We start from the raw sequence: 57,671 nt of genomic DNA, 5'->3' as shown, positions 1-57,671 counted from the left end.
GGCCAGGTGCGCCGGCGAGTCGAAGGCCAGCGCGCCGGCGATCGCCGCCGACGCATAGCCGCTCCACTCCACGGTGACCGCCTCGGCGCGGAACTGCGCCAGGCCCAGGCGTGGCAGCAGCGACTCCAGGGCGAGCAGCCCGGCGCCGACGGCGAGCACCCCGAACGCCGCCCAGTGCCGGTCCAGCCCCAGCGAGATCGCCCCGGCCAGCACGAACATCTGGCCCATCAGCGCGGCGAACAGCCAGCCGAGCAGGCGGGCCGTCGAGGTGCGCCCGGCGATCGCGGCGACCAGGCCGACGCCGACCGCGGCGCCGAGCGTGAACAGCGTCAGGTCGGAGCGGGCCAGGCTGCCGGACAGCCCGGCGCCACCGGCGAGCAGGCCGATCACGAAGACCACGGTCCGGGTGCCACGCAGTATCGGTGACCGGCTCGCCACCGGTGGCAGCGTCAGGGCCAGACCCAGCATCGAGATGGTGAAGACGGCCAGCGCCGCGCCGGTCGCCGCCGGGAACCCGGCGTGCAGCGCGATCGGGGTGATCAGCAAAGTCAGCGCCACCCCGGGCAGGATCACCGGCACGGTCTCCGCGGGGCGCCCGCCGAATCCGAGCGCGGCCAGCGCGGCCGCCCCGGTGAGCAGGACGGCGGCGAGTGCGCTGGTGGCGTCGACGTTCCCGGCGTCCGGCGCGAGCAGGGCCGGCACCGGGCCGTCCCAGACCGAGCCGAGCTGCTTCAGCGGGTCGAACAGTGCCGCGCGCAGGGCCGGTGCCAGCGAGAACAGCGCCAGCACGGTCGGCAGCAGGGCCAGCATCACGGCGCCGGTGGCCGGGTCGCTGCGCCAGCGCTGGAACAGGCCGCCGCCGCGCAGCCGGCGGGCCCGCTGGTAACGGATGTCGCCGGCCGGGAACTCGTCGACCACCTGCGGGCTCAGCGGCGCCGGGACCGCGCCGCGCAACATCTCGGCGAGCACGCCGAGCAGGGCGGCGGACGCCGCGTAGAGCGCCGTCGGGTACGACGTCGGCACCGAGACCAGCGCGGTGACCGTCGCGCCGAGCACCAGCCCGATCGTCGCCCAGGGCAGGTACTGCGGAACGTGGCGGCCGAGCAGTGCCAGCAGCGCCAGCCCGAGGCTCGAGCCGGCCAGCGCGGCGGTCAGCACCACCTGAGCGGTGTGCTCCTGGTCCGCGGCGAACGAGGCCAGCGTGCCGGGCAGCGCCAGCAGGACGGCCCCGGTCGCGGCGCCGCCGATCTGCGCCCGGTGCGGGAGCAGCAGGGTCTCGCGGCCCCGGGCGGTGACGGCCACCAGCGTGCCGAGCAGCACGACGGTGAGCAGCGCCATCCCGGTCGACCACGGGCGGGCCAGCCCGACCACGGCGGCGTGCAGCAGGACGATGGCGGCGACGGCGGCACGCGCCCGGGCGGCCTGCGGCTCGTCGGTGGCGAGACTGGCCAGCGCGTACCCGGTGGCGACCGCGGCGCCGATCAGCAGCGGTGACCACCAGGGCAGCCCGAGAGCCCACGGCGCGCCCATCGTGGCCAGCGCGGCGCAGACCCCGGAGGCGTAGTGCGACCACGGCTTCGGCAGCGCGATGGCGGCCGTGATGGCGACCAGGACCAGCGCGAACGGGGCCTGCCACGCGCCCGCCGGCGGGCTGGAGACGAAGTGCTCGACGTCGGTGTCCCAGAGCGGGCCGGGGGCGGAGAGGATTCGCAGACTGCCGCCGACCGCCTGGACCGCGGCGAGCGCGGCGACCACCAGCGCGGCGATGCCCAGCCCCCGGGAGGGGCCGCGCTTCCAGTCCTCCATCAGCACCGTGACACCCATGCCGACCAGCAGGATCACCACGCCGGCGACGGCCAGCGGAGCGCTCGGGAAGGCCAGCGCGGCGACCCGGGCCAGGGCGCCGCAGATCGCCACCGTGGCGGCCGCCGCGGCCCAGTCCGGCCCGTCCATCATCCGGTCGGTGCGGCCGCGGTTGTCGATCGTCCTCGCGAAGAACAGCAGCAGCGCGGCGGCCAGCAGCAGCGCGCCGACGGCGACGTCGGCCGGGGCCCGGCCGGGCGCCACGATCGCGGCGGCGGCCAGCGCGACGGCGCCCACGCCGGTGCCGGCCGTCAGCGGGAAGCTGATCTCCCGGCGGGCCACCTGGAACACCGCGGCATAGCTGAGCGTGCCGGCCACCGCGAGGAAACCGGCGGCCAGCGCCGGGACGGTCGCCGCGGCGGTCGGCGGCGGGCCCTGCCCGGTGTCCGAGATGGCGAGCGCGGCGGTCACCGCGGCGCCCGGGATGGCCAGCGCGGCCGCGCCGGACGCCCAGTCGCCGATCACGAACGCGTAGATCTTGAACGGGATCTGCCGGGCCGCGAACGTCACCATCACCCCGGCCCCGGCCAGCGCGGTCAGCACCGCGGCGGTCAGCCAGGTCGCGGCGAGCGCGGCGCCGGCCCCGAACAGGCCGACCAGACCGGCCGCGGCGACGTGCGTGATGGCGATCCGGCGGGTCGTCGACCAGAGGCCGCCCGCGCCGATCGCGATCGCCGCCAGCACCAGCGGCCACGGCGCCTCGGACCAGTTCAGCCCGAGCGAGGCGGGCACCGCGAGAGCGGTCATCGCGACGCCGATCACCGCGCCCTCGTGCCGGATCGCGGCCGGCAGGGCGAGCGCGGCGGCGATCGTCACCAGCAGCGCGGCGAACACCAGCAGCCAGCCGGACGGGCCGACGGCCTCGGCGAGCGTCCGCGCGTAGTCCGCGGTGTCGGCGTGCCAGACCGGGCGGGCCGCGGCCACCGGGGCGATCGCGGCGCGGATCGCGTCGATCGCCACCCGCACGCCGATCAGGGCCAGGGCGCCGGCCGCCGCGTACTGCGGGCCGGTCCGGACCTGCTCGGGCAGCAGGCCGACCACCGCGCCGGCCAGCGCCACCGTCGCGGCCGCGATCACCAGCGTCCAGCGCGGGTCGACCACGGCGGCGAGCCGGGCCGCGGTGCCGATCACCGCGAGGGTGAGCACGCCGCCGGCGATGTGCCGGGCCAGCGGCTGATCCAGCAGCTTGGCCGCGGCGACCCCGGTGAGCGCGGCGGCGATCAGGATCAGGCCGGAGCGGAACGCGTCCGCGAACACCTCGGCCTGCAGCAGCGCCACCGAGGAGTAGAGCAGCGCGCCCGCGCAGGCGACGCAGAGCAGCGCGAACGTCAGCTCGCGCAGCCAGCCAGCCGAGGGCGGCTCGGCCGGCGGGGCGAGCGGGACGGAACCGGCCGGCGGCGCGCCCTCCGGCCGCGGACCGGGGAAGATCCGGGTCGGCATCCAGCGACGACGCTTCGGCTTGAGGCCGGAAATGATCAGATCCGGCTCTTCCGGCTGCGACTCCGGCCGGGGATCGGGCTCGGTCTCGGCCTCCATCTCGGCCTGGTTCGCCCGGTCGGCGAAGGTCGGCCGGCCCAGCGGCCAGCGCGGCACCAGCCGGCCCCGCCTGATCACCCGGGTGAGCAGCAGCAGATCGAGCACGGCCACCGCGGTCAGGGCGAGGCCCCAGCCCGCCGGGCTCTCGATCCAGCGGTACGCCAGCAGCGGCGCGACCGGCTGGGTGGCGATCACCGTCGCGTACCGCGGGATGGCGAGCTTGGTCGCGCCGGCATAGAGGAAACTCGCCACCGCGGTGATCGCGAAGGTGATGCCCAGGTAGAGCGGGGCCGCGACCTCCGGGCCGCCACCCAGCGCGCTGCCGTGCAACGTGTACAGCGTCATCGGCAGCAGGATCAGGCCGATCGCCGCGATCGTCTCGGCGGTCGAGGTCAGCGTGCGGCGGGCCACACCGGGCGCCACGCTCAGCGCGATCGCGGTGAACAGGGCCAGGATGACCGCCCGGGCCACCGGGTTGGAGAAGGCCACCCCGGCGAAGACCACCGCGGCGATGCCGATCAGCAGGGCGCCGAGGCCGAGCAGGATGTTCTGCACCGACTGGGTGGACGCTTCGGGCCCGTGCTCCAGCGGCGCCATCGGCCGCCGGGCCGAGCGGCGGGCGGCGCCCTCCGGGCCGTCGGCGGTGGGGCGGCGGGTCGCGCTCCTCGCCGGCTGGGGCGGCGGATCCTCGTCCGGGCCGGCCTGGCGGGTGCCGGGCGGCGGCGGAGGCGGGAACTCCTCGGCCGGGCGGCGCGTGGCGGTCGAGGCACGGCGCGGCTTGCCGGCCTTCTGCTTCTGCGCGTGCGCCAGGATGTCCTTCTGGAACTGGGCGGCCTGGATCTTGCTGGCGATCTTGGTGCGGGTGGAGGCGGCCTCCATGTCCTGCTGTTTGAGCGCCGCAATCGAGGCGTCGATCCGAGCCAGCTGCTCGCCGTAGTCAGGCTCCTCAGCCTTCGCCACCGGTCCTCCTCGCCAGCGTGCCGCTCCGTAGTTAGAGCATGCCGGTACGCCACACCATTAGAACAGTCTCAACCGGGTGGAGATCTGTTGAAACGGCCCCAGACCCGGCATTGACCTCGCTTGCCCGTGGACGGCGGCGATATTCGGCACAGTCCTGCTCCATTGCCCGGCGTACGCTACGCGCCAGTAACATTGCGGGCGGGTTCGTTGAAGCGCGCGGGTTCGTCCAAGCGCGGCTTCGTTGAAGCGCGCGGGTTCGTTGAAGAAGAAGGGCGAGGGACATGTCTGATTTCGACGTCTACCGGTTGCCGGAGGATCACGAGACCATCCGCGCCGCCGTGCGCGAGGTCTGTGACGCCCGGGTGGCTCCGAACGCGGCCGAGGCCGACGAGACCGGGGAGTTCCCGAAGGCGTCGTACGAGGCGTTGCGCTCCTCCGACTTCCACGCCCCGCACATCCCGGTGGAGTACGGGGGCGCCGGCGCCGACGCGCTCGCCACCGCGATCGTGATCGAGGAAGTGGCCCGGGCCTGCGCCGCGTCGTCGCTGATCCCGGCGGTGAACAAGCTCGGCTCGCTGCCGCTGATCCTGTCCGCGTCGGAGGAGCTCAAGCAGAAGTACCTGACGAAGGTCGCCGCCGGCGAGGGCATGTTCTCCTACTGCCTGTCCGAGCCCGAGGCCGGCTCGGACGCCGCGTCGATGACCACCCGGGCGGTACGCGACGGGGACTCCTGGGTGCTCAACGGCGTCAAGCGGTGGATCACCAACGCCGGCGTCTCCGAGTTCTACACGGTCTTCGCCGTCACCGACCCCAGCGCCCGCTCGCGCGGCATCTCGGCGTTCGTCGTCGAGAAGTCCGACCAGGGCGTCAGCTTCGGCGCGCCGGAGAAGAAGCTGGGCATCAAGGGGTCGCCGACCCGCGAGGTCTACTTCGACAACGTGCGCATCCCGGCCGACCGCATTATCGGCGCCGAGGGCACCGGCTTCGCCACGGCGATGAAGACCCTGGACCACACCCGGGTCACGATCGCCGCCCAGGCCATCGGCATCGCTCAGGGGGCGCTGGACTTCGCCCTCGGGTACGCCAAGGAGCGCAAGCAGTTCGGCAAGTCGATCGCCGAGTTCCAGGGCCTGCAGTTCATGCTCGCCGACATGGGCATGAAGCTCGAGGCGGCGCGGCAGCTCACCTACACCGCGGCCGGCAAGAGCGAGCGCGGCGACGCCGACCTGACCTACTTCGGCGCGGCGGCCAAGTGCTTCGCCTCCGACGTGGCCATGGAGATCACCACGGACGCGGTCCAGATCCTCGGCGGGTACGGCTACACCCGGGACTACCCGGTCGAGCGCATGATGCGCGACGCCAAGATCACCCAGATCTACGAGGGCACCAACCAGGTCCAGCGGATCGTCATGGCGCGGCAGCTCCTGAAGGGCTGAGGTCAGCGTTTCAGCAGTCCAGAGCGGGGTCGACTTTCTACGGTCGGCCCTTTTCTGTCGCTGGGCAGCCTCGCCTGCCCGGCACCAAGTCGCGGGGCGACCAATCTTGGCTCGAAGTGCCGCTTCCTGGCCTCGTGCCGGCCACAATCGACATCGACGCCGCGATAACTCGTGGCCGTTATACACCGGAGCAGCTGTGCGTCCTGGCGTCAGAGGCCGACGCCGGGTTCGACAGGCAGTTCTTCGCGCAGATGCTCGGCGCGATCGGCCGCTTCGACGATCAGGACTTCATCGACTACGGGCTCGAACCCGACCGAGTTGCGGCGATGCGCGAACGTTTCCGGACCTGGCAGGCCGGACTGCGAACCTCGCCACCACGGTGACGGTGACGGTGCCGCCACTGTAGGCAATCTCGCGGTCACTGACAGGTGTGCCTCCGGGCCGCCTACCGGGAGCAGCCGGTCCAGGCGCTGCCCGTGACTGTGCCGCGGCAAGACTCGGCTGAACCCGGCGTCTCGACCAGAGCTGCCGCGATCCGGAGATCTGCTCGCAGGACCCGGCCGACGGCGTCGGCCGGGAGGTGCACCGCGAAGGCCCGCTGCTGGCACGCCCGGGCGCGGCGCGTCCCCCGGGGGATTTCTCCGGCGCTCAGGTCGACGGCAAGCGAGGGCTGAACCGAAGCGCAACTCGAGCGGCCGTTCTTGATTGCAGATAGTGATAGATCGCAACAGATCAACGATATTAATGTATTCGCATGTTTCACTCTCGCGGTCAACTCTCGGGGGGAGTGAACCATACATGCATGCCGATAGATGGGCGCGCGCTCGCTGGCTGGCGACGTTCTGCGCGTTCCTGCTGATAGCCACTCTGGCACCGCCGGCCGACGTGCCGGCCCACGCCGAGCCCGGCGAGGTCCCGACCGTCACCGCGGGCGCTGACCCGCAACAACGCGGCATCCCGGCCAACGCGGCCCCGGATGCCGCGGTGCCCGAGGATCAGCGGCCCCCGATCGTGCCCCCGACGGTGGAAGCCGGCGGCGAGGCGCGCAAGGTCGGCCGGGCCGCCGTCGCTCGTGCGGCCGAGGCGGCCCCGGGCGAGGCGTTCACCGATGTGCTGTTGCGGCCCGGATTCGTGGTCGGCGACACCTCGCTGGTGACCTATTTCAACCTGAAGGACCAGGGCTTCGAGCGCTGGCGGGTGGATCTGTTCGAGACCGGGTCGCAGACCCGGCAGGAGTCCGTCGAGCTGGGCAAGGACCAGCTGAAGAACACCGGCTGCGGCACCCTGCGCGCCTACTGCAAGTCGCTGGGCGCGGCCGAGGGCTGGCAGCTGGACGCGACGAAGAGCTACTTCGTCACGATCACCGCGCTCTATCCGGACGGTGAGGTGCCGTCGGCGAACTCCGAGAACGCCCAGCCACGCACCACGATCGACCCGCCCGCCATTCCGGCCCGGCAGGCCGCCGGCTGCGGGTGCAGTGGCGCGCTCGGCATGACCGGCGCGGGCCAGGCGACCCGCGGCATCGGCGTGAACACCGGCACCGGCGCCTTCACCCGGACCGAGCAGGACCAGGGCATGGCCTCGTTCGGTGTTCCGTTCTCCTCGACCCGCGCTTACTCCTCGGGCAACATCGGCCCGTCGGCGCTCGGCTCGGGCTGGGCCTGGGTCTACGACATGAAGGTCACCGCCACCGAGAGCGGCGCTCTGGTGCGGGCCGAGGACGGCTCCGACACGGTGTTCACCGCGAACGGCGACGCCTACGTGCGGCCGCCGGGTGTGCGGTCCACGCTGCGCCGGGCCGGCACCGGCTGGGAGCTGGTCACCCGCAACAACATCGTGTTCGCGTTCGACGCGCAGGGCCGGCTGTCCTCGATCCTCAACCCGCGTCAGGTGGGCCTGCGGTTCGCGCACACCGACACGAGCATCACGGTCACCGACGCGTCCGGGCGCAAGGCCGTGGCGAAACTGGTCGCCGGGCTGATCGAGTCGATCACGCTGCCGGACGGCCGCAAGACCCAGTACTTCTACACCGACGGCCTGCTCACCAAGGTCCGCGACGCGGCGGGCGAGTTCTGGCAGTACAAGTACGACGTGGCCGGCCGGCTCGTCCAGGTGATCCAGCCGGACAAGATCGTCGTGCTGACGAACGAGTACGGCGCGGACGGCCGGGTCGCCCGGCAGCTGGACGCGCTCGGCGCTGCCACCACCTTCGCCTGGGACCCGGGCAAGCAGGAGTCCAAGACCACCGACGCGGACAACGTGGTGGTCTGGGACGGCTACAAGGGCAACGTGCTGCTCTACTCGCAGCGCGGCAACGGTGACACGAACAATCACCGCTACGACGGGTCGCTCAACCGCAGCCTGGTGGTCAACGCCAACCAGAACCAGCACGAGTCGGCGTACGACCCGGCCGGCAACCTGGTCGAGCAGTTCGCACCGCAGCGCCGGTTCAGCGAGAAGACCAGCTACGACGCGCGCAACAACCCGACCAGCCACGTCGACGCCGAGGGGCAGACGTGGAAGGACGATTACAACCAGTTCGACGAGCTGGTCAAGAGCACCGACCCCGAGAACCACTCGATCTCCTACACCTACGACGGCCGCGGCCTGCTGCTGACGATCACCGACCAGCGCGGCAAGGTCACCCGGACCGAGAACATCGCCGACGGCCAGCCGAACGCGGGTCTGCTGAACGCGCAGATCTCGCCGGAGGGGCGCCGCACCGAGTTCGGCTACGACAAGGTCGGCCGGCAGCTCACGGTGACCGATCCCCGGGGCACGGTGGCCGGGGCGAAGCGGGAGACCTACACCACCCGCACCGTCTACGACGCCCTGGACCGGACCGTCGCCATGTACGCGCCGGGCAAGAAGAACCCGGACGTCGCCGACTTCGACGCCGTCGGCCGGCTCCGGAAGACCACCACCGCCGGCGGTGTGAGCACCTCGTACACGTACTTCGACAACGGTCTGCCCAAGGCAACCTACGAGGCGCGCCGGACGATGCTCAGCACCTACACGCCCGCCGGTCGCCGGCTCACCTCGGCGATCGACATGAAGCACGAGGCCGATCTGGTCACCAGCTGGGCGTACAACGCCAAGGGTCTGGTGCAGTCGACGACCTCGCCACGCGGCAACCTGCCGGGGGCGAACAAGGCGGACTTCACCACGACGTACGTCTACGACAACAACGACAACATCATCCAGCTGCGTCGGCCGTACCCGAACGGTCAGGTGGTGACCCGGGACTACAAGGTCGACGACCTGGACCGCAGCGTCGAGACCGTCGACGAGTTCGGCAAGTCCGCCAAGTTCGACCGGTCCAACAGCGGGCAGGTGCGCTCCACCACCGACGCTCTCGGCCGCAGCACCTCGATGTCGTACGACAAGAACGGACGCCAGAACGGGATCACCGACCCGAAGGGCGGCCAGACCCGGACCGAGTACGACGCGGCCGGCAACAAGATCAAGCAGATCTCGGCGACCGGCGGCATCACGACCTACGAGTACACCGACGACGGCTTCGTGTCCGCGGTGACCGAGCCGCGCGGCAACGTCGCGGGGGCCGACAAGGAGCGCTTCACCGCGCACTTCGAGTACGACCTGGCCGGCAACCAGATCCGCGGCGTCGACGCGCTGGACAACGTCACCACGCGCAAGTACGACCCGCTGAACCGGACGGTGTCGGCCACCGACGCCAACAACCACACCACCCGATACACCTACACCGAGGACAACCAGCCCCGGACGGTCACGGCGCCGGACGCAGAGTACGACGCGGACGACCCCGAGGAGGATTCGACCCACTACGAGTACGGCGAGGACGGGTCGCTCTCCGCGATGACCGATCCGCGGGGCAACCGGTCCCCCTTGTACTACGACGAGGCCGGCCGCCTGATACGCAGCACCGATCCGCTGGAGCGGAGCACCTACGCGAAGTACGACGCGGAGGGCAACCGCATCCAGGCGATCACCCTCGGCGACGACGAGGAGATCGACGAGCTCAGCACGAAGGAACGCGCCAAGCGGACCATCGTCGACACGTACGACATCGTCGGCCGGCGGGTGCAGCGTGCGCTCGGCTCGGAGGGCCCCGCCTACAGCTGGGGTTACGACGCCAAGGACCGGATCACCTCGTACGGCGACCCGACCGGCCGGCGTGACGTGGCCTACGACGACGAGGACCAGGTCCGGACGGTCACCCGCAAGACGGCCGGCCGCGCCGACGAGGTCTTCGGCTACGACTACGACGAGCGCGGCAACGTCACCGACCGGCAGTACCCGGACGGCACCACCGTCTCCTACGGCTATGACGCGGCCAGCCGGATCACCTCGCTGAGTGCACAGGGCGCCGCGTGGAGCTTCGGCTACGACGTGGCCGGCCGGCGGACCAGCACCACCCTGCCCGGCCCGACCGGGCTGACCGAACAGCGGGCCTACGACGACGGGGGCCGGCTCACCTCGATCGGCACCGAGCGCACCGGCGTGGCCGTTCCCGGAGTGCAGGACCCGATCTCCAAGTACGAGCTGACCCTGGACGCGGTCGGCAACCCGAACCGGGTGGTCACCACCCGTGGCGGGGTCGCCGAGTCGGTGGCGTACAGCTACGACAAGGCGGACCGGATCACCTCGGCCTGCTACGCCGTCGCGTCCTGCACGGACAAGAACGTCAAACCGGCCGGGCGGATCGACTACCGGTACGACCTGAACGGCAACCGGACCGAGCAGGTCCGCACCGGTGCGGCCGGCAACGACGTCACCGAATACGAGTACGACGACGCCGACCAGCTGACCGAGGAGGAGGTCGAGGGCCCCGGCCACGAGCGCGAGACGGAATACAAGTACGACGCCCGCGGCAACCAGATCAAGGCCGGCGGGGACCGTCTCGAGTACAACCTCGACAACAGCCTCGCCAAGGCGACCCTCGCCTCCGGGCAGAGCACGACGTTCAACTACGACGCCGTCGGGCTGCGGGTCAGCTCCACCTCGACGTTCCAGAACGAGACCTCGACCCAGCGCTGGTCGTGGGACGTGGCGGGGACGCTGCCGCAGATCGCCATCGACACGGTCGAGAACAGCGCCGGCGCGGTCGTGGAGAAGCGCGGTTTCACCTACGGGCCGGACGACGAGCCCCTCGCCCTGCTGGACCCGGCGTCGGGCGTGCACTCCTACACCCATGACTGGCTCGGCGGCACGGCGAACCTGCTGACGCCGGCCGGCACGGTCGAGGAGGGCTACGACTACGACCCGTTCGGCAACCCGCGCGAGGGGCCGACCCTGGCCGGGCAGAACCTGCCGGGCCAGAGCATCGAGAACCCGATGCAGTTCACCGGGCAGTACCAGGACTCCACCTCCGGTGACGGCAACTACTACCTGCGGGCCCGCAACTACGACCCGGGCACGGGCCGGTTCAGCAGCCGCGACGCGCTGCCCACCGGCCAGGGCGCCACGTCGGCCTACACGTACGCCTCGAACAACCCGGTGGCGTTCACCGACCCGACCGGCATGGTGCCGGAGGCCGGCGACACCACCGGTGCGGCGCCGGCCGTCCAGGGCCCTTCCCCGGAGGACCTGGCCCGGGCCAACCAGGTCCAGTCCAAGAGCACGCTGGACGTGATCCTGGAGGCCGGCGGTCAGATCCTGATGGAGTTCCTCGGGATCAACGACATCCTCAACTGCCTCAAGGGCGACCTGGTCGCCTGCGTCTCGATGGTCGTCGGCGCCCTCCCCTGGGGCAAGATCTTCAAGGCCAAGAAGATCGGCGAGGCGATCTTCCGGGCCGGCAAGGCAGTGGTCACCTTCTTCCAGGAGCTGAAGTGGGCCCGGGCCATCATCAGGGGCGCCGCGGACGCGGCCGAGGCAGCCAAGAAGGCGGCCGCCGCGGCGGCCAAGGCCGCAGCGGAGAAGGCCGCGGCAGCCAAGCAGGCGGCGGAAGCGGCAGCCAAGAAGGCCGCCGCCGAAGCCGCGGCGAAGGCCAAGGCCCTCGCTGCGAAGGCCAAGGCGAAAACCCGGAAGTCGGCGGCGGACAACGGGGGCGACGCGCCCTCCTGCCCGATCCGGCGGCACAGCTTCGTGGCCGGGACCACGGTGCTGCTGGCCGACGGGTCCAGCAAACCGATCGAGGAGCTGGAACCGGGCGACACCGTCCAGGCGGCCGATCCGGAAACCGGCGAGTCCGGGGCCCGGCAGGTCACCCACACCGTCCGCACCGACGACGACAAGCACTTCGTCGACGTCACCGTGGCCGGTACGGACGGCGGGCAGCACACCATCACCACCACCGACACGCACCCGTTCTGGTCGGTGACTCGTGGCAAGTGGGTGAACGCAGGCGACCTGAACAAGGACGAACTGCTGCGCACCTCGGCCGGGACCTACGTCCAGCTGTCCGCGGTCCGGTCGTACGACCATGGTGGACGGACCTATGACCTCACCGTCGACGACCTGCACACCTACTTCGTCGACGCCGGCGGCGCAACGGTCCTCGTCCACAACAACGACGAGATCCTCTGCGAGACCTCGGACCTCTTCGACGAGTTCGACGTCACCCCCGGTGAGGGATTCGACCCCACCGTGCCGTCCGCCGGCGACCGCAGCTACATCACCTACGCGTTCCGCAACGAGGCGGACGAGGTCACCTATGTCGGCCGGGCGTCCGGTCGTGGAAACCCCGCACAGGTCCTCGCGGGCCGGCTGAGCCGGGGACACGATCACTTCACCGAAGGGCTGACCCCCGAGGTGATCGCGGTTCAGGGGAACTACGCGTCCAGCCGCGGCGCGGAGGAGTTCTTCATCCAGGGCTACCTCCAGCGCGGTGCTAGCCTCACCAACAGTGATCCCGCGGTGGGCTTCAGCAAGACCGCGCGCGGGAAGAAGTCCGTCGGATACATGGACTCCTTCTTCACCGAGTTGCTGGGGTGACGATGCCTTACTTCGTGGATGTGTACTTCCCGCCCGGTCTGCCCGTCGACCGGGACGAGATCGAGGACGAGCTGAGCGAGCTCGACGGATTCGAGGTCGTCGGCGCGGGCACCGGTGAGTCCGGTTCCAACCTCGACCTCGAGGTCTCCTCCGACCTGGCGGCCGACGATGCCGTCCGTCAGGTCACGGAGGTCCTGGAACGGCTGGGCGTCGCGGCCGGCGCCCGGATCAACGTCAGCGACTGAACGCGCATCGGTACGGGCGGGGAGGTGCTCCTTCCCCGCCCGTACCGATGTCTGACGGCTGGCCGGGGTCGCCTGTTGCTCCCTGCCGGACGAGCTCGGCGGGCCGGCCGGGAACCGCAGTTCGGCCGACCGGTCACTCCCGGCGTAGTCTGATGGTTGTCGCTCCGGACCCAGGCGGCTTCGGTCCACCATCGCCGGCGGCTTCGGTCCACCATCGGCGGACGAACCTCCGGGAGCAGACAATGATCATCTTGAAGGCGGCTGTCATCGCCGCCCTTCGCGCACGTGGGCAGCACGCCCGGGCCGAGTTCGTCGATCGCGAGTTGCCCGACCGCATCGACACCGTGCGGCACGGCGGCCTGCTGGCCACCCTCCACCTCGACCCCGCCTCGCTGGCCGAGCCCAGCCAGGCGTGAGAGACCGGCCGGGCGCCGGCCGCGAGATCAACCGAGCACGAACGGCGCTGTCGCCGTTCGGAGCCGTCACCGCGCGAGGTCCCGCCGCGTCGTCCGCGGGCCGACGAACGGAAGGCACGGTTCATGGCCATCAGATACGGGTTCTTGAGCACACATCCGCCGACCCGCTGCGGTCTGGCAACCTTCAACGCGGCGCTCGCCACCCATCTCGGCGAGGCCGGCGACGCCGCGGGTGGCATCGTGCGGGTCGCGGCGCCCGGTGACGATCTGACGCCCGGGCCGGGGGTGATTCACACCTGGACGGCCGGAACGCCGGCCGGCTGGCGGGACAGCGCCGAGGCGTTGAACATGTTCGACGTCGCCGTCGTCCAGCACGAGTACGGCATCTATCCCGGCCGGGACGGCGGCGAGGTGCTGTCCGTGCTGCGCCGGCTGACCGTGCCGAGCCTGGTCGTCCTGCACACCGTGCTCGCCCGTCCCACCCCGGGCCAGAAGTCGTTGCTGGAGCAGATCGTGGCGGCCGCCGGCGCGGTCGTGACCATCACCAGGGCCGCGCACGACCGACTGATCGCCGGTTACGCGGTCGACCCCGGGAAGGTCTCCGTGATCCCGCACGGCGCCTCCGGCTACACCGGCCCGCCGAGCCGCCGCTACCCGGAGCCGCATCTGCTCACCTGGGGTCTGCTCGGCCCGGGCAAGGGCATCGAGTGGGCTCTGCGCGCCCTGGCCCGGCTGCGGGATCTCGCCCCGGCGCCGGTCTACACCGTGGCCGGCCGGACCCATCCCAAGGTCGCCGAACTTCACGGCGAGGCGTACCGGGCCGGTTTGCACCAGCTCGGCGCGGCCCTCGGCGTCGCGCATCAGGTGCGTTACGAGTCGGCGTATCTCGACGACGCGGCGCTCGGCGCACTGGTCCGCTCGGCGGATGTGGTCGTGCTGCCCTACGACTCCACCGAGCAGGTCACCTCCGGCGTGCTCGTCGAGGCGGTCGCGGCCCGGATCCCGGTGGTCGCCACGACCTTCCCGCATGCGGTGGAGCTGCTCACCGACGGGCCCGGCCTGCTCGTGCCCCACAAGAACCCGGCCGCCCTCGCGACCGCCGTCCGGCGGATCCTGACCACCCCCGGTCTGGCCGCCCGGCTGCGCGACCGTGACGGCCATGCCGAGCCGGCACTGCGCTGGCCGGCCGTCGCTCAGCGGTACCACGACCTCGCCGCGGCGCTCGTCAGCGGCCATCAGCCGGTCGCCGTGGCCGGTCCGTGACCGTCCGAACGGCCGGCACCGCGCCGGGACAGGGCGTTTCCGTGCCCGATCCGCCCTTCGCGCATCTGGCGCGGCTGACCGACGACACCGGCCTCTTCGAACATGCCCGGCACGCCATCGTCCGCCGGGAGCACGGCTACTGCACCGACGATGTCGCCCGGGGCCTCGTCGTCACCAGCCGCGAGCCCGCCCCTTCGGCCGAGGTGCTGCGGCTCGCCGAGCTCTATCTGACCTTCCTCACCCACGCGCAGGACAGCGGCGGCGCTTTCCGCAACCGGCTCGCGTTCAGCCGGACCTGGGACGACCGGCCCGGTCTCGGGGACTGGTGGGGACGCGCCCTCTGGGGCCTCGGGACCGCCGCGGCCCGGTGCCCTGCCCCGTGGATCCGGCAGGAGGCCCGGACGGCTTTCACCAGCGCCGCCTCCCGCCGGGCCGGCAGCCCGCGGGCCATGGCGTTCGCCGCGCTCGGCGCCGCCGAAGTGCTCCGCGCCGACCCCGGCGACGAACTCGCCAGGGGGCTGCTCGCCGATGCCGCGACGACGATCGGGCGCCCCGGCTCCGACCCGTGCTGGCCGTGGCCGCAGGAGCGGCTCACCTACGCCAACGCGGCCCTGGCCGAAGCCGTCATCGCCGCCGGCGACCTCCTCGGCGACTCGGCGGCCCTGGCTGCCGGGCTCCGCATGCTGACCTGGCTGCTGGACATCCAGACCGCCGACGGCCGCCTGTCGGTTCTGCCCGCCGCGGGCTGGCAGCGCGGAACTCCCCGGATGCGCCATGATCAGCAACCCATCGAGGTGGCGGCGCTGGCCGACGCCTGCGCCACCGCCGCCGCCGTCACCGGCGACCGGGTCTGGCAGGCGGGCGTGCGGCGGTGCGTCGCCTGGTTCCTCGGCGACAACGACCTCGGCCGCCCGATGTGGGATCCGGCGACCGGCGGCGGCTACGACGGGCTGACCCCGCACGGACCCAACCTCAACCAGGGCGCCGAATCGACTCTTGCTCTGATCTCCACTTTCCAGCACGGCGCCGTCCGCCGAGATCCGTTCCGGGTGTAGAGCTGAGGACGCGCTGACGATCGCCCGGGCCGGCCGTGGTTCGTGGATCGGCCGGTCCGGACAGCCCGCGGTTCAGCCCCGCGCGGGCCGGTCAGCGTCGATGGCGCGACCCGATCAGTCGGCGTGTGCCAGCTGCGCGATCAGCTCAGGCGCGTGGCGTTTGTCGGCGGGGTCCGCCGCGGCGGCCGACACGGTGTCGGCCGAGGCTTGGCTCGTGCCGGGCGGGACGACCAGCAGGTCGAACCGGCCCGCCCCGAATCCGCTGATCACGGTGATCAGGCCGGGCGGCTGGGACGTGTACCACCCGAGGCGCACCGACCGGGTGCCGGCGTCGGCCCGTCGCGGGTGTGGGAGGTCCCAGTCGGTGCTGTTCAGGAGCACGTGCGTGATGTCGCCCCGCTGCCCGGCCAGGGCCTCGACCAGGCGGGGAAGCTCGGCGACCGCGTCCGTCGAGCGCGGCCACCAGGCCCCGTCGAGAATGGTGGTGCGGCCGGGATGCGGGTCCAGACGAAGCCGTACGGCATCGTCGGGTGCTCGTGCGGCCGGGACTCGGATGCTCTGGGTCATGACGGTGCCTCTCCCTGGGCGGCGTCCACACCATCGGGAGGCAGGCGCGGCACGCGCTCGCCGGATGGATGTCGAGAGGCCGGGGTCCTATCACCGTACGCGCATCCGGAGTGCACGACGCGTACACTGAGGCCGTCCGATGGCTCCGTCATCGGTACCGGTCTCGGCCGGTGCGCGAGCCGGCCTGCCGGCGCCGCGCCTTTTCACCGGACTCGGTGGACCTCGTCCTCGCCTGTTCTTCCCGGGCTGGGCCCCGCGCCTGCGTCGGTCCTGGACGACGGGATCTCGTCATGGCCGCGCTCATTCATCATCCCCCGTGGCGCCGGCGGTCCGCCCGCCCTGCCCCCGGCGAGCCTCGTGCCTGATCGGGCCGGTGTGATCCGAGGTCTCATCGCCGCCCAGCCGGCACCCACCGGCGGACTCGTCGAGCACCTGTCGTCGGTCTGCCGGGCCGCGGTGCAGGCGTTGTCGGCGTCCGGGACGGGGATCAGTGTGCTGACCGGCGACGGGACCCGCGGAGTGTATGCCACGTCCGACCCGCTCAGCGAGCGGATGGAGGAGCTGCAGTTCGTTCTCGGTGAAGGCCCGTGCTTCGATGCCTTCGACCGTCGCCGGCCGGTGCTGATCACCGATCTGGCCGGCGAGGCGATGACGCGGTGGCCGGTGTACGCGCCGGAGGCCTACGCCAACGGTGTCCGCGCCGTCTTCGCGTTCCCGTTGCAGATCGGCGCGGCGCGGCTCGGGGTCCTCGACGTGTTCCGGGACCGGGCCGGCAGCCTTTCCGGGCACCACCTGGCCGACGCTCTCTGCTTCGCCGATGTCACGGTGGAGGCCCTGCTCGACCGGCAGAAGGGCAACGCCGCCCCGCCCGACGGCCCGGCACCCGACGGCATGACCGACGCGATCGGGAACCGGGCGCAGCTGTTCCAGGCCCAGGGCATGGTCATGATCCAGATCCGGGGCAGCATCACCGACGCGGTGGCCCGGATCCGGGCGTACGCCTACGCAGACAACCGCAGCCTCGGCGAAGTCGCCCGCGATATCGTCGCCGGTGACCTGCGCTTCGAGGCGGACCGCCCATGACCTTGTCACCGCACCGCCCAGCAGCCAGGAGGCAGGGATGACCACCGTTTCCGCGCAACGGCTAGCGTCGATCTTCGTCGAGGTCGCCGACACCCTTGTCGAAGAGTTCGACCTGATCGATTTTCTGCACATGCTCACCGACCGCACCGCGGACCTGGTCGGCGCGGCCGCCGTCGGGCTGATGCTCGCCGACGGACGCGGCAGCCTCGAGTTCATGGCCGGGTCGGACGAGAACGTCAAGCTGCTGGAGTTGTTCCAGTTGCAGACGCGGGAAGGGCCGTGCCTGGAGGCGTACCGCACGGGGCAGCCGGTCGTGAACGTCGACCTGAGCGCCGCGACCGCACGGTGGCCCCGGTTCGCGCCGCGCGCGACCGCCTCCGGTTTCGAGTCCGTGCACGCCTTCCCCCTGCGGTTGCGCGCCCAGGTCATCGGAGCGTTGAACGTCTTCGGCGACACCAAGGGCGGCGATTTCACCGGTGACGACGTGCCGATCGTGCAGTCCCTCGCGGACGTGGCGGCCATCGCTCTGTTGCAGGAACGTGCGCTGCGTCGCGGCGAGGCGCTGACCGATCAACTTCAGGGGGCGCTGAACAGCCGGATCGTCATCGAGCAGGCCAAGGGCGCGGTCGCCTACGCCCGCGGGGTCAGCGTCGACGAGGCGTTCACGCGGATCCGCGGCTACGCCCGCAAGCACAACCGCAAGTTGACCGAGGTGGCGCAGGCCATCGTCAACGACCGGACCACCCCGCCGGAACTTCACTGACCGCCGGGGCGTGGTTCTGACGGCCGGACGAACCACCATGACGGCCATCCGGGCCGACGGGCGCGCGGGGCCGGCCCGGAGTGGGCCGGGCCTCGCGTGGCGCGCCACGGGACCCGGCTCACGGGCGTACGAGAAAGCAATCGGATGCCGGACGAAGCGATGCCGGCGGCGACGGGATCAGCCCAGGAGTTTGGCGCGGAGCGCAGCGTCCTTCTCGCCGACGAGCTTCTCCAGCCCGGCCTGGAAATCCGACATCTTCTGCCGCAGAGCCGGGTCGGAGGCGCCGAGGATGCGGACGGCGAGCAGGCCCGCGTTGCGCGCGCCGCCGATCGAGACGGTGGCGACCGGGACGCCGGCCGGCATCTGCACGATGGAGAGCAGCGAATCCATGCCGTCGAGGTGCTTGAGCGGCACCGGGACACCGATCACCGGCAGCGGGGTGAGTGCCGCGACCATGCCCGGCAGGTGGGCCGCACCGCCGGCGCCCGCGATGATCGCCCGGATGCCACGGCCGGCCGCCGACTCGGCGTAGTCCACCATCTTGCGGACGGTCCGGTGCGCGGAGACCACGCCCACCTCGAACGGCACCTCGAACTCGGCGAGCGCTTCGGCGGCCGCCTCCATCGTCGGCCAGTCCGAGTCGCTGCCCATGATGATGCCGACGACGGGTGCCATCACTTACCTTCCTGAAGCCACTGAGCGGCGCGCACGGCCCGCGCGCGCACCGTTGCGAGATCGTCGCCGAGCACCGTCACGTGCCCGATCTTGCGGCCCGGGCGGACCTGCTTGCCGTAAAGGTGCACCCGGGCGTCGGGAACCTCCGCGAACAGGTGGTGCAGCCGCTCGTCGATCGAGATGCCATCCGGCTCGCCGCCGAGCACGTTCGCCATCACGACGACCGGCGCGGCCAGCGCGGTGGAGCCCATCGGATAGTCCAGCACCGCGCGCAGGTGCTGCTCGAACTGCGACGTCCGCGCGCCCTCGATCGTCCAGTGACCGGAGTTGTGCGGGCGCATCGCCAGCTCGTTCACCACGATGCCGGCATCGGTCTCGAACAGCTCGACCGCGAGCAGCCCGACCACGCCCAGCTCGGTGGCCAGGTCGATGGCGAGCTGCTGAGCGTGCAGCGCGAGCTCCTCGTCCAGGCCCGGGGCCGGGGCGATCACCTCGACGCAGATGCCGTCCTTCTGCACGGTCTCGACCACCGGGTACGCCGCGACCTGCCCGAACGGCGACCGTGCCACGAGCGCCGCGAGCTCGCGCCGCAGCGGCACCTTCTCCTCGACGATCAGCGGGATGCCGGTCGAGACCAGATCCTCCGCCGCCTCGCGCGAGCCGACCATCCAGACGCCGCGCCCGTCGTAACCACCGCGGGTCGCCTTCGCCACCACCGGCCAGGAACCGGCGGCGAACGCCTCGATCTCGTCGGCGGTGCTGACCCGCGCCCACCGCGGCACCGGCGCGCCGAGCTCGGCGAGACGCTCCCGCATCATGCCCTTGTCCTGCGCGAAGACCAGCGCTCCCGACCCCGGGAAGATCTTCACGCCCTCGGCCTCGAGCGCCTTGATGTGCTCGGTCGGCACGTGCTCGTGGTCGAACGTGACGGCGTCGCACCCCTTCGCGAACTCGCGCAACGCGGCGAGATCGGTGTGCGACCCGATCGGCACGTCCGCGGCCACCAGGGCGGCGGAGTCGTCGGGTTTCTCACTGAGCACGCGCAGTGACTGGCCAAGGGAGATCGCGGCCTGGTGGGTCATCCGGGCCAGCTGGCCTCCACCCACCATGCCGACTACGGGCAGACCGGTTCTGGTATCCATCGCCCGCCCAGCCTAGCGACGACTTTTCCCCACCCGGAAATCAACCCCGTTTCCTGGGTACGGCGACAGATCGCACTCGTTCGAGCGCGGCCGGTGGACGCTCATCGGCAGTAAGGTTGCCACCGTGAATGCGGAGGCGCCCGACTGGGACATGCCTGCCGTCACGCTGGAACAGCTGACCCACTGGAACGATCTCGATCAATGGGGCCGTCGATTCGAGCTGAGTCCCGCCGGGACCCTTTTCGTCACCCCGCTCCCTGATGGCGCGCACGCAGGCGTGGTGAGCCGGTTGCTCTGGTGGTTCCTGAAGGCGGGCTGGCCTCCCGGTCAGGTGCTGCACGCCGTCGGGGTGCGGGCGCCCGGTCCGGGCATCGGTGGCGGCTGGATACCCGACCTGACCGTCTGGGCCAATCCTGTGCACGGGTGCTGGTTGCCCGCAGAGGATCTGGTGGTGGCCATCGAGATCGTCACGCCGGCCTCACACGCGGTGGATCGGCACGTCAAGGTGCACGAGTACGCGGCTGCGGGGATCCCCCGCTACTGGCTCGTCGACGAATCCGTGACGATGTATCAGCTCGCCGGCCATCGCCGATACGAAGTGTCGGAAGCGGTGACGCTCGACTGTTTGCTGGAGACGCCGGCCGGCTCCTACCTACCCGGCATCAGCGCTGGAAGCGGGCGATCAGCTCCTTCGGGGTGGTGACCGGGCGGTCGCAGACGAAACCCCGGCACACGTACGCCGTGGGCCGCCCGTCGATCATCGGCCGGTCCGCCAGCAACGGGACGCCGGGCAGGTCGGGCGCTCCGGCGACGATCACGGTTCCGCCGGGCGCCTCCCGGTACGCCTCCGTCACCAGCGGGTCCGTGCGGTTGTTCGTGGCGATCGCGATCTCGTACGGCCCGGTCAGCGCCGCCTCCGCCACCGTCGCCGAGTAACCGGCGAAGCGCGGGTGCCCGCCGATCAGCGGGCCCACCGTGGCAAGCGCCGCGTCGGCCGCCTCGCGGTAGGACGTCTCCCCGGTCAGCGCCGCGTACGCCACCAGCGCCGCGCACACCGACGCCAAGCCGGACGGGGTGGCGTTGTCGGTCGGGTCGGCCGGGCGGGTGAGCAGCTTCTCGGCGTCGTCGGCGGTGTCGTAGAAGCCGCCGGACCCCGTACCGAACCGGGCCAGCGCGACGTCGAGCAGCTCACCGGCCGACCGCAGCCAGCGCGGATCCGCGGTGAGCTGGTGCACGGCCAGGAACGCCTCGGCCACGCAGCCGTAGTCCTCCAGGACCCCGGCGGGCTCGCCCACCTGCCCGTCCCGGGAGACCCGCCGCAGCCGCCCGTCGACGACGTGCCGGTCGGCGAGCACCTCGGCCAGCGCGACCGCCGCGGCACGCGAAGGATCAGAATCGGTCAGTACGCCATGTTCGGCGAGCGCCGTGACGGCCAGCCCGTTCCAGGATGCCACCACCTTGTCGTCCCGCGCCGGCTGCGGCCGCCCCGCGCGAGCGGCGAGCAGGCGGGCACGAATGTCCTGCCAGCGCGCGACCAGCGACGGGTCGGCGGAGTCGATGTCGCGGCCCAGCACCAGCACGCTGGCGCCGTGCTCGAACGTGCCCGCCGGGGTCACCCGGAACAGGTCGGCGGCCCACGCGCCGTCCTGCTCGCCGAGCGCCTCGGTGAGCTGGGCGGGGGTCCAGGAATACGTCAGGCCCTCCACCCCATCGGTGTCCGCATCCAGCGCCGACGCCAGCCCGCCCGCCGGGGTGCCCAGGTCACGCAGCAGGAACGCGGCGGTCTCGTCGGCGATCCGCCGGGCGAAGACGTCACCGGTCAGGCGCCAGAGCTGGGTGTAGACGCGCAGCAGCAGCGCGTTGTCGTAGAGCATCTTCTCGAAGTGCGGGACGGTCCAGTGCGCGTCCACCGAGTAGCGCGCGAAACCGCCGGCGAGCTGGTCGTAGATGCCGCCGCGGGCCATCTGCTCCCCGGTGTGCCGGGCCAGCTCCAGCGCCTCGGCGGAACCTGTCCGCTCGTGGTGGCGCAGCAGGAACAGCAGGTCCATGTGCGGCGGGAACTTCGGGGCGCCGCCGAACCCTCCGTACGTCCGATCGTGCTCCTCGGCAAGACCCTGCGCCGCGGCCGCCAGCATCTCCGCGGTGACCGCCGCGGTCGGACCGCCCACGAGCTGGGCGCCGCCCACCGCCTCGACCACCGCGGCGCCCTGCTTGAGCACGTCGTCACGCTGGTCGCGCCACGCGGTGGTGACCGAGGTGAGCAGGCGGGTGAACTGCTGCTTCGGGAAGTAGGTCCCGCAGAAGAACGGATCGCCCTCCGGGGTGGCGAAAACGGTCATCGGCCAGCCACCCTGGCCGGTCATGGCCTGCGTCGCGGTCATGTAGACGGCGTCGACGTCGGGACGTTCCTCGCGGTCCACCTTGATCGCCACGAAGTCCGCGTTGAGCTGCGCCGCGACCGCGTCGTCCTCGAACGACTCGTGCGCCATCACGTGACACCAGTGGCAGGCCGCGTAACCGACCGAGATCAGCACCGGCACGTCCCGGCGGCGGGCCTCCTCGAACGCCTCGGCCGACCACTCCCACCAGTCCACCGGATTGTCCCGGTGCTGCTGCAGGTAGGGCGACGTCGCGTCAGCGAGACGATTGACCATGCCCCCAGCCTCTCACGACGGGCCGGGAGCAACGATCAGGAAGCGCCGTCGGCGCGCAGCGGCGTGACCGTCGCGGACGACGATGTGCGCAGCTGGGAGAGCGCCTGAACGATCTTGTCCGCCGGCATCGGCTTGCAGAAGTGGTAGCCCTGGGCGGACGGGCACCCCAGCGCGATCAACGCGGCCCGCTGCTCGATGGTCTCGATGCCTTCTGCCACCACCCGCACGCCCAGCCGCGCGCCGAGCTCGACCGCCCCGCGCACCACCGCGCCCGCGGCCGGCTTGTCGATCATCTCGTCGACGAACGAGCGGTCGATCTTGATCTCGTCGACGGGCATCCGGGTGACCGAGGAGAGCGAGGAGAACCCGGTGCCGAAGTCGTCCAGCGACATCTGCACCCCGGTGGCCCGGAGCCGGGCCAGCACCTCGTCGACGATGTCCTGCTCGCTGACCGCCACCGACTCGGTGATCTCCAGGACGAGGCGGGACGCGGGGGTGCGGTGCCGCCGCAGCGCCTCGGTGACCTGCGCGGGGAAGGTCGGATCGGTCAGGCTCCGGGCCGAGACGTTCACCGACACCGGCACGTCGATGCCGGCCGCCGACCAGTCCGCGGCGGCCGCGAGGGCCAGGTCGAGGACCCGCCGGGTGAACGGGATGAGCAACTCGCTGCGTTCGACAGCGGGTAGGAACTCGCCCGGGGAGAGCTGCCCCCGGCGGGGGTGCCGCCAGCGGACCAGCGCCTCGCAGCCGGTCGGCTCGGCGGTGATCAGGTCGACCGCGGGCTGCAGGTGCAGCACGATCTGGTCGTCGGCGGCGAACGCGTCCTGCAACTCGGCGAGGAGCGCCAGCTGGTCGGTGCTGCTGGCGTCCTGGCTGCTGTCGTAGGTCCCGACGGTCAGCCCCTGCTCCTTGGCCTTGCCGGCGGCGAGCGAGGCGCGCCGGATCAGCTCGCTGACCTCGACCTGCCCGGCCGGGGCGACGACCGCGCCGACGGTCACCTCGACGGCCAGCCGCACCCCGGCGACCTGCATCGGCAGCCGCAGCTGCTCGACGAGCTCGCGGGCACGGCGCAGGGCCTGGGCGAGGCTGTGCGGTGCGCCGTGTGCCCAACCGGCCGGGTCGGCGAGAGCGGTCAGGGCGGGCATCAGCAGCGCGAACTCGTCGTCGCCGACCCGCGCGACCAGCTCGCCCGGACGAGCTTGATCGGTGAGCCGCTCGGCGATCACGCGCAGCACGTCGTCGCCGCCGCGGTGCCCGAGCGTGCTGTTCACCCCGCGGAAGTCGACCACGTCCAGGAGCAGCAGGGCGGCGGGCCGGCCGCGCTCGCCGGATCGCAGCCGCGTGTCCCCTTCGGCGACCAGGGCGGACCTGTTGGTCAGCCCGGTCAGCGGGTCGTGCACCCGGTCGTGCCCGATCCGGGCGTCCAGCTCGGCGATCCGCTGGTGGGCGGCCGCGTCGTGCAGGGCGCCGGCGAGGGCGTCCCCGTACGCCGTGATCGCCGCCTCGTCGTGCGGCGCGGGCAACGCCTGCTCGCCGAGCCAGACGGTCAGCTCGCCGACCGGCCGCCCGGCGAACGCCATGCTGCGGGTGACCGCCGGGCCGGAACGGGCGGCCTCCGGGTCCTGTCCCGGCCCCTCCTGGGTGTATCGGCGGCTGCCCTGGTCGGAGCGCAACTCCAGCTCGGCCCGGCGGGCGCCGAAGACGTCGAGGGCGCCGCGCAGCCCGGCCCGGGCGACGTCGGCCTCGGTGGCGCCGGGGAGCCGCACGGTGGCGGCCGCGAACGCCTCCCACATCCGGCGCTGCTCGGCGGCCCGCAGGTGGAAGCGGTACGTGCGGTGCATCAGCCACAGCACCGGGCCGAAGGCGATCAGCCAGAGCGGCTCGCGGACCAGCGCGAACACCGCGCAGAGGCCGACGATCAGGTTGCCCGCCGACATCGGCGCCTTGGCGTAGAGCACCTTCGCGGCGACCTGTCCGGGCGCGGCGTCGCGCTGCAGGATCAGGGTGAGCACGACCAGACCGAAGGTGATCAGCAGATAGGTGGCCGCGCCGGCCGCCAGCGCCAGCGCGAGGCGCCCGCTGTACACCCCGGCGTCACCGGCCAGCAGTGACGTGACCAGGCTGGCCGCGGCGACGCCGAGCGTCATCGACGCGACCAGGTGGACGACCTCGGCGACGTTGCGCAGCCCGGTCAGCCAGGCCAGCAGCAGCCAGGCCGCGCCGATGCCGGCCAGGGTCGCGGCCGGCAGCCAACCGGCCGGGCAGATCACCAGGCCGACCACCACGGCCGCCTCGGCCCAGCTCACCGAGATCGCGTCCGGCCCCAGCCGGAAGCGCAGGCCGGCCAGCTGGGCGATGGCGGCGAGCACGGCGGCGATGCAGCCGCCGTCGACCGGCGAGAGCGGGCTGCCGGGCGGCAGGTGCACCGGCTGCAGCGCGCCGAGCAGGACGGCGGCGAGCGCGGCGACGACCACGGCGACGGTGAGGACGCGGGACGGCCGGTGGGCCCAGCGTGGGAGGGTCATGGCCGCGTCCACGGTCGGGCGACGACCGGCACGCGACGATGCACGTGCAGATGGTCCTGCGAGACTCGGCGCCGGAATGCACTCATCTCGGCGCCCCCTTCCGCGCAGGGTCCAGGAACCGTGTGGTCCCCGGCGGAAGGCTAAATCAATCCCGATGAACGCAACAGGGCTTGACGGTGGGCGACTGACCACACTCGCCACTCGCCGCGACCCGGACCCCGGGCGCGACGAGCGACGCCATGATCACTGTGCGGCGCGGCCGGTGTCCGATGCGGACTCGTGTTTCGGCTCCGGCACCGCCGTCACCTCGCCTTCCGCGGCGGGAGCGATCTTGGTCGATCGATCCGCTTCGACACGGTCAGCAACATCGCCGCCGGAACCCTCGAGATCGGCATCGAGCCTCGCGATTTCCGCCACACGAGCGCGCTCGACCTCTTCGTCAAAACTGTCGGGAAGCCGACGAATGCGCTTGTTCATGTTGCGGATCAACGCGACGGTCGCGATACACATCAGCACGATCAGGAACAGGCCCGCCGGGCCGGCCAGGCCGCCGTCACGGGTGTCCCCGAAGTTGTTGACCGCGATAATGTCCACGACCCCAGACTACTGCTCAGACGGCGTCGACCTTCTCCCGGATGCCCGCGAACAGGTCGGACTCCGGAACCGGGCTGTCGACCAGCGAGCGGGCGAGCTCGAAGTCCTCGGTGGGCCACACCTTCTGCTGCATCTCCAGCGGGATGTGGAACCAGAACCCGTCCGGGTCGACCTGGGTGGCGTGGGCGCGCAGCGCGTCGTCACGAACGCTGAAGTACTCCCCGCACTCGACCCTGGTCGTGATCTTGTCACCACGGTCGCTGCGGTCCGACCATTTCTCCAGCCATTCCGCGTACGGCGACTCCAGCCCCGCCGCGAGCATCCCCTCGTGCAGCGCGAGCATCCGGGCGCGGGTCCAGCCGGAGTTGTAGTACAACTTCAGCGGCTGCCACGGCTCCCCCAGCTCCGGGTAGAGCTCCGGGTCGCCGGCCTGCTCGAACGCGACCACCGAGACCTTGTGGCACATGATGTGGTCGGGGTGCGGGTACCCGCCGTTCTCGTCATAGGTGGTCATGACGTGCGGACGGAACTCGCGGATCAGCTTGATCAGCGGCTTCGCCGCCTCCTGCGGGTCCTGCAGGCCGAAGCAGCCCTCCGGCAGCGGGGGCAGCGGGTCGCCCTCGGGCAGCCCGGAGTCGACGAAACCGAGCCAGGCCTGGTCCACCCCGAGGATCTCGCGCGCCCGATCCATCTCCTTGCGGCGGATCTCGGTGATGTTCTCCAGGACTTCCGGGTCGTCCTTCAGCTTGGGGTTGAGCACGCTGCCGCGCTCGCCCCCAGTACAGGTCGCGACGAGCACCTGGACGCCCTCGGCGACGTATTTCGCCATCGTGGCGGCACCCTTGCTGGACTCGTCGTCCGGGTGCGCGTGCACGGTCATGAGACGCAGTTGCTCTGCCACGTTGATTACCCTCTCGACCAGGCCTGCCGTCGGCGGGCCGGGACCGGCTGCGAAGATGGACTCTGCCATTCTGGCCGATCCCGACGACAACAAACGCACGAGAGGCCCCCAGGTGAGCGAGACGCGCGCCACAACCTCGGTCTACCCGCCCGGCCGGTACGGCCGGCGCCGGCAGCCAGGCCGGCGCTGGTCGCTCCCCCTGGTGCTGGCCGCGATCGTGTGCGGCGTCGTCGCGATCGGCGTGAGCTGGGCCTATTACCAGAAGTTCGGGCAGACCGACTACAGCCCGGAGATCGTCGGGTGGAACGAGCCGACCGACGCCCAGATGGTGATCAAGTTCCGGGTCCGGGTGCCGGTCGGCGAGACCGCCTCGTGCATGCTGCGCGCCCGTGACTACCAGGGCTACGAGGTGGGTACCCGGGCCGTCCAGGTGCCCGCGCGAGCCGGCGGTGGCGAGGTCGAGGTGACCGAGTCGGTGCCGACCACCGCGCGGGGCTCGGTGGGCGACGTGATGAGCTGCCAGCCGGTCGGCTGAGCGCCACCGCGACATCGACCGGTCCAGCCCGATGCATACCGCTGGTAAGGTTGGTGATTCGCTGCGTTCACCACGCACCTCGAATTCCGCACTCCCAGTTCCTGCTTTCGCAGTCCCGTTCCAGCGAGGAGATCGACCGTGTCCAGTTCCGAGGCGCCGAAGACCTGGCTCTCCCAGGACGCATACGACCGGCTGCAGGCCGAGCTCGACGAGCTGATCGCTGGCCGCCCGGCGATAGCGGCGGAGATCAACGCCCGGCGCGAGGAGGGTGACCTCCGGGAGAACGGTGGCTACCACGCGGCCCGTGAGGAGCAGAGCCGCCAGGAGGGCCGGATCCTCTACTTGAAGGAGTTCCTGCGCAACGCCGAGGTCGGCGAGGTCCAGGCCGCCGACTCGGTGGTGCCCGGCTCGGTCGTGACGATCTACTTCGACGACGACCAGGCCGACACCGAGATGTTCCTGCTCGGCTCGCGCGAGATCTCGTCGACCACCGACCTCACCGTGTACTCACCGGAGTCGGCGCTCGGCAAGGCGATCCTCGGCGCCCGCCCGGGCCAGACCGTCACCTACACGGCCCCCAGCGGCGCCGACATCAAGGTCACGGTCGTCAAGTTCGGCGCCTTCGAGGGCTGACCGCCCACTGCGTGAGACAGCCTCCCCGGACGGCCCGCCAGGCCGTCCGGGGAGGCTGTCCGCTTTCCGCCCTCACCAGTGCGCGGTCGCCAGCTCCCGCCGCACGCGCTCGTAGTGCGCCCCGAGCTCTTCGTCCATCCGGGCCTGCTCCGGCGGCCCGGCGGCAACCCCGTTGATCACGGGGTGGCGTCGGCCAGCAGCGAGACCCGGTAACCGGCCTCGCGCAGGGCGCTGATCAGCGCGGACGAGTGCGCCGGCCCCCGCGTCTCGACGGAGAGCGCCACCTCCGCCTCGCCGAAGCTGAGCCGCGGGCTGTGCCGGGTGTGCTCGACGTCCACCACGTTCGCCCGCTGCTCCGCGATCTGCCCCAGCAGCCGTGCCAGTTGGCCCGGCCGGTCCGGGCAGCGCACCGCCAGGCGCAGGAAACGGCCGGCCGAGGCGAGACCGTGTTCGATCACCCGCAGCAGGAGCATCGGGTCGATGTTGCCACCGGACAGGATCGCCACCACCGGCCCGCCGTCGCGCGGCGGCACGTATGCGCCGGTGAGCAGGGCCGCCACCCCGGCCGCGCCGGCCGGCTCGACCACCATCTTGTGGCGTTCCAGCAGCACCAGCAGGGCCGCCGACAGGTCCTCGTCGGTGACCGTGACGACCTTGTCGACCAGCTTGGCGACGTGCGCGAACGTCAGGTCGCCGGGGCGCATCACGGCGATGCCGTCGGCGATCGTGGCGCACGTGTCGAGCTTGCGCGGGGCGCCGGCGGCCAGCGAGGGCGGGAACGCCGCCGCCCCGGCCGCCTGCACGCCGATGATCCTGAGGTCGGGGCGCAGCGCCTTGGCGGCGACCGCGAGACCGGAGATCAGGCCGCCGCCGCCGACCGCGGTGACGATCGTGCCGGCCTCCGGGCACTGCTCCAGGATCTCCAGCGCGAGGGTGCCCTGGCCGGCGATCACGTCCGGGTGATCGAACGGGTGGATCAGCACCGCCCCGGTGCGCCGGGCGAACTCGTTCGCGGCCTCCAGCGCGTCGTCGACGCTCGTCCCCGCGTACTCCACCGCGGCGCCGTACCCCTTGGTCGCGGTGACCTTGGGCAGCGGCGCGCCCTCCGGCATGAAGACGGTCGCCTTGATGCCGAGCAGCCCGGCGGCGAGCGCGACGCCCTGCGCGTGGTTGCCGGCACTGGCCGCCACCACGCCTCGGGCGCGATCAGTCTCGGACAGGCGGGAGATCCGGGTGTACGCCCCGCGCACCTTGTACGACCCGGCGCGCTGCTGGTTCTCGCACTTGAGCCAGACCGGCACCCCGGCGATCTCGGTGAGCGGCCGGGAGGTCACCAGCGGCGTGGTCTTCACGACCTCGCCGAGATTTTCCCGTGCCGCTTCGACGTCGGCCAGGGAGAGCAGGTCTGTCATGGCGACCAATCGTGCCACCTGCCCGGCCGCGGGTTTCTGGCTGGTTCCTCCGGTGGTCCTCCGGCCGGGTGACCACCGTGCGAACCACCCGGGACCCGGCGCTCACACGAGGGCGTGGCGCTGCCAGGGGTTCTGGAGCTCGAACTGGCCGGCCAGCGAGAGCAGCAGCAGCTCCGAGTCGGGCGGCCCGACCAGCTGCACGGCGAGCGGCAGACCGTCCGGCCGGAAGCCGACCGGCACCACGATCGCGGGCAACCCGGCGAAGTTCCACGGCGCCTGGTACGGCGCGTACTTCGCATTCGCCTGCATGTTGTTCACCCAGGACAGCGACGAGAAGGACAGCGCCGGCGGTGGCGCGGTCGCCAGCGCCGGGGTCAGCAGCACGTCCACGCCACGGTCGGCGAAGAACCTGATCGACCGTTCCCGCCAGGCCGCCCGCTGCGACTCGCGCACGAGCCCGGCCCTGATCGCGGCCTTGCCGAGCCGGATGTGCCGCTGGGTCCTCGGCTGCAACGACCGGAGATCGAGACCTTCGGAATTCCGGTACGCCCCGGCGAACCACGTCGCGAGCACCCCGAGCGCGACCGACGCCGGGTATTTCGGGTCCGCCCGCAGCGTGTCGTGTCCCGCGTCGACGAGCAGCTTGGCCGCTTTCGTGACCGCCGAGACGTTCGCCTCGTCGGGCTTGACCCCGGCCACCGGTGAGCGCAGCGACACACCGACCCGCAGCTTCGACGGCTCGACCAGCTTCACCGGCGGCTGACCGGCGAGCACGCTGAAACCGAGCGCGGCGTCCGCCACGGTGGTGGTCAGCACCCCGTTCTCCACCAGGCCGAACCAGTCCATGTCGCCGAAGTCGACAGGCACCACGCCCCGGCCCGGCTTGAGCCCGACCAGGCCGCAGCAGGCCGCCGGGATCCGGATCGAGCCCAGCCCGTCGTTGCCCTGCGCGATCGGGACCAGCCCGGCCGCCACCGCGGCCGCCGAGCCGCCGGAGGAGCCACCCGGCGTACGGTCGAGGTCCCAGGGGTTACGGGCCGGCCCGTCCGCGTCGTCAGTGGTGGCCCAGAGTCCCATCTCCGGCATCTTCGTCACGCCGACGACCACCGCACCCGCCCCGCGCAGCCGGCGGACCACCTCGTGGTCCTGCTCGGCCACCTCGGAGGTGCGGGCCGCCGCCGAGCCGTTCCAGGTGGGCAGGCCCGCGACCGCGGTGTTCTCCTTGACCGCCACCGGCACCCCGGCGAGCGGCAGGTTCGCCAGGTCCTCCTGGTCGTCGACCTTCTCCGCCTCGGTGATCGCCTCACCGCCGCGGACCAGGCGGAACGCGCCCAGCGCCGGGTCCGAGATGGCGATCTGCTCCAGGTGGTCGGCAACGACCTGGGTGGCATTGGTGTCACCGCGCCGCACCGCACGGGCGATCTGCTTCGCGGTGGCGCCCACCCAGGTCGTGCTCTCCATGCCCGAAGTCTCCCCGAGTCCCGAAGTCCCTAGCCGAGCGCCTGCTCCAGGTCGGCGAGCAGATCGTCAACGGTTTCGATGCCGACAGACAGTCGCACGAGATCGGCGGGAACTTCAAGCGCTGAGCCCGCAGCCGACAGATGTGTCATCTGGCCCGGGTGCTCGATCAGCGACTCGACGCCGCCGAGCGACTCGGCCAGCACGAACAGCTTCGCCCGGTTGCAGATCTCGATCGCCTGCTCACGGCCGCCGGCCGCCCGGAACGACACCATCCCGCCGAAGCGGCTCATCTGCTTGGCGGCGGTCTCGTGGCCGGGGTGGGTGTCCAGCCCCGGGTAGAGGACGCTCGCGACCTTCTTGTGCTCGCTCAGGAAGCCGACGATGCGCTCGGCGTTGTCACAGTGCCGGTCCATCCGTACGCCCAAGGTCTTGATCCCCCGCAGGGTCAGCCACGCGTCGAAGGGGCCGTTGACCGCGCCCATCGCGTTCTGGTGGAACGCCAGCTCGTCGCCGAGACCGGTGTCCGCCACCACCAGCGCGCCGCCGACCACGTCGGAGTGCCCGCCCAGGTACTTGGTCGTCGAATGGATCACCACGTCCGCGCCGAGCGACAGGGGCTGCTGCAGGTACGGCGAGGCGAACGTGTTGTCGACCGCGAGCATCGCGTCGTACTCGTGGGCGAGCCCACCCAGCGCCGTGATGTCGGCGATGTTGAGCAGCGGGTTCGTCGGGGTCTCCGCCCAGATCAGCCGGGTGTGCCCGGGGCGGAACGCGGCCCGCACCGCGTCCAGGTCGTCCAGCGGGGCGGCGGTCCAGTCCAGACCCCAGCGCTCGGCGACCTTCGAGAAGAGACGGAACGTGCCGCCGTACGCGTCGTTCGGGATGACCACGTGGTCGCCCGGCCGGCAGACCGTACGCAGCAGCGTGTCCTCGGCGGCGAGACCGCTCGCGAAGGCCAGGCCGCGACGGCCGCCCTCGATCGCCGCGAGGCACTCCTGCAGGGCGTCGCGGGTCGGGTTGCCGGACCGGCTGTACTCGTAGCCGAGCCGCGGGGCGCCGACCGCGTCCTGCGCATACGTACTCGTCTGGTAGATGGGCGGAACCACCGCGCCGGTGCGGGGGTCCGGGTCCTGCCCCGCGTGGATCGCTAGGGTGTCGAACCCATAGTCATCGGTACTCATGTAGCGCAAGGTTAGTCTCACTCTGTGGCCGACTGCGTGTTCTGTGGGATCGTGGCGGGAACCGTCCCCGCGTTCGTCGTCGCCGATTCGCCCGATGGCCTGGCCTTCCTCGACACCCGGCCGGTCTTCAAGGGCCACGTGCTGGTCGTCCCCCGCCCGCACATCGTCCAGTTGACCGAGCTGCCCGCGTCCCTGCTGAGCGGATACTTCGGGCTGGTCCAGCAGGTCGCCGCCGCCGTGCCCGCCGCACTCGGCTGCACCGGCACGTTCGTGGCGATGAACAACCTCGTCTCCCAGTCCGTCCCCCATCTGCACACCCACGTCGTGCCCCGCACCAAGGGCGACGGCCTGCGCGGATTCTTCTGGCCGCGGCACAAGTACGCGAGCGACGACGAGGCCGCCGAGTTCGCCGGCCGCCTTGGTAAGGAATACCTCCGTGCCGGTGTTACAGACACCGGACGAAGGGAGTGACCGTGTTCCTACGGCACAAGAAGCTCGATCTGCCCACCGCCGACACCGCTCTGCAGGGCCGGCTGATCTCGATGCCGGTCGCCGACCGTCACGAGGTCCTGGGCAACCCGCTGGAGGGTCCGTGGCCCGCGGGCTACGAGGTCGCCGTCTTCGGGATGGGCTGTTTCTGGGGCGCCGAGCGGATCTTCTGGCGGCTGCCGGGCGTCTGGTCCACGTCGGCGGGCTACGCGGGTGGTTTCACCGCCAACCCGACGTACGAGGAGGTGTGCTCCGGCACGACCGGCCACACCGAGGTCGTGCAGGTGGTCTACGACCCCGCCAAGATCAGCTACGAGCAACTGCTGAAGGCGTTCTGGGAGAACCACAACCCGACGCAGGGCATGCGCCAGGGCAACGACGTGGGCACCCAGTACCGTTCGGCGATCTACACCACGACCGAGGCCCAGGCCGAGACCGCGCGGGCGTCCCTCGCGGCGTTCCAGCCGGTGGTCACCAAGGCCCGCCTCGGCGACATCACCACCGAGATCAAGCCGCTCGGCGAGTACTACTTCGCCGAGGACCACCACCAGCAGTACCTGGCCCCTACCAAGAACCCGAACGGCTACTGCAACCACGGCCCCAACGGCCTGTCCTGCCCCATCGGGGTCGCGAAGACCAGCTGATCCCCTCACCGGGCGGCCATCGTCACCTGGACGGTGGCCGCTTCTGCGTATTACAGTTTGTCTTATGTCCACGATTACATTCCGCGCAGACGACGACGTCGATCAGGCACTTGCCGAGCTGGTGTCCGGCGACCGCGACCGCTCACAGGTCATCCGGGATGCGATCCTTGCCGCCTGGCGCGCCCGCCGTGAGGAACAGATCCGCGCCGAGGCGGAGGCCGTCGCCGCCGACGCCGACGATGTCGCCGAGGCGCGAGCGGTATTGGCGGACATGGAGACGCTTCGTGCGTGGTGACGTCTACGAAGTCAAGGCACCCCGGGAAGCCCGCGGCCACGAACAGCGCGGCAATCGATACGCCGTCGTGGTCCAGTCCGATCTGCTACCGCTGTCAACGTGGCTCGTCGCGCCGACCTCCACCAGCGCCCGGCCGACCAGCTTCCGGCCGGAGATCGAGATTCAAGGCAAGAGCACATATGTTCTCGCCGAACAGACAGCGGCCATTCAGCCCGAACGACTCGGTCGACTCGTCGGCCACCTCTCGCACCAGGAGATGTCGGCACTCGAAGACGCGCTGCGCCTCGTCCTTCATCTGTGACATCGCGCGCCATGCCGCGATTCGTCAGCACCACACCGTTCGCCAGAGCCCAAGAACCCGAACGGCTACTGCAACCACGGCCCCAACGGCGGCTGGGGATCGAAAACGGCCGTCACGGCATTGGCGGCGGGTTGCAAGTGGTGGGGGTGGCGTTCACGCCCTCGGGGGTAAAAAATCGACATGTCCCGAAATCCCGCCCACACTCGAAAGTGAGACGACGCGGGAGGTGGATCATGTCACCGAGTTCTACCAACGAGGCGCGGTATTCCGGTTATCGCGACGGTTCCGAGCGCTTCCGCAACACCGATGAGCGCGAGGCCTGGGCGGCGGCCGAGGCCATGATGGAGCAGGCTCGGGCCATGATGCGCGAGGCGGAGAACGCGCTGGAGACCTGGAAGACCGGCAAGGAGATGAACCGGCTGCGCTGCGAGCGCCGGGGCATCAGCCCGACCGACGCGGAGATCCGGTGGTCGGCCACGACGACCGCGAAGAACGCGATCACCAACAACAACTTCTACGTTTCCCTGGCCGGCATGTATTACGGGGCGGCGGCGGCGAACTACTCACGCGCGCTGTATCTGCGTAGCCGCGGAACCGCACCCGTGTGAGGTGCTCACGAGGGGCCGCGCACTGTCAGAGCCGCGCCCACGCCCGCCCGAAGCACGATCGCCCCGTGGCGCACGCTCGAAGCGCGGCAAGACCACGTACCGCAAAGGAAAGCAAGCAAACCCGGACGCGCGGCCGCGACCGCGGGAAGCCGGCCGCCTAGCGCTCGGGGTTGGGCACGTCGTGCTCGGCGACCGGCGTCGTGTCCGGTCGCTGCGGCCCGGCCTGCGCGGGGCTCGCCGGCGTCGCGAGCGTGAGCCCGAGCACCGCGCCGGCCCCGATCAGCTTGAGCCCCGCGAGGGCCACCTGGCGACGATCCGACTTCTCCATGAACAGCTCCTCAACCTGCGGCGGCTTCCCACGATGACAGGGCTACCTGAGGGATCGCTGTGTCAAAGCGCTCCGCGCGGGCACCATTGATCGTGTGGAGACCGCGACCGAGAACGAACGCAAATACGACGTCCCCGAGACCTTCGAGCTTCCGGACCTGACCGGTGCCGCGGGCATCGCACAGGCCGACGGCGCCGAGACCCACGACCTCGACGCCACGTACTTCGACACCGACGACCTCCGGTTGATGAAAAACCGGCGAACTCTGCGGCGGCGATCCGGCGGTCACGACGCCGGCTGGCACCTGAAGACGCCCGGCGACGGCGACGGCCGCACGGAGCACCGGCTGCCGGGCGACAGCGACCAGGTGCCCGACGAGTTGCGCGCCCTGGTCCGCACGATCGTGCGGCGCCGTCCGCTGGAGCCGGTCGCCCGGTTGCGGACCCATCGGGTCGAGACGCCGCTGCGCGACAAGAAGGGCCGCACGCTGGCACTGATCGCTCAGGATCAGGTCCGCGCCGAGTCCGGGGACGACCACAGCGCCTGGCAGGAGATCGAGGTCGAGCTGGTCGACGGTGACGAGCGGGTCCTCGACGCGGTCGAGAAGGTGCTGTTCAAGGCCGGTGCGACGCCGGCGGCGGGCCCTTCCAAGGTGGCCCGGGCGCTCGCCGGCCGCCTCGAGGAGAAACCCCGCAAGGAGAAGGTCAATCCCGTTTCCCGGTACGCCCGTGAGCAGCGCGACGCCATCACCGAGCACGATCCGGCCGCCCGCCGCGGCGAGGAGGAGGCGGTGCACAAGATGCGCGTCGCGACGCGGCGGCTGCGCAGCACCCTGAAGAGCTTCCGCCACTGGTTCCCGGGTGAGGGGACCGCCGAGCTGGGCGACGATCTGCGCTGGCTGGCCGGGGTCCTGGGCGCCGTTCGCGATCCGCAGGTGCTGGAGGTCAAGCTGCTGAACGGCGTCGAGGAGTCCGGCCCCGAGTTCATCCCGGCGGCGCAGCGGATCCGGGCGGCTCTGGAGCACCGGGTGGCGAAGGGGCGCGAGGAGCTGAACGCCGCCCTGGAGTCGGATCGCTATCTCGACCTGCTCGACCGGATCGACGCGCTGGTCGACCAGCCGCTGCCGGACGCCGGCGACCCGGCGGAACGCGCTCGCAAGGTGCTCGGCAAAGCCGACGACCGGCTGGACACGGCGCTGGCCGACGGTGTCGACGAGGAGCTGCACGACGCCCGGAAGAAGTACAAGCAGGCGCGGTACGCGGTCGAGGTCCTCGCTCCGGATTCCGGCAGATCAGCCAAACGGCTCGTCAAGGCGCTCACCGCTCTGCAGGACGGGCTCGGCGCGCACCAGGACTCCAGCATCGCCAGGGAAACGCTGCATGAAATCGGGCCGGACAGTTTCCATTTCGGCGTTCTCTACGGTCGACAGGAGGCGGTGGGTAAAGAGACTCTCATCGCCGTCCCCGCGCTCGTGCGGGCATCGCGGCGCAAGAAGGTCCGTCGTTGGCTGGTGAAGGCGTGAGACATGAGCACTGAGGTCGAGAACACCGAGGTCGAGAACACTGAGCCCGAGCGGTACGAGGAGGCGACCACCCACCCCTACCAGGGACCGATCGCGGAGCTCACCGGTTACCGCGTGGTGGACGACGAGGACGACGATCCGCGGCTGCTGAAAGCCGACGGGAGCCCGGTGGACACGTGGCGGGAGGATTACCCGTACGAGGAGAGGCTGTCCCGCGCGGAGTACGACCACCAGAAGCGGCTCCTGCAGATCGAGCTGCTGAAGCTGCAGAACTGGTGCAAGGAGACCGGCGAGCGGATGGTCATCCTCTTCGAGGGGCGGGACGCGGCCGGCAAGGGCGGCACCATCAAGCGCTTCATGGAACACCTCAATCCGCGAGGTGCGTCAGTGGTCGCGCTGGAGAAGCCGAACCAGCGTGAGAGCACCCAGTGGTACTACCAGCGCTACATCAAGCACCTGCCGTCGGCCGGCGAGATCGTGCTCTTCGACCGCTCCTGGTACAACCGGGCCGGCGTCGAACGGGTCATGGGCTTCTGCACCCGCCAGGAGTACCTGGAGTTCCTGCGCCAGACCCCGGAGCTGGAGCGGATGCTGGTCCTGTCCGGGCTCAACCTGGTCAAGTTCTGGTTCTCGGTGACCCAGAAGGAACAGCACACCCGCTTCGCGATCCGTCAGGTGGACCCGGTCCGGCAGTGGAAGCTCTCCCCGATGGACCTCGAATCCCTCGACAAGTGGGACGACTACACCGAGGCCAAGGAGGCGATGTTCTTCTACACCGACACCGCCGACGCGCCGTGGACCGTGGTCAAGAGCAACGACAAGAAGCGCGCCCGCCTCGAGGCGATGCGCCACGTGCTGAACCGCTTCAACTACAACGGCAAGGACGAGGAGGTGGTCGGCCGCCCCGATCCGCTGATCGTCGGCCCGGCCTCGCTGGTGGTGGAATCCACCGAAACCTCCCCGCACGTATTCCCGAAGCTCTAGTGATTCAAAACCGTTGGCGCGTACGGCTGCGGGTAGTTAACGTGGCCGTACACGTGAAGGGAGGTGGTCCGAAGTTGTATAGCAACGGGACTCGTGAGGTGGCTGTCCGCTAGCCGCTGTCCTTGACAGCTTCGTTTTACAGCGTCGAGACCGTGTGGCAGCGGCCGGCGAATACCAGACAGCCACCCGACCCCCGGGGATCCGGCCTTGTCCGACCGGACCACGATCTTGTCGAAGATCGCGGAAGTCCCCGGGGGTCGCTTCATATGCGGAGTTTCCATGCGCGAGCTCGTCGTCCTGGGCACGGCCAGTCAGGTGCCGACGCGGCACCGCAACCACAACGGCTACCTGCTGCGTTTCGACGACGAGGTGATCCTCTTCGACCCGGGCGAGGGCACCCAGCGCCAACTGCTGCTGGCCGGCCTTCCGGTCACCCCGATCAGACGGATCTGCATCACGCACTTCCACGGCGACCACAGCCTCGGCCTGCCCGGCATCCTGCAGCGCATCTCGCTCGACCGCGTGCCGCACCCCGTCGCGGTCCATTACCCCGCCGGTGGCCAGGAGTTCTACGACCGGCTCCGACACGCCACCAGCTACTGGGACAACGCCGACATCGTGCCGTCACCGGTCGGCGCGGCATTCCTCGCGGAGACCTCCGCCGGGCGTCTCACGGCCCTGCCGTTGAGACATTCGATCGAGACGTACGGGTATCGCCTCACCGAGCCCGACTCCCGCCGGATGCTGCCGGAGCTGCTGACCGCGCACGGCATCAGCGGGCCCGCCATCGGCGAGCTCAAGCGCGACGGCCACCTCGGCCCGGTCACGCTCGACCAGGTCAGCGTGGTCCGCCCCGGCCAGAGCATGGCCTTCATCATGGACACCGGCCTGTGCGACAACGTGTTCGCGCTGGCCCAGGGCGTCGACCTGCTGGTGATCGAGTCCACGTTCCTCGCCGAGGACGCCGGGATGGCCGCCCAGGTCGGCCACCTGACCGCCGGCCAGGCCGCCGCGGTCGCCCGCGAGTCGCAGGCGCGCCATCTGGTGCTGACGCACTTCTCCCAGCGCTATCCGGATGCGTCGCGCTTCCTGGAGGAGGCCCGCAAGGAGTTCGACGGGCCGATCACCCTCGCCGAGGATCTCCAGCGCGTCCCGTTCCCGCCGCGCCGCTGAAGCCCCGCCCCGAAGCCTCGCGCCGCTGACGCCCGGCCTCGAATTCCCGCGCCGCTGACGCCCCGCCCCGAAGCCCCGCTCCACCGCGTCGCCGGCCCGATCCGCGCGGACCCCGCCCTCCCAGGGGGCTGACCGCCACCGGCCGGCGGCACCCGCCCCGGTCATCGACAATCGTCGCAGAGAAGCGAGCCGTCCGCGGCACGCCCTGTGGACAACCGGCTGCTGTGGATAACCGCGGACAGGCCCGCCGGCGGCGCTAGCCTCGTGCGCATGGCCGTCCTGCTGCGTTCCGCGACCCCGTCCGATCCGATCCGCGTCGGTGCCCTGCACCAGCGCTCCCGGCTGGCGGCATACTCCGGGTTCATCTCCCCCGACGTGCTGGCGGCGCGCACCGCCGAGGCGTTCGGCGAGTGGTGGGCCGAGCGCTGGAAATGGGAGCAGGACACCCACCGGATGACGCTCGCGGAGGACGACGGCGAGCTGGTCGGTTTCTCCTACATCGGCCCGAGCGAGACTCCGGGCGCCGCCGAGCTCTACGCCATCCACGTCGACCCGGCCCGCGTCGGCACCGGGGTCGGCCGGCAGTTGATGGTCCGCGCGCTGGCCGACCTCCCGTCGATCGGTCACGACCGGGCCGTCCTCTGGGTCCTGACCGGGAACCACACCGCGCGAGCCTTCTACGAGAGGGGCGGCTGGAAACCTGACGGCGGCACCCGCACCGAGCCGGTCAACGACGTCCCGGTCCCCCAGATCCGCTATTGGCACCCTCTATGACCACTCGAGCAGCATCCCGCGAACACCCGAGGTCGTGTGGACAGCCTGTGGACAAGTCCTCGCCGCGGATGACCATGGCATCGACAGGTGCCGCGCACCAGGGGGTTTGTGCAGTAACCGCGCCCACCGGCGGACGTCGCCCTTGCGGGCTGAGTGTTTTGGACGCGCCCGCGGCCAGCTCGGCCCGGAAGGGTCCCCGCGGGAGCGACGGTCTGTACCCCGGCGGAGAGGGGCAATGAAGATCTTGATCCAGAGGGTTTTCTGTGACCGAAGCAATCGCCCACCGCGGCGTGACCGAAGCAATCGCCACTGCGCCGTGGCCGAAGCTATCGCCCGCTGCGGCGTGACCGAAGCAATCGCACTGCGGCGTGACCAAAGCAATTGCCCGCCGCGGAAGGATCCGCGACGGGCTGCTGGTTGGGCGGAAGCGCGTGACCGAGTGAATGCGGGGGAACCTGTGGTCACGCGCTCCCGCCAACCGCCCCGCCGGAGAACCGGTGCGCCTGGCCGGAGGCGCGGATCAGCGGAGGCGTGCCGATCCGTGGCCGGTTCGCCGAGCGGGCTTGGGCGCGGGATGCCGGAGCGCTGGCGGGGCGCCCCGGCGTCACCGCCGGGAGACGTTCGCCGGGCCGTGAAGCCAAGTCTTGCCGGGGGACGGTCAAGCTCGTCGGCGACGTCTGGGTCCGTGTCTCAGTCTGCGTACCTCCGATGATGGTGGTTCCGGCCGCGGTCGGTCATGGCGGCCGGCAGGCTGTTCAGGTCGTGGCGCAGGGTCCAGGCCTCGCGCCACGGGCGGCGGGACACCGCGTCGGCGCGTTCGGCGAGGCGCCGGGCCGAGCAGGGCCAGCTCCATCCGCACCAGACGCAGTTGCCCCTGCGGTCGGCGGTGTTGTGCCGTCCGAGCATCGTCTGCGCGTCCCGCCACAGCAGGCGGTCCACGATGTCGGCTGGCGCCGCCTCGTCGACGTCGACCATTCCCTGCCCCTTCGTCCGGGAGTGGTTCATAGCTCCGTCACGAGACATACAACCCCACCCGACGACCCGCTGGTCGGACTGAGTGTGCGATTACGGCGACTATCCGTAACCGCCGATGTCCACTGTGCTTCCGTGCTGCTGTTCGCCGTCGGCGGACGATCAACCGGCATCAACGTCTTGCCGCCGGTTGTTGACCCGGTCATGAGCACCGACGAATCAGAGGCGCTGGATGCCTACAGCCGCATCGTGACCGGTGTGGCCGGCCGCCCGCTGCCCTCGGTGGCGGCTCTTTCGATGCGCGGCAGCGCCGGCTCCGCGGTCACCTTCACCAACGACGGTTTCCTGCTGACGAACGCACATGTGGTGGCCGGCGCCACCACTGGGTCGGCGGCGTTCGCGGACGGCGTCGACACCCCGTTCGACGTGGTCGGCGCGGATGCGCTCTCCGACCTGGCGGTGGTCCGGGTGCATCGTGCGGGTGCCCCGGCCGCCCCGCTCGGCGACGCCGACAACCTGCGGATCGGTCAGCTCGTGGTGGCGGTCGGGAACCCGATGGGGCTGGCCGGCTCGGTGACCGCCGGCGTGGTCTCCGGCCTGGGCCGCTCGCTGCCGGCCCGGGACGGCCGCCGGGTCCGTGTCATCGACAACGTCATCCAGACCGACGCGGCGCTCAATCCGGGCAATTCCGGTGGCGCGCTCGCCGACTCGGCCGGTCAGGTCGTCGGCATCAACACCGCCGTCGCCGGGTACGGCCTGGGCCTGGCCGTGCCGATCAACGAGACCACCCGGTCGATCATCGGCGAGCTGGTGGCCACCGGCCGTGTGCGGCGCGCGTGGCTCGGCGTGGCGGGGCTGCCCGTCCCGCTCCCGCCGAACCTGGCCGCCCGTCTCGGCCAGAAGCAGGGCCTGCGTGTCGTCGAGGTGGTGCCGAGCAGCCCGGCCGGGCTCGCCGGGATCTACCTGGGCGACCTGCTCGTGACCGCGGGCGGGCGCCCGGTCTCCTCGGTGCAGGCGTTGCAGCGGCTGATGCTGGGGCCGGCGATCGGCGTGGACCTGCCGATCACCCTGCTGCGCAGGAACGCCCTGGTCGACGTGGTGGCCCTCCCGACCGAACTGCGGTGAGGAGGGCCCGTCCCGCCGGCTGAAGCGCGTTCTGACGATCAACCCTGGCTGCGGCGAAGGTCAGAACACTCCTCAGCTCAAGTGGGTCAGCAGGTCCTGCCGGGTGAGAACCCCGGCCGGCTTGCCGTCGATCAGGACCATCGCGGCATCCGCCTTCTCCAGCAGCGCGACGGCCTCGCTGACCGGCTCGCCACCGCCGATCATCGGCAGCAGGTCGCCCATGTGCCGCTCGATCGTGTCGTGCAGGTGCGCCTGACCGGTGAAGAGCGCGTCCATCAGCGCCTTCTCCGAGATCGAGCCGGCCACCTCGCCGGTGACGACCGGGGGCTCGGCCTTGAGGACGGGGAGCTGGCTGACCCCGTACTCCCGCATGTAGTCGATCGCGTCACGCACGGTCTCGGTGGGGTGGACGTGGACCAGAGGCGGGATCTCGGGGCCCTTGGCGGCGAGCGCGTCGGCGACGGTCGGGGCGTCTCCGGGCGTACGGAGGAACCCGTACCGCGCCATCCACTTGTCGTTGAAGATCTTGGAGAGGTAACCGCGGCCGCCGTCCGGCAGGAGCACCACGACCACGTCGTCCGGGCCGGCCTTGCGGGCCACCTCGAGCGCGGCCACCACGGCCATCCCGCACGAGCCGCCGACCAGCAGACCCTCCTCGCGGGCCAGGCGACGGGTCATCTCGAACGAGTCCGAGTCACTGACCTCGATGACCTCGTCGGTCACCGCACGGTCGTAGGCGGTCGGCCAGAAATCCTCACCGACACCCTCCACCAGGTACGGCCGGCCGGTGCCGCCGGAGTAGACGGAGCCCTCCGGGTCGGCCCCGATGACACGTACCCCGGCGTTCTGCTCTTTCAGGTAACGCCCGACGCCGCTGATCGTGCCTCCGGTGCCGACACCCGTCACGAAGTGGGTGATCTTCCCTTCGGTCTGCTCCCAGAGCTCCGGCCCGGTCTGCTCGTAGTGCGAGCGCGGGTTCGCCGGGTTGCTGTACTGATCCGGCTTCCACGCGCCGGGGATGTCCCGGGTCAGCTTGTCGGAGACGTTGTAGTAGGAACGCGGGTCCTCGGGGGCCACCGCGGTGGGGCAGACGACCACTTCGGCGCCGTAGGCCCGGAGCACGTTCTGCTTGTCCTCGCTGACCTTGTCGGGGCAGACGAAGACGCACTTGTAGCCCCGCTGCTGCGCCACCAGGGCCAGGCCGACCCCGGTGTTGCCGCTGGTCGGCTCGACGATCGTGCCGCCGGGCTTGAGCAGCCCCGCGGCCTCGGCGTCCTCGACCATCCGCAGGGCGATCCGGTCTTTCACCGAACCGCCGGGATTCATGTATTCGACCTTGGCCAGCACGGTGGCGCTGATGCCCTCGGTCACGCTGTTGAGCCGGACCAGCGGGGTGTTGCCGATGATCTCGACCACGTTGTCGTAATAGCGCACGCTTCAGCGTACGACGGCGGGCTTCACGGTTCTCTCCCACTCCAGGAACCGCTCGGTCTCACTGAGCACCGTCCCGGCCAGCCAGGTCACCGCGACGGCGTCGTCGACCAGCCCGAACACCCAGAGGAAGGCTTCCGGTACGGCGTCGATAGGCGAGATGACGTACGCCGTGGCGGCCGCCATGAGGGCGACCCGCATCCCGCCGTCGTACTCCCCCTTGGCCGTCGCCTTCAGCATCCGTGGCAGCGCCGCGAGGCGCGTGCCCAGTGACGGACCGCCGCGGGCGCCGGACATCAGCGCCTTGCCGAGTGCGGTGAACGCCGCCGCACGTTTCAGAGTTTTGGCCATGTCTGTTCCCCTTTCCGCAACTCAAGCATGACCTGGGTACGCCATGATTGCCTCCCACGGTCACAGGTCAAACACTCAGCGCGGTGAGCTGGCCTTTCGTCGTGGCGTGGTGAGCCTCTCGTCCCGGTGACGCGGTCCACTCGCCAGGGCGCGTTAGCCTCGAATCCCGACGCCAAGTGCCGATCTTGGCCGTGCCGGACCGCTTCCCACACCCCGGGAGGCGTACGCCGGGCCGGGATGGTTCCCTTCGGAAGACAGCGAGGGACACTGTGAACAGCACCGTTATCCACTTCCGTGGATTGAGCCCAGAGGATCGGCAACGGATCCGCACGGCCGGCCGCATCGCCGGCTCGGTCACCGGCGCGCTCGCCGGCGTGACCGCTCTCTCGGCCGGCCTCCTGCTGCGGCAGGCCGCCGACGCCCGCCGGATCATCCCGATGGCCGAGGCGCCCCCGCCCCGCGGCGACGGCGTCTACGGCGCGAAGTTCCACGGCAAGCCGCTCAGCCTGGTCATCCTCGGTGACTCCTCGGCGGCCGGCTACGGCGTGCACCGGCCCCGGGAGACCCCCGGCGCGCTGTTCGCCACCGGCATCTCCCGCCGCCTGCGCCGGCCGGTCAGCCTGCGCCGGTTCGCCGTGGTCGGCTGTGTCTCGTCCGGCCTGCCGTGGCAGGTCGACGCCGCGCTGGAGCACGAGCCGGACCTGGCGATCATCCTGATCGGCGGCAACGACGTCACGCACGTCTCGGCCCGTGACGACGCCGTCCGGCACCTCGGTGACGCGGTGCGCCGGTTGCGCGAGGCCGGCTGCAAGGCCGTCGTCGGCACCTGCCCGGACATCGGGGCGATCCAGCCGATCAAGCCGCCGCTGCGCTGGCTGGCCCGCCGCTGGAGCCGGCAGCTCGCCGCCGCGCAGACGGTCGCGGTGGTCGGCGCCGGCGGGCGGACGGTGTCGCTCGGCAACCTGCTCGGGCCGATGTTCGAGGCCGACCCGGTGCGGATGTTCGGCTCCGACCACTTCCACCCGTCGGCCGAGGGATATGCGCGGGCCGCGGCCGTGATGATGCCGACCGTGATGGCCGTGCTGGGTGAGGACACCCGGCCCGCCGTTCCGGTCGCCGAGGGGGTTCGCACGCTGCCGGAGGCCGCGGACGAGGCGGTACGCGCGCCTGGCACCGAGGTGAGCCCGGTCAGGGCCGGTGGGCGGTGGGCGCAGTTGCGCCGGCATCCGTGGTTCGGCGAGTCGCGCCACTGGTTCGGCCACCACGGGCATCACGGGTCGCAGCCGGGCACGCCGGACGCGATCCCGGCCACGTCGTGACCCCGCATGCGGTCCCAGCCTCTCGTGGCCCGGCCGGGCAGCGCGGCGCCTGCCGTTCCGGTCACGTCGTGACCTGGCCGGGCAGCCGGTCGGCTGCGGGCAGCGCGGCGCATGCCGTCCGGGCCGTAGGGTAGAAGACTGAAGGATCATCGAAGTCGGCGGGACGCAAGGGAGGCGAGACATGGCTGGGCTGCCGGAACGACTGACCAAGGCCGCTGCCACGAGCCTGCTCGCCGGCGCGCTGGGCGGTGCCGCCCTGCTCGCCGGTGAGGTGCTGGCTGCCAAGGCTCGCCGCTATGCCAAACCCACGATGGGTCTGGCGCTGCGCACCTCGATGGGCCCGCTCACCGCGCCACCGCTGCGGCTGGTGCTGCTCGGCGACTCGGCAGCGGTCGGCGTCGGGGTGGAGTGGCTCTCCGACACGGTCGGTGGCCAGCTCGCCCGCCTGCTCGCGGACGGCACCGCGGAGACCGGCCAGCGGCACGTGCTGCTCTCCAGCGTCGGGGTCGCCGGGTCCCGCTCGTCCGACCTGGCCACGCAGGTCGCCCGGGCGCTGCTCGGCACGAAACCGGATGTCGCCGTGGTGCTGATCGGCGCGCACGACGCCACCTCGGCCCGCGCGCCGGAGGAAGCGGCCGGTCACCTCGGCGAGGCTGTCCGGCGGTTGCGCTCGGCCGGCGTCCAGGTGGTCGTCGGCACCTGTCCCGACCTGGGGGCGATGCGTTCGATGGCCCCGCCGCTGCGGCAGATCGCCGGGGTGCTCGGGCGCCGGCTCGCGCGGGCGCAGACGAAGGCGGTCACCGAGGCCGGCGGCATCGTCGTGGATCTCGCCGCGGAGACGGGCGCGGTGTTCCGGGCCGACGCGGGGACGCTGTGTTACGACGGCTTCCACCCGTCCGCCGACGGCAATCGGGTGTGGGCCCACGCCCTCTACCCGGCGGTCGCCAAGGCCGCGATGACGGGCGTCTGACTCGCGGCGTGGCCGGTGCTGAACAGCGTGTGACAAATCCACACTTCCGACCATGTTACCGATGAGTAAACTGGTCGTATGCCGGAAGCTGTCATCGTCGCCACTGCCCGCTCCCCGATCGGCCGCGCCCACAAGGGCTCGCTGAAGGAACTGCGCCCCGACGACCTCACCGCCACCATCGTCGACGCCGCGCTCAACAAGGTGCCCGAGCTCGACCGCACCCTCATCGAGGATCTCTACCTCGGATGTGGCCTGCCCGGCGGTGAGCAGGGTTTCAACATGGCCCGCGTGGTCGCCACCAAGCTCGGGCTGGACGGCCTGCCCGGCGCCACCGTCACCCGCTACTGCTCGTCCTCGCTCCAGACGACCCGGATGGCGTTCCACGCGATCAAGGCCGGCGAGGGCGACATCTTCGTCTCGGCCGGGGTGGAGACGGTGTCCCGCTTCGCCCGGGGCAGCTCCGACGGCCTGCCCTCGGCCGCGCAGGCGCTGGTCGGTGGCGGCTGGGAGAACCCGGCGTTCGCCGACGCGCAGGCCCGGACCAAGGCCACCGCGGAGAACGCCGGCGTCTGGCACGACCCGCGTGAGGACGGCCTGCTCCCCGACATCTACATCGGGATGGGCTACACGGCGGAGAACCTGGCGCAGATCAAGAACGTCTCCCGCGAGGAGATGGACGAATTCGGCGTACGGTCGCAGAACCTCGCCGAGAAGGCCATCGCCAACGGGTTCTGGGAGCGCGAGATCACGCCCGTGACGTTGCCCGACGGCACCGTGGTGTCGAAGGACGACGGCCCCCGCTCGGGTGTCAGCCTGGAGGCGGTGTCGCAGCTCAAGCCGGTCTTCCGCCCGGACGGACGGGTCACCGCCGGCAACTGCTGCCCGCTCAACGACGGCGCCGCGGCGCTCGTGATCATGAGCGACACGAAGGCGCGCGAGCTGGGCATCACCCCGCTCGCCCGGATCATCTCCACCGGCGTCACCGCCCTCTCGCCGGAGATCATGGGGCTCGGCCCGGTCGAGGCGTCCAAGCAGGCCCTGAAGCGGGCCGGCATGACCATCGACGACGTCGACCTGGTCGAGATCAACGAGGCGTTCGCGGCGCAGGTCATCCCGTCGTACAAGGACCTGGGCATCCCGCTGGACAAGCTGAACGTCAACGGCGGCGCGATCGCGGTCGGCCACCCGTTCGGCATGACCGGCGCCCGGATCACCGGCACCCTGATCAACTCGCTGAACTGGCACGACAAGTCGATCGGCCTCGAGACCATGTGCGTCGGCGGCGGCCAGGGCATGGCCCTGCTCATCGAACGTCTCAGCTGACCCGCTCAGCCCTCCGGGCCCGGTGCTCCTGGCGAGCGCCGGGCCCGTCCCGTGCCGGGGTACGCTCGCCGGATGTCCGACTTCGCGGCGTCGATCGACCGGCTCCTCAACCAGGTCCGGCACTGGGAAGAGGCCCGCTGGGCGACACCGGCCGGCGGAAGGACCAAGGCCGATTCGGCGTACGGGGTGGTCCAGCGCCTGGCCGAGCTCGGCGCCGAGGCCGAGGGCCGGGCCACACGCGAGGTGCCCCGCCTCCACGATCTGGTCCTGCCCGATCAGCTGCGGGTGGTCGCCGACGATCTCCTGGCCGCCGGCCCGTCCAGTGCCTTGCTCGCTCAGGCCACCGCCGTCGTGGACGACCTCCGCTCAACAATCTGAGCCCGCCCTGGTCTGCCCCGCCCTGGTCTGAACTGCTCTGGTCTGCCCCGCCCTGGTCTGCCCCGCCCTGGTCTGCCCCGCTCTGGCCTGCCCCGCCCTGGCCTGCCCCGGCCCTGGTCTGCCCCGGCCCTGGTCTGCCCGTCAGAGTTGACCGGCCAGGGACAGGCTGAGACCGGTCAGCCCCTCGACCGGACGGAACCCGATCGACCGGTACAGGGCCAGCGCGGCCGTGTTCTCCGGCTCCGTCTGCAGCGAGACCCGCACCGCGCCTGCCGCGCGCGCTTCAGCGAGGACCTGCTCGACGAGCGCCCGCCCGGCGCCGCTGCGACGACAATCCGGACGGACGAACACATCGCGTACGGCCCAGAACTCTCCCAGCCTCAGCGAAGCCGGCATCACCACGCTGGTCAGGAACCCGATCCCTCGCCCGTCCCGCTCCGCGACCGACGCTCGTAGCCGACCGGTCCGGAGCTGAGCCGCGAGCCACGCCGCTGTCCGCGCCGGGTCGGCCTCCTCGCCGTAGTGCACCCGGTACTCGTCGAAAAGCTCCACCAGCCGGTCGAACACAGCTTCGCCGTCCCGCACCAGCACCCTCGTCGCGTCCACCCCAACATCCTTCACCATCGATGCCGTTGCCCGGCGCTCACCGCAGTCGTCGATCTCCACGCAGTACGCCCCGAGCCCGCCCCGCCGTCAGCCGCCAGCACTTCAGCTGGCCCTCAGGGGTGCTTCCGCCCGCTGATACACACCTGAGCACCAGCCCACTTCACCGCTAGCCCGCCGCCAGCTGCCAAGCACTTCAGCTGGCCCCCAGAGGTGCTTCCGCCCGCTGATACACCCTTGGGCACCAGCCAGCCCCGCTCGGCTGGATGCCAGAGGTGCTTCCGCTCGCTGTCACACTCCTCAGCGCCAGCCGTCGCGCCTCGGCTGGCGCTGAGGGCTGCCGTGGAGATCGACAACGACCGTGAGCACCAGCCGGGGCGGTGGCACGGGGGTTTGGGGTGAGCTTGACCCGCCACGGAGGCCGCCCTGGAGGGGTTTGCGTTTTGGCCGCGCCAGCGGCCTGCGAAGCCCGCAAGGGTCCCCGCGGGAGCGGCGGCCCGGACCACAGCGAAGTCAGGACATGCGGATCTTGATCCTGATCTTGGGGTTGATCTTCGACTGGTCCCAGAAAACGCATGAGGTGTTGCTGAGCGCGGATGCGGGAGCGACAGCGGCGTTCCGCTTGCCGGCGGTGGCGGGGGTGCTCGGACCGCTGGGTGTGGCCGGGAAAGGGCAACGCCCGGACCGCGGGTGCGGGCCGGGCGTTGAGGTGAAGCGGGGGGCAACGCCCGGTCCGCGGGGAGTCGGGCCGAGCGTTGCGGGTGCGGACGTGACCGGCGAACCGCCGGTCACCGCCCTGCAGGTCGCGGAGCAGAGGCCACAAAGCGACGAGTCATCGCGATGGCCCCTGCCTGTGCGGCTTGACCGTCAGTCGTCGCCCTGCAGATAGCTGAGCAGGCGCAGGATCTCGATGTAGAGCCAGACCAGGCCGACCAGGATGCCGAACGCGGCCGTCCACGAATACTTCCGGGGGAGGCCGGCGCGGACGCCTTCCTCGATCTCGTTGAAGTTGAGGATGAAGCTGAGCGAGGCCACGACGATGCAGACCAGGCTGAAGATGTAGCCGAGCGGTCCGTTGTCGCGCAGCCCGGTGTTGACGTCGAACAGCGCCAGCACGAAGTTGATCAGCATGACGCCGAAGAGGCCGGCCATCACCGAGATCATGATGCGCTGGAACTTCGGGGTGGCGCGGATGACGCGGGCCCGGTAGAGCCCGGCCATCAGGAAGAAGACGCCGAAGGTGGCGACCACCGCCTGCAGGACGATGCCGTCGAAGCCGAGGACGTTCTCGTACGTCTTGCTGATCATGCCGACGAACACACCCTCGACCACCGCGTAGGCGATGACGAGCGGCGGGCTGGCGATCCGCATGAACGAGATGACCAGGCCGAGCACGAGGCCGACGACCGCAGCGCCGATCCAGGCGGCCAGGGTCAGGTCGAACGGAATGAGGTTCCACGCGGCGATCGCGGAGATGCCGGTGATGCCGAGCACGGTGACGGTTTTGACGACGACGTCGTCGACGGTCATGGGCTGCACAGCGGGCGGGGCAGCGGGGTAACCCTCAGCGGTCGGGTACGGCTGCCCGTAGCCCGGCTGACCGTAACCCGCGCCGGCCGGCCCGTACGGCCCGTACCCGGACGTACGCTCCCGCTCGGCCGCCTGGCCGAGGCGCGAGAGCACCGGGTTAGAAGTCTTCACTGTGTCCAGCCTCCCTTGAGGATCGGCACAACAATGCCTGTCGTTCCAGGGTAAGCGCTACGCGCCCGAAGTGCCGCTCCCCGAAGCTGTGAGCAGGCTGAAAATGACATCCGTCATGGGTTCCTACCAGGGAGGAGTGGTAACCGAGCCCGACAAAACGACCAAAAGACGAAACGGCCGCGACGGAGAGTCGCGACCGCTTCGTTATGTGTGCCCGGGGCGGGTCTCGAACCCGCACGCCTGTTAGGGCAGCCGCTTTTAAGGCGGCCGTGTCTGCCATTCCACCACCCGGGCGGGCCTGCGAACACCGTAGCTGGTGCCGCCCGGGAGCGGGGAGCGGCCTTACCGCCTAGCGGGAGCCGGAGGCGACCTTGTCCCCGGTCTTCTCCTCGGCCTTCGGCTTCGGCGCGACCGGCGGGGTCACCTCGAGGAACTCCTCGCGCGGGCGGTGCAGCTGGCCGAGCGCCACGGTCTCCCGCTTGAGGAAGAAGGCCAGCACCCAGTCGGCGAGCACCCGCACCTTGCGGTTGAACGACGGGATCCGGCTCACGTGGTAGAAGCGGTGCATCAGCCAGGCCGGGTAACCCTTGACCTTGATGCCGTAGACGTGCGCGACACCCTTGTTGAGGCCCAGGCCGGCGACGCCGCCGACGTGCTTGTGCCGGTATTCCGTGGGGGCACCGCCCCGGACGACCTGCGCGATGTTGTCGGCGAGCACCTTGGCCTGCCGCACCGCGTGCTGGGCGCTCGGCGAGCACCAGCCACCCGGGTTGGTCAGGTCGGGGACCTGCGCGCAGTCACCGGCGGCCCAGGCACCCTCGAGCACCTCGCCCTCGAGCGTGGCGACCTGCAGGGTGGGCAGGCAGTTGACGTGTCCGCGCGGGCCGAGCGGCAGGTCGGTCTGCTGCAGCATCGGCGACGGCTTGACGCCGGCCGTCCAGACCAGGGTCTCGGCGCGGAACGAGTCACCGTCGGAGAGCTCGATCTGGCCGTCGACGCACGAGTTCAGGAACGTGTCGAGGCGCAGGTCGATGCCGCGGGCGGCGAGCTGACGGGCAGCGTAGGCGCCCATCTCCGGCCCGACCTCGGGCAGGATCCGGTTGGTCGCCTCGACCAGGATGAAGTGGACCTCCTTCGGGTCCAGCTCCGGGTAGTACTTCAAGGCGTCGGCGACCACGTCCTGCATCTCGGCGAGCGCCTCGATGCCGGCGAAGCCACCACCGACGAAGACGAAGTTCAGCGAGGCCTTGCGCACCTCCGGGTCCGGCGTCACGGCGGCGACGTCGAGCCGGTCGAGGATGTGATTGCGCAGGTAGATGGCCTCACCGATGGTCTTGAGACCGATGCCGATGTCGCTCAGGCCGGGGATCGGGAGAGTCCGCGAGACGGAGCCGGGCGCCACGACGATGTGGTCGTAGGCCATCTCGTAGGAGGGGCCGTCGATCGGCTGGATGGTCACGGTCTTGCTGGCGTGCTCGACCTTGGTGACCTCACCGGAGACGATGCGGCACTTCTTCAGCTCACGGCGCAGCGGCACGACGGCGTGGCGCGGCGAGATGTTACCGGCCGCTGCCTCGGGCAAGAACGGCTGATAGGTCATGTGCGGCACGGGGTCGATGACAACGACCTCGGCGTGGTTCCGGTTCAGCTTCTTGGAGAGGCGAAGGGCCGTGTACAGCCCGACGTGGCCAGCTCCTACGACGACTATGCGCGGCGGATTCACGCTCCTATTCTCGCGCGCGACCGACAGTTCATGCGTCGTTCTGTGACCATCGCAACCTTGAAAGTCAAGTGTCGAAGGACACATAAACAGCCCGAAATTCAGGTTCGCCTGGTAAGGCGTACGAGAATTACCGTCACTCCCGTCGCAGCAGCCAATCCCGCCAATGTGGCCAATTGGAACGCGTCGCCACCAAGGTCCTCGGTAAGGCCCAGAGCGAGCACTGTCAACACGGCGGAAATCAGCACGACGATCAGCGCCCGCCCGATCCACAACCCCGGCACGTCGAGATTCACCACGGCGTCGTAGGGCAGGACCGCCGCCAGCGCGGTGAGCGTGTGACCCAGGTAGAGCAGGGTGGCCAGCGAGACCACCCGCCACAGGGCGATCCGCGAGTCGTAACCGGCGGTGTCGACGATCCAGCCGGCCACCGCGATCAGCGCGGCGAACGTGGCGCCCCGGCCCCGCGGCGCGAACGCCGGCCACACCGCGATCACCAGCAGCGGCACGACGAACTGGCTGGCCAGCAAGGCGGTCGGCCAGGCGACCGTCATCGCGAGCACCCCGGCGAGCGCGATGCCGCAGCGCACCGTCACCGGCACGACGGTGGCCCGCCGCACCACGGTGGGAATCCGGCTCAGTCGCCGGAGCAGACCGGTCAGCACGTCAGCGCCCCCTCGGCGCGGCGGCCATCCGGGCCACGTCGCGCAGCACCAGGTCGAGACTGCCGGCGCCGGCCCAGGTGACCACCGGCACACCGTGCTCGCGGAGCCGGCCGAGCACGTTCTCCCGCTCGATGCGCCACAGCCGGGTGGCGAACGGGGTCCACTGGTTGCGGACCGGCGGGGCGGTCTCCTCGGGCAACGTGTCGACCGCGACGACGAAACGGCCGGCCTGGGTGAGCTGGGCCAGCATGTCGGCGGCGCGCGGGTCGACCAGCGGGGTGAGCACCACGACCAGCGCGGACGTCGAGATGTGGTGGGCACCGAGGGCCGGCTCGTAGTCCTCCTCGACCGGGTCGGCGCGCACGTCGAGCAGCCACTCCAGAACGGTCAGGTACTGCCGGCGGCCGGACGCGGCGCGCAGCCGGCGGGCGGTCGCACCGTACTCCAGCAGCGACACGCGGTCACCGCGGTGCAGGTAGTGCTCGGCGACCGCGGCGGCGGCGCGAACCGTGGTGTCCAGCACCGACGCGCTGCCGCGGACACCGCCGGAACGGCCCACCTCGCCGAGCAGATCGAGCAGGAGCAGCACCTCGGCGTCGCGGTCCGAGAGGGTGGACGCCACGTGCAGGTCGCGGGTGCGCAGCGACACCCGCCAGTCGATGCGGCGCAGCCGGTCGCCAGGAGCGAACTGGCGCACGCCGGCCAGCTCACCGCCCTCGCCCAGCCGCCGCGAGCGGTGCGCGCCGACGAGACCGGCCGCGGCCGGCATCGCCTCGGTGGCCTTGAACGGCTCGGTCGTCGGGTAGACGCGGACGCCGCGGGCCGGGGTGACGACCGGGCGGCTGGCGAGCAGCCCACCGCAGGCAGCGGCACGGGCCGCGGCCGGCCCGACGTCCTGCCGGCCCCAGCGCAGCGCCTCGCCCGGCAGGTCGATCGCGGCCCAGCCGTCGGACGGGACGGTGATCGCGAACGGGCGGTCCGAGTGTTCCAGGCGCAGCCAGGGAGACGTCTTGGTACGGACGACGACCAGGTCGTACCCGAGCGCGTCGGGGTTGGCGACGGTCAGCCCCGCCTGCACCGCCCCGCCCTCGACCAGGTACGTCTCGTCGGCCGTGATCGTCACCTCGGGCACCGACTCCGGCCGCCGCCGCAGATGCAGCGCCGCCCCGATCGCGAACGGCGCGGCCAGCAGCACCAGGTCGACCCGTCCCAGCGCCACCCCGAGCAGCAACAACAGCCCGGTGAGCAGCACCGAACGGCCGAGCGCACGGGTCGGCGCCCAGCTCGGAGCGGCCGGTTCAGTCATGCCGCGCGTACGTCGGAAGCGCCCCGCTGGCCGGGGCCGGCACCGCGCTGAGCACCTCCTGCACCACGAACGCCGGGTTGACCTGGCGCAGCCACATCTCCGGGCGCAGCGTGATCCGGTGAGCCAGTGCCGGCACGGCGACGTCCTTGACGTCCTCGGGCACGACGTAGTCCCGCCCGGCCATCGCGGCGCGGGCGCGGGCCAGGAGCAGCAGCGCGAGCGAGCCACGTGGCGACGAGCCGACCAGCACCGCGTTGTGCTCGCGGGTGGCGGCGGCCAGCGACACGATGTAGCGGCCGATCGAGTCCTCGACCGTCACCGACTCCAGCGCGGCCTGCATGACCTGCAGCGTGCGGGCGTCGACGACCGGGGCGATCTGGGACTCCTCCTGCCGGCGCGACATCCGGCGGCGCATCACCTCCCACTCCTCCTCCGCGGTCGGGTAACCGAACGACACGCGGAGCATGAAGCGGTCGAGCTGGGCCTCGGGCAGGGGGTAGGTGCCCTCGTACTCGATCGGGTTGGCGGTGGCCAGCACGTGGAACGGCGGGTCCAGCCGGTAGGTGACGCCTTCGACCGAGACCTGCTTCTCCTGCATCGCCTCGAGCAGGGCCGACTGGGTCTTCGGCGGGGTCCGGTTGATCTCGTCGGCCAGCAGCATGTTCGTGAAGACCGGGCCGGCCCGGAACGCGAAGTCGCCCTTGCGCTGGTCGTAGAGGAACGAGCCGGTCACGTCCGCCGGCAGCAGGTCAGGGGTGAACTGCAGCCGCCGGAAGTCCAGCCCGAGCGCCTGGGCGAAGGAACGGGCGGTCAGCGTCTTACCGAGCCCCGGCAGATCCTCCAGCAGGACGTGCCCGCCGGCCAGGATGCCGGCCAGCACCATCTCCAGGGCCTCCCGCTTGCCGACCAGGACGCTGTTCACGGCGTCGAGGACGGCTCCGGCCAGGCGCCCGACCTCGAACGGGGGGAGGGCCTGTACGCCTGTCTGCGTCACCGGCGCACCTTTCTCACAGTCGTTCCATCGCTTGTACGTACGTCTCCAGGTCGCGCGTCCTCAGCCCGCGCCGGCCCGGGTCGGACAGCACCGACCAGGCCTGTTCGCCGAGCAGTTCCCGGGCACGGGCCGGGTCACCGGCCCGGGTGATTCCGTGTCGCAACCGCAGGCGCTCATCGGCGAGTTCGCCGAGCACCGGCAAGACGTTACGCGCATAGGTGTCCGGGTCGGAGTGCGCCTTGTCGAGAGTTCGCTCCCAACGGCGCACTGTGGCACGCAACGAGTCGGCCGCGCGAGCCGACTCGCTGCCGCCCCCGGCCCCGCCGCGGACCCCGCGGGGCGGGCGGACCGCCGCGGCCGCGATCGTGACCAGGCGCAACCCGGCCAGCAGGGCGATCACCAGCAGCAGCGGGGCGTGGACCGAGCCGGCCCGCAGCGCGGCGACGACCACCACCGTGGCGGCGGCGATCAGGATCACGTTGCCGACGATCCGCACGACGGGCGAGCGGCGTCGCCGCACCTTCGGCGCCGGCTCCGCGGACGGCGCCGCCGTCATCTCGAAGAGCTCGCCCAACCCCCCGTAGCTCATGCCGACACCTCCGCTGCGCTCCGGCGTCGCCATGAGTTTCTGACCGAGCCCGATGATTCACTCGCAAGCTCGCTCATGCAGGAACACCCGCTCCCAGGTCGGCGCGCAGCCGCTCCAGGGCGTTACGGGCCTGCAGGCGCATCCGGTCGTCCACCGTGTGCGTCGCGTAGCGCGCCTCCCGGTACACCTCCATCAGCGCCGCCAGCACGGCGGCGTCCACCCGCTGCTCGGCGAGCAGGCGCCCGACCAGGTCGGTCGGGCTGTCGCCGGGATGCTTCGGGGTGCCGGCCTCGGCCGCCGCCTGTTCGAGCCGCACCCAGCAGGCGATGACCGCGCGGCGCGGGTCCCGGTCGGCGTCGGAGAGCTCCTCCAGGCCGGCGTCGAGCGCGGCCACCAGGTCCTCCGCGGTGTTGCCGGCACGTCGTGAGTCACGGCGCCCGGTCCGGCCGCGCCGGCGGCGCTTCACGTCGCGCAGCAGCGCCCAGGTGAGGATCGCCACCATGACGATCACCACGACGGTGAGCAGCACGATCGTGACGGTGCCGATCCAGTCGGGCAGGCCGCGGGCAGCCTCGACCGGGGCTTGCGTCGCCTCGGCCGCGGTCGGGTTCGGGGTGGGCGGCAGCAGCGGGGCCTGCGTGGTGGGCGTGGCCGATCGCGGGGTGATCCGATCCAGCTGGGGCGCCGAACGGGTCGCTGCCAGCGAGGTCACGAAGAGCAGCGCGATGACGGCGGCCAGCGGCCACCAGCGGCGCAGTTGTACAAGGTCCATGCGGGCTTGTTCAGATCCGTGACTCGAAACGGGATTCGGACACGCGCATCATGCCAGGCCCGCGAGAACCTTGGCACGAGTGAACACCGCGTCGAGCATGTCGGGGGTGAGCCGGCCGGTGAACGTGTTCTGCTGGCTGACGTGGAAACATCCGAGCACCGGGGGTACGCCGGGCAGGCTGACCTCGGCTCCGTGCCCGAATTTCGGGCGTGGGACGGGCGGGTTCACGCCGTACGCCGATCGCATCGCCGGCCACCAGGCGGCCCAGGCGAAGGCACCCAGGGTGACCACCACCCGGAGTGTGGGCTTGATCATCTCCAGCTCGCGCCGGAACCAGGGCGTGCAGGTGTCGCGTTCCTGCGGGGTGGGCTTGTTGTCGGGCGGGGCGCAGCGCACCGCCGCGAAGATCCGGGTGTGCCGCAGTTCCAGGCCGTCGTCGGCGGAGACGCTGGTCGGCTGGTTGGCGAGGCCGGCCCGGTGCAGCGCGGCGAAGAGCACGTCGCCGGACCGGTCGCCGGTGAAGATCCGGCCGGTGCGGTTGCCGCCGTGCGCGGCGGGTGCCAGGCCGAGGATCGCGATCGACGCGTCGGCGGGCCCGTGACCGGGGATCGGCCGGCCCCAGTACTCCTGGTCCCGGAAGGCGGCCCGTTTGACCGTGGCTACCTCGGTGCGCCACGCGACCAGCCTCGGGCAGGCGAAGCAGTCCGCGATGCGGGCGTCGAGCACGGTCAGCGACGCGGCCCCGGCCGCCTGTGCGACAACCCCTTCCGGCGTACGCGGTGAGGACTCCGACGGTTGCACCGGATCAGCACAACATCCCGCGCGTGTCGTGATGCAACCGGGGGCGGCGTTCCAGGCCCGGAACGCCGCCCCCGATCAGCTCATGCCGCGGATCAGGCCTTGGCCTTCACGCAGAGCAGGTACTTGTCCTTGGCGTCCGAGCCCACCGGGCTGGAGAGGATCGCCGGGTCCTTGTCGGTCTCCTTGAAGAAGGAGTCACAGGCGGTGCCGTTCACGTCGTCGGTGCCGGGCACCTTGGCGAGGACCACGAACTTGGCCTTCGAGTCCGAGCACTCGACGATGTCGGCCTCGGTCTTGGTCTCCTTGTCGGAGAGGTTCTCGCTGACCGAGATGCAGTCGCCGGCCTTGGCGTCCTTGGTCGGGTCGCCACCGTTGAACAGCGAGCGCAGGCCGACCTTGGCGCCTAAGATCACCAGGAAGATCACGATCACGCCGAGGATGCTCAGGGCCTTCTTGCCGCCGGACTTCTTCGCCGGCTCGACCGGGGCGGGCGGCGGGAAGCCCGCGGCGCCGGGCGGCGGGTAGCCACCGGGGGCACCGGCGCCGGGCGGCGGGTAGCCACCGGGAGCACCGGCACCCGGCGCGGGGTAGCCGCCGGGAGCACCGGCACCGGGCGCGGGGTAGGCGCCGGGCGCACCGGCGTTCGGCGGCGGATAGGCACCGGGCGCTCCCGGGGTGCCCGCGTTCGGCGGCGGGTACGCGGCGCCGCCCGTGTTCGGCGGCGGGAAGGCCTGGCCGCCGTGGGTCGGCTCAACCGGGTTCGACATCGATGCTTCCTTTCGCGGACGACAACCGTCCGATCGTCTGGCAGGGGAGAATAACGACCGGCGGGAACGTCGCGCGACCCCGATCTAGCTGCATTTATCTGAAATCGCTCGGGTAGCGCTGTGACTTTGCTGGGAATATCACCCCGTGTGCCCGCGGTGACGACACACGGGCAGCGAAAACGGGCCGAACGGGCAGCGAGAGCCGCCCGTTCAGGGACCGGTCAGGCCGAGGCGGTCAACCCGAATGCGATGCCGTCCAGGATGTCGTGCTCCGAGGCGATGACCGTGTCGTGGCCGGAGCGCTCCAGGATGATCCGCATGATGAGGGAGCCGGCGCCGATCACGTCGGCCCGCCCCGGGTGCATCACCGGCAACGCCAGGCGCTGCTCGACGGTCATCCCGAGCAACTCCCCGGTGACCCGGCCGACCGCCGCACGGCTGATCTCGCTGTGGTGGATGCGGGACGAGTCGTATTCGGGGAGGTGGTGGGCCAGGGCGGCGACCGTGGTGACCGTGCCGGCCAGCCCGACCAGGGTGCGCGCCTCGCGACCGGCGACCGCGGCCAGGGCCGTGTCCACCGCGACGGTCACGTCCTTCTCCGCGGCGGCCAGCTCCTGGGCCGACGGCGGGTCGCCGTGCAGGTGCCGCTCGGTCATCCGGACACAGCCGATGTCCATCGAGACGGCCCGCTCCACGGTGTCCGTGCCGGTGACGAACTCGGTGGAACCGCCACCCAGGTCGAACACGAGGAACGGCCCGGGCGCCGTCAGGCCCTTCACCGCCCCGAGGAAGGAGAGCGTGGCCTCCTCCTCACCGGTGATCACCTCCGGGTCGACGCCCAGCACCCCGCGCACCATGTCCCGGAACTCCTGCGCGTTCGACGCGTCGCGGGAGGCGGAGGTGGCACACATCCGTACGGCGACCGCTTCTGATCTCTTGATCTCGGCG

The 57,671-nt window shown here is 71.2% G+C and carries 52 protein-coding genes and 1 tRNA gene (2 of these 53 cut by a window edge); 26 read left to right on the top strand and 27 right to left on the bottom strand.

What is annotated here, in order from left to right:
- Positions 1-4,359, bottom strand: the 5' portion of a protein-coding gene (locus tag Acy02nite_RS10405) for an SCO7613 C-terminal domain-containing membrane protein (protein WP_203739739.1). The gene continues 564 nt to the left of window position 1, outside the view; 4,359 of the gene's 4,923 nt are visible here — the first part of the coding sequence; its start codon is at positions 4,357-4,359; its stop codon lies beyond the left edge, outside the window.
- Between the two features lie 281 nt (positions 4,360-4,640).
- Between Acy02nite_RS10405 and Acy02nite_RS10400 the strand changes: the two genes are divergently transcribed.
- The 7 genes from Acy02nite_RS10400 to Acy02nite_RS10370 all read left to right on the top strand — a co-directional run bounded on the left by Acy02nite_RS10400 (position 4,641) and on the right by Acy02nite_RS10370 (position 15,692).
- On the top strand, positions 4,641-5,795 hold the full coding sequence (locus Acy02nite_RS10400; protein ID WP_203739738.1) for an acyl-CoA dehydrogenase family protein: 1,155 nt from the start codon (positions 4,641-4,643) through the stop codon (positions 5,793-5,795).
- Positions 5,796-5,929: 134 nt separating this feature from the next.
- Complete coding sequence (locus Acy02nite_RS10395; protein WP_203739737.1) at positions 5,930-6,178, top strand: hypothetical protein; 249 nt, start codon at positions 5,930-5,932, stop codon at positions 6,176-6,178.
- A gap of 415 nt (positions 6,179-6,593) precedes the next feature.
- Complete coding sequence (locus tag Acy02nite_RS10390) at positions 6,594-12,713, top strand: polymorphic toxin-type HINT domain-containing protein (protein ID WP_203739736.1); 6,120 nt, start codon at positions 6,594-6,596, stop codon at positions 12,711-12,713.
- Positions 12,714-12,715: 2 nt separating this feature from the next.
- Positions 12,716-12,958, top strand: a complete 243-nt coding sequence (locus Acy02nite_RS10385; RefSeq protein WP_203739735.1) for a hypothetical protein — start codon at positions 12,716-12,718, stop codon at positions 12,956-12,958.
- Between the two features lie 242 nt (positions 12,959-13,200).
- Positions 13,201-13,374, top strand: a complete 174-nt coding sequence (locus Acy02nite_RS10380) for a hypothetical protein (protein ID WP_203739734.1) — start codon at positions 13,201-13,203, stop codon at positions 13,372-13,374.
- Between the two features lie 123 nt (positions 13,375-13,497).
- Complete coding sequence (locus tag Acy02nite_RS10375; protein WP_203739733.1) at positions 13,498-14,637, top strand: glycosyltransferase; 1,140 nt, start codon at positions 13,498-13,500, stop codon at positions 14,635-14,637.
- 41 nt (positions 14,638-14,678) lie between these two features.
- Complete coding sequence (locus tag Acy02nite_RS10370) at positions 14,679-15,692, top strand: glycosyltransferase (protein ID WP_239174539.1); 1,014 nt, start codon at positions 14,679-14,681, stop codon at positions 15,690-15,692.
- A gap of 114 nt (positions 15,693-15,806) precedes the next feature.
- Here the strand turns inward: Acy02nite_RS10370 and Acy02nite_RS10365 are convergent, their stop codons facing one another.
- Positions 15,807-16,259 carry a DUF5994 family protein gene (locus Acy02nite_RS10365; protein ID WP_203739731.1) on the bottom strand — a complete coding sequence of 151 codons (453 nt, stop codon included), beginning with the start codon at positions 16,257-16,259 and terminating at the stop codon, positions 15,807-15,809.
- A 375-nt stretch (positions 16,260-16,634) separates the two neighbouring features.
- Between Acy02nite_RS10365 and Acy02nite_RS46420 the strand changes: the two genes are divergently transcribed.
- On the top strand, positions 16,635-17,342 hold the full coding sequence (locus Acy02nite_RS46420) for a GAF and ANTAR domain-containing protein (protein WP_239174537.1): 708 nt from the start codon (positions 16,635-16,637) through the stop codon (positions 17,340-17,342).
- A gap of 37 nt (positions 17,343-17,379) precedes the next feature.
- The gene (locus Acy02nite_RS10355) at positions 17,380-18,105 is read left to right on the top strand and encodes a GAF and ANTAR domain-containing protein (protein WP_203739729.1); all 726 of its coding nucleotides are present in this window, start codon (positions 17,380-17,382) and stop codon (positions 18,103-18,105) included.
- A gap of 177 nt (positions 18,106-18,282) precedes the next feature.
- On the opposite strand, the gene purE is transcribed toward Acy02nite_RS10355, so the two are convergent.
- On the bottom strand, positions 18,283-18,780 hold the full coding sequence (gene purE, locus Acy02nite_RS10350) for a 5-(carboxyamino)imidazole ribonucleotide mutase (protein WP_203739728.1): 498 nt from the start codon (positions 18,778-18,780) through the stop codon (positions 18,283-18,285).
- Entirely contained in the window at positions 18,780-19,922 is a 1,143-nt protein-coding gene (locus tag Acy02nite_RS10345) for a 5-(carboxyamino)imidazole ribonucleotide synthase (protein ID WP_203739727.1), read from the bottom strand. The genes purE and Acy02nite_RS10345 overlap by 1 nt, the downstream gene beginning before the upstream one ends.
- A 124-nt stretch (positions 19,923-20,046) precedes the next feature.
- On the opposite strand from Acy02nite_RS10345, the gene Acy02nite_RS10340 reads away from it, so the two are divergent.
- Entirely contained in the window at positions 20,047-20,625 is a 579-nt protein-coding gene (locus Acy02nite_RS10340; RefSeq protein WP_239174535.1) for a Uma2 family endonuclease, read from the top strand.
- Here the strand turns inward: Acy02nite_RS10340 and Acy02nite_RS10335 are convergent.
- From Acy02nite_RS10335 to mca, 4 genes are all read right to left on the bottom strand, one after another.
- Entirely contained in the window at positions 20,585-22,576 is a 1,992-nt protein-coding gene (locus Acy02nite_RS10335) for a thioredoxin domain-containing protein (RefSeq protein WP_203739726.1), read from the bottom strand. The two genes, Acy02nite_RS10340 and Acy02nite_RS10335, sit on opposite strands and share 41 nt — an antisense overlap.
- A gap of 35 nt (positions 22,577-22,611) precedes the next feature.
- The gene (locus tag Acy02nite_RS10330) at positions 22,612-25,101 is read right to left on the bottom strand and encodes a putative bifunctional diguanylate cyclase/phosphodiesterase (RefSeq protein WP_203739725.1); all 2,490 of its coding nucleotides are present in this window, start codon (positions 25,099-25,101) and stop codon (positions 22,612-22,614) included.
- Between the two features lie 243 nt (positions 25,102-25,344).
- On the bottom strand, positions 25,345-25,695 hold the full coding sequence (locus Acy02nite_RS10325) for a hypothetical protein (protein WP_203739724.1): 351 nt from the start codon (positions 25,693-25,695) through the stop codon (positions 25,345-25,347).
- Between the two features lie 16 nt (positions 25,696-25,711).
- Positions 25,712-26,596, bottom strand: a complete 885-nt coding sequence (gene mca / locus Acy02nite_RS10320; RefSeq protein WP_203739723.1) for a mycothiol conjugate amidase Mca — start codon at positions 26,594-26,596, stop codon at positions 25,712-25,714.
- A 55-nt stretch (positions 26,597-26,651) separates the two neighbouring features.
- On the opposite strand from mca, the gene Acy02nite_RS10315 reads away from it, so the two are divergent.
- Both Acy02nite_RS10315 and greA read left to right on the top strand, forming a co-directional pair.
- Complete coding sequence (locus Acy02nite_RS10315) at positions 26,652-27,131, top strand: DUF4307 domain-containing protein (RefSeq protein ID WP_203739722.1); 480 nt, start codon at positions 26,652-26,654, stop codon at positions 27,129-27,131.
- Between the two features lie 138 nt (positions 27,132-27,269).
- The gene (greA, locus tag Acy02nite_RS10310) at positions 27,270-27,764 is read left to right on the top strand and encodes a transcription elongation factor GreA (RefSeq protein WP_203739721.1); all 495 of its coding nucleotides are present in this window, start codon (positions 27,270-27,272) and stop codon (positions 27,762-27,764) included.
- Between the two features lie 176 nt (positions 27,765-27,940).
- Here greA and ilvA read toward each other — a convergent pair whose 3' ends face one another.
- The 3 genes from ilvA to Acy02nite_RS10295 all read right to left on the bottom strand — a co-directional run bounded on the left by ilvA (position 27,941) and on the right by Acy02nite_RS10295 (position 31,818).
- Complete coding sequence (gene ilvA / locus Acy02nite_RS10305) at positions 27,941-29,176, bottom strand: threonine ammonia-lyase (protein WP_203739720.1); 1,236 nt, start codon at positions 29,174-29,176, stop codon at positions 27,941-27,943.
- A 102-nt stretch (positions 29,177-29,278) separates the two neighbouring features.
- A complete protein-coding gene (locus Acy02nite_RS10300) occupies positions 29,279-30,637 on the bottom strand; it encodes an amidase (protein ID WP_203739719.1) in 1,359 nt (452 codons plus the stop codon).
- A gap of 29 nt (positions 30,638-30,666) precedes the next feature.
- Positions 30,667-31,818, bottom strand: coding sequence for a cystathionine gamma-synthase (locus Acy02nite_RS10295; protein ID WP_203739718.1), 1,152 nt, complete (start codon positions 31,816-31,818; stop codon positions 30,667-30,669).
- 24 nt (positions 31,819-31,842) lie between these two features.
- Here Acy02nite_RS10295 and Acy02nite_RS10290 point away from each other — a divergent pair, with 24 nt between their 5' ends.
- From Acy02nite_RS10290 to Acy02nite_RS10270, 5 genes are all read left to right on the top strand, one after another.
- Positions 31,843-32,289: an HIT family protein gene (locus Acy02nite_RS10290; RefSeq protein ID WP_203739717.1), complete on the top strand. Its 447-nt coding sequence runs from the start codon at positions 31,843-31,845 to the stop codon at positions 32,287-32,289.
- Between the two features lie 2 nt (positions 32,290-32,291).
- The gene (gene msrA / locus Acy02nite_RS10285; protein ID WP_203739716.1) at positions 32,292-32,951 is read left to right on the top strand and encodes a peptide-methionine (S)-S-oxide reductase MsrA; all 660 of its coding nucleotides are present in this window, start codon (positions 32,292-32,294) and stop codon (positions 32,949-32,951) included.
- A gap of 64 nt (positions 32,952-33,015) precedes the next feature.
- Positions 33,016-33,246 (top strand): hypothetical protein, encoded by a 231-nt coding sequence (locus Acy02nite_RS10280; protein WP_203681911.1) that lies wholly within the window; start codon positions 33,016-33,018, stop codon positions 33,244-33,246.
- Positions 33,236-33,547 (top strand): type II toxin-antitoxin system PemK/MazF family toxin, encoded by a 312-nt coding sequence (locus Acy02nite_RS10275; protein ID WP_275407294.1) that lies wholly within the window; start codon positions 33,236-33,238, stop codon positions 33,545-33,547. The genes Acy02nite_RS10280 and Acy02nite_RS10275 overlap by 11 nt, the downstream gene beginning before the upstream one ends.
- A 233-nt stretch (positions 33,548-33,780) precedes the next feature.
- On the top strand, positions 33,781-34,155 hold the full coding sequence (locus tag Acy02nite_RS10270; protein WP_203739714.1) for a hypothetical protein: 375 nt from the start codon (positions 33,781-33,783) through the stop codon (positions 34,153-34,155).
- Positions 34,156-34,312: 157 nt separating this feature from the next.
- Here the strand turns inward: Acy02nite_RS10270 and Acy02nite_RS10265 are convergent, their stop codons facing one another.
- Complete coding sequence (locus tag Acy02nite_RS10265) at positions 34,313-34,483, bottom strand: hypothetical protein (protein ID WP_203739713.1); 171 nt, start codon at positions 34,481-34,483, stop codon at positions 34,313-34,315.
- Between the two features lie 94 nt (positions 34,484-34,577).
- Here Acy02nite_RS10265 and Acy02nite_RS10260 point away from each other — a divergent pair, with 94 nt between their 5' ends.
- The 4 genes from Acy02nite_RS10260 (at position 34,578) to Acy02nite_RS10245 (ending at position 38,936) form a co-directional block, all read left to right on the top strand.
- Entirely contained in the window at positions 34,578-36,005 is a 1,428-nt protein-coding gene (locus Acy02nite_RS10260) for a CYTH and CHAD domain-containing protein (RefSeq protein WP_203739712.1), read from the top strand.
- A 3-nt stretch (positions 36,006-36,008) separates the two neighbouring features.
- A complete protein-coding gene (gene ppk2 / locus Acy02nite_RS10255) occupies positions 36,009-36,989 on the top strand; it encodes a polyphosphate kinase 2 (RefSeq protein ID WP_203739711.1) in 981 nt (326 codons plus the stop codon).
- Between the two features lie 279 nt (positions 36,990-37,268).
- Positions 37,269-38,162 (top strand): ribonuclease Z, encoded by an 894-nt coding sequence (locus Acy02nite_RS10250; protein WP_203739710.1) that lies wholly within the window; start codon positions 37,269-37,271, stop codon positions 38,160-38,162.
- Between the two features lie 270 nt (positions 38,163-38,432).
- Positions 38,433-38,936 carry a GNAT family N-acetyltransferase gene (locus tag Acy02nite_RS10245; RefSeq protein ID WP_203739709.1) on the top strand — a complete coding sequence of 168 codons (504 nt, stop codon included), beginning with the start codon at positions 38,433-38,435 and terminating at the stop codon, positions 38,934-38,936.
- A gap of 690 nt (positions 38,937-39,626) precedes the next feature.
- Here the strand turns inward: Acy02nite_RS10245 and Acy02nite_RS10240 are convergent.
- Positions 39,627-39,911 carry a hypothetical protein gene (locus tag Acy02nite_RS10240; protein WP_203739708.1) on the bottom strand — a complete coding sequence of 95 codons (285 nt, stop codon included), beginning with the start codon at positions 39,909-39,911 and terminating at the stop codon, positions 39,627-39,629.
- 201 nt (positions 39,912-40,112) lie between these two features.
- Between Acy02nite_RS10240 and Acy02nite_RS10235 the strand changes: the two genes are divergently transcribed.
- Positions 40,113-41,033, top strand: coding sequence for a S1C family serine protease (locus Acy02nite_RS10235; protein WP_203739707.1), 921 nt, complete (start codon positions 40,113-40,115; stop codon positions 41,031-41,033).
- A 72-nt stretch (positions 41,034-41,105) separates the two neighbouring features.
- Here Acy02nite_RS10235 and Acy02nite_RS10230 read toward each other — a convergent pair whose 3' ends face one another.
- Positions 41,106-42,467 carry a cystathionine beta-synthase gene (locus tag Acy02nite_RS10230; protein ID WP_203739706.1) on the bottom strand — a complete coding sequence of 454 codons (1,362 nt, stop codon included), beginning with the start codon at positions 42,465-42,467 and terminating at the stop codon, positions 41,106-41,108.
- A 3-nt stretch (positions 42,468-42,470) separates the two neighbouring features.
- Positions 42,471-42,815 (bottom strand): YkvA family protein, encoded by a 345-nt coding sequence (locus Acy02nite_RS10225; protein ID WP_203739705.1) that lies wholly within the window; start codon positions 42,813-42,815, stop codon positions 42,471-42,473.
- Between the two features lie 299 nt (positions 42,816-43,114).
- On the opposite strand from Acy02nite_RS10225, the gene Acy02nite_RS10220 reads away from it, so the two are divergent.
- From Acy02nite_RS10220 to Acy02nite_RS10205, 4 genes are all read left to right on the top strand, one after another.
- Entirely contained in the window at positions 43,115-44,134 is a 1,020-nt protein-coding gene (locus Acy02nite_RS10220) for an SGNH/GDSL hydrolase family protein (RefSeq protein ID WP_239174533.1), read from the top strand.
- 181 nt (positions 44,135-44,315) lie between these two features.
- The gene (locus Acy02nite_RS10215) at positions 44,316-45,104 is read left to right on the top strand and encodes an SGNH/GDSL hydrolase family protein (RefSeq protein WP_203739703.1); all 789 of its coding nucleotides are present in this window, start codon (positions 44,316-44,318) and stop codon (positions 45,102-45,104) included.
- Positions 45,105-45,182: 78 nt separating this feature from the next.
- A complete protein-coding gene (locus tag Acy02nite_RS10210; protein ID WP_203739702.1) occupies positions 45,183-46,427 on the top strand; it encodes an acetyl-CoA C-acetyltransferase in 1,245 nt (414 codons plus the stop codon).
- A gap of 72 nt (positions 46,428-46,499) precedes the next feature.
- Positions 46,500-46,805 carry a hypothetical protein gene (locus tag Acy02nite_RS10205; RefSeq protein WP_203739701.1) on the top strand — a complete coding sequence of 102 codons (306 nt, stop codon included), beginning with the start codon at positions 46,500-46,502 and terminating at the stop codon, positions 46,803-46,805.
- Between the two features lie 141 nt (positions 46,806-46,946).
- On the opposite strand, the gene Acy02nite_RS10200 is transcribed toward Acy02nite_RS10205, so the two are convergent.
- The 12 genes from Acy02nite_RS10200 to Acy02nite_RS10145 all read right to left on the bottom strand — a co-directional run.
- Entirely contained in the window at positions 46,947-47,411 is a 465-nt protein-coding gene (locus tag Acy02nite_RS10200) for a GNAT family N-acetyltransferase (protein WP_203739700.1), read from the bottom strand.
- 864 nt (positions 47,412-48,275) lie between these two features.
- Positions 48,276-49,109, bottom strand: a complete 834-nt coding sequence (locus tag Acy02nite_RS10195) for a Bax inhibitor-1/YccA family protein (protein WP_203739699.1) — start codon at positions 49,107-49,109, stop codon at positions 48,276-48,278.
- Between the two features lie 211 nt (positions 49,110-49,320).
- A tRNA-Leu gene (locus tag Acy02nite_RS10190) sits at positions 49,321-49,403 on the bottom strand.
- Positions 49,404-49,458: 55 nt separating this feature from the next.
- Positions 49,459-50,832, bottom strand: a complete 1,374-nt coding sequence (locus tag Acy02nite_RS10185; protein WP_203739698.1) for an NAD(P)/FAD-dependent oxidoreductase — start codon at positions 50,830-50,832, stop codon at positions 49,459-49,461.
- Positions 50,833-50,930: 98 nt separating this feature from the next.
- Entirely contained in the window at positions 50,931-51,494 is a 564-nt protein-coding gene (locus tag Acy02nite_RS10180) for a hypothetical protein (protein WP_203739697.1), read from the bottom strand.
- Between the two features lies 1 nt (position 51,495).
- On the bottom strand, positions 51,496-52,800 hold the full coding sequence (locus Acy02nite_RS10175; protein WP_203739696.1) for a DUF58 domain-containing protein: 1,305 nt from the start codon (positions 52,798-52,800) through the stop codon (positions 51,496-51,498).
- Entirely contained in the window at positions 52,793-53,794 is a 1,002-nt protein-coding gene (locus tag Acy02nite_RS10170) for an AAA family ATPase (RefSeq protein WP_203739695.1), read from the bottom strand. Before Acy02nite_RS10170 ends, Acy02nite_RS10175 begins: the two co-directional genes overlap by 8 nt.
- Before the next feature lie 13 nt (positions 53,795-53,807).
- On the bottom strand, positions 53,808-54,383 hold the full coding sequence (locus tag Acy02nite_RS10165; RefSeq protein WP_203739694.1) for a hypothetical protein: 576 nt from the start codon (positions 54,381-54,383) through the stop codon (positions 53,808-53,810).
- A 73-nt stretch (positions 54,384-54,456) separates the two neighbouring features.
- Positions 54,457-55,155 carry a DUF4129 domain-containing protein gene (locus Acy02nite_RS10160; RefSeq protein WP_203739693.1) on the bottom strand — a complete coding sequence of 233 codons (699 nt, stop codon included), beginning with the start codon at positions 55,153-55,155 and terminating at the stop codon, positions 54,457-54,459.
- A gap of 48 nt (positions 55,156-55,203) precedes the next feature.
- Complete coding sequence (locus tag Acy02nite_RS10155; RefSeq protein WP_203739692.1) at positions 55,204-55,956, bottom strand: uracil-DNA glycosylase; 753 nt, start codon at positions 55,954-55,956, stop codon at positions 55,204-55,206.
- A 92-nt stretch (positions 55,957-56,048) separates the two neighbouring features.
- On the bottom strand, positions 56,049-56,723 hold the full coding sequence (locus Acy02nite_RS10150; RefSeq protein WP_203739691.1) for an LppU/SCO3897 family protein: 675 nt from the start codon (positions 56,721-56,723) through the stop codon (positions 56,049-56,051).
- A 221-nt stretch (positions 56,724-56,944) separates the two neighbouring features.
- Positions 56,945-57,671, bottom strand: partial view of a Ppx/GppA phosphatase family protein gene (locus Acy02nite_RS10145; RefSeq protein WP_203739690.1) — the 3' portion only. 188 nt of this gene lie beyond the right edge of the window; the window shows 727 of its 915 coding nt (coding positions 189-915); its start codon lies beyond the right edge, outside the window; it ends in the stop codon at positions 56,945-56,947.

Origin of the sequence: Actinoplanes cyaneus (assembly GCF_016862095.1) — a bacterium.
Lineage (GTDB): Bacteria > Actinomycetota > Actinomycetes > Mycobacteriales > Micromonosporaceae > Actinoplanes > Actinoplanes cyaneus.
Note: the sequence above shows the minus strand (reverse complement) of the source record. Positions and strands in the feature narration are given on the sequence as shown.

Bases quoted from the DNA above. Each gene is read 5' to 3' on its own strand.
- Acy02nite_RS10335 (WP_203739726.1), bottom strand. From the start codon at position 22,576: ATGGTCAATCGTCTCGCTGACGCGACGTCGCCCTACCTGCAGCAGCAC.
- Acy02nite_RS10225 (WP_203739705.1), bottom strand. From the start codon at position 42,815: ATGGCCAAAACTCTGAAACGTGCGGCGGCGTTCACCGCACTCGGCAAG.
- Acy02nite_RS10215 (WP_203739703.1), top strand. From the start codon at position 44,316: ATGGCTGGGCTGCCGGAACGACTGACCAAGGCCGCTGCCACGAGCCTG.
- Acy02nite_RS10365 (WP_203739731.1), bottom strand. From the start codon at position 16,259: ATGACCCAGAGCATCCGAGTCCCGGCCGCACGAGCACCCGACGATGCC.
- Acy02nite_RS10380 (WP_203739734.1), top strand. From the start codon at position 13,201: ATGATCATCTTGAAGGCGGCTGTCATCGCCGCCCTTCGCGCACGTGGG.
- ppk2 (WP_203739711.1), top strand. From the start codon at position 36,009: ATGAGCACTGAGGTCGAGAACACCGAGGTCGAGAACACTGAGCCCGAG.
- purE (WP_203739728.1), bottom strand. From the start codon at position 18,780: ATGGCACCCGTCGTCGGCATCATCATGGGCAGCGACTCGGACTGGCCG.
- Acy02nite_RS10235 (WP_203739707.1), top strand. From the start codon at position 40,113: ATGAGCACCGACGAATCAGAGGCGCTGGATGCCTACAGCCGCATCGTG.
- ilvA (WP_203739720.1), bottom strand. From the start codon at position 29,176: ATGACAGACCTGCTCTCCCTGGCCGACGTCGAAGCGGCACGGGAAAAT.
- Acy02nite_RS10400 (WP_203739738.1), top strand. From the start codon at position 4,641: ATGTCTGATTTCGACGTCTACCGGTTGCCGGAGGATCACGAGACCATC.
- Acy02nite_RS10300 (WP_203739719.1), bottom strand. From the start codon at position 30,637: ATGGAGAGCACGACCTGGGTGGGCGCCACCGCGAAGCAGATCGCCCGT.
- Acy02nite_RS10160 (WP_203739693.1), bottom strand. From the start codon at position 55,155: ATGGACCTTGTACAACTGCGCCGCTGGTGGCCGCTGGCCGCCGTCATC.
- Acy02nite_RS10150 (WP_203739691.1), bottom strand. From the start codon at position 56,723: ATGTCGAACCCGGTTGAGCCGACCCACGGCGGCCAGGCCTTCCCGCCG.
- Acy02nite_RS10265 (WP_203739713.1), bottom strand. From the start codon at position 34,483: ATGGAGAAGTCGGATCGTCGCCAGGTGGCCCTCGCGGGGCTCAAGCTG.
- Acy02nite_RS10355 (WP_203739729.1), top strand. From the start codon at position 17,380: ATGACCACCGTTTCCGCGCAACGGCTAGCGTCGATCTTCGTCGAGGTC.
- Acy02nite_RS10205 (WP_203739701.1), top strand. From the start codon at position 46,500: ATGTCCGACTTCGCGGCGTCGATCGACCGGCTCCTCAACCAGGTCCGG.
- Acy02nite_RS10315 (WP_203739722.1), top strand. From the start codon at position 26,652: ATGGACTCTGCCATTCTGGCCGATCCCGACGACAACAAACGCACGAGA.
- Acy02nite_RS10240 (WP_203739708.1), bottom strand. From the start codon at position 39,911: ATGGTCGACGTCGACGAGGCGGCGCCAGCCGACATCGTGGACCGCCTG.
- Acy02nite_RS10175 (WP_203739696.1), bottom strand. From the start codon at position 52,800: ATGACTGAACCGGCCGCTCCGAGCTGGGCGCCGACCCGTGCGCTCGGC.
- Acy02nite_RS10270 (WP_203739714.1), top strand. From the start codon at position 33,781: ATGTCACCGAGTTCTACCAACGAGGCGCGGTATTCCGGTTATCGCGAC.
- Acy02nite_RS10385 (WP_203739735.1), top strand. From the start codon at position 12,716: ATGCCTTACTTCGTGGATGTGTACTTCCCGCCCGGTCTGCCCGTCGAC.
- Acy02nite_RS10245 (WP_203739709.1), top strand. From the start codon at position 38,433: ATGGCCGTCCTGCTGCGTTCCGCGACCCCGTCCGATCCGATCCGCGTC.
- Acy02nite_RS10210 (WP_203739702.1), top strand. From the start codon at position 45,183: ATGCCGGAAGCTGTCATCGTCGCCACTGCCCGCTCCCCGATCGGCCGC.
- Acy02nite_RS10375 (WP_203739733.1), top strand. From the start codon at position 13,498: ATGGCCATCAGATACGGGTTCTTGAGCACACATCCGCCGACCCGCTGC.
- Acy02nite_RS10390 (WP_203739736.1), top strand. From the start codon at position 6,594: ATGCATGCCGATAGATGGGCGCGCGCTCGCTGGCTGGCGACGTTCTGC.
- Acy02nite_RS10295 (WP_203739718.1), bottom strand. From the start codon at position 31,818: ATGAGTACCGATGACTATGGGTTCGACACCCTAGCGATCCACGCGGGG.
- Acy02nite_RS10330 (WP_203739725.1), bottom strand. From the start codon at position 25,101: ATGACCCTCCCACGCTGGGCCCACCGGCCGTCCCGCGTCCTCACCGTC.
- Acy02nite_RS10280 (WP_203681911.1), top strand. From the start codon at position 33,016: ATGTCCACGATTACATTCCGCGCAGACGACGACGTCGATCAGGCACTT.
- Acy02nite_RS10250 (WP_203739710.1), top strand. From the start codon at position 37,269: ATGCGCGAGCTCGTCGTCCTGGGCACGGCCAGTCAGGTGCCGACGCGG.
- Acy02nite_RS10165 (WP_203739694.1), bottom strand. From the start codon at position 54,383: ATGAGCTACGGGGGGTTGGGCGAGCTCTTCGAGATGACGGCGGCGCCG.
- Acy02nite_RS10345 (WP_203739727.1), bottom strand. From the start codon at position 19,922: ATGGATACCAGAACCGGTCTGCCCGTAGTCGGCATGGTGGGTGGAGGC.